The organism is Shewanella psychropiezotolerans, assembly GCF_007197555.1.
GTDB lineage: Bacteria > Pseudomonadota > Gammaproteobacteria > Enterobacterales > Shewanellaceae > Shewanella > Shewanella psychropiezotolerans.
Genome location: NZ_CP041614.1, coordinates 2,244,118 through 2,301,788, shown reverse-complemented (window position 1 = coordinate 2,301,788; position 57,671 = coordinate 2,244,118). Strand labels below are relative to the sequence as shown.

Genomic DNA, 57,671 nt, shown 5'->3' with positions numbered 1-57,671 from the left:
TGTCCGATAAGCCCAAATCAATCAGACCTTGTTGATACTCGTTGCAGGCGTATTCAGATAAATTCCCCAATTGTCTCGAATACAAGGCTTGCCAGATCTCATGTTCTGCTTGAGGGTAATCTATGTGACCATCTGCATCTGGTAATCGAGCCACATACTCTGTATTTTTACTCATGTCTTTTTACATTACTCATTATGGTTCCCTTATTCATACTCGATCAATCGAGCTTTTTTGTTAACTCCCTCACAGTTTATTCTTTGCCTAAATCCACGCCTCCTTTGTAACCTTTTTGTTACAGCCTAAGTAGTGAGTATCACAAACGACTAAAACTAATGACATTTACCTGTACCTTTAACTTTACGGAATATTATAGAAACACACTTTTACTCCTAAGTAGGCTATTAACATGGCTTTTCCTTGTCAGTTTATTAAAATAGAGCAATGAGGCTGTAATTATCACTGACTAAATTCGTGATAAGCGACTAAACTCAGCACGTTAAGCTGATTTTGCAACCGAATTAGGCAACTGAGCAAAGGATAAAAATGAAACAAGCGCAAATACGTAAAGCTGTGATCCCGGTTGCGGGACTAGGAACAAGGATGCTTCCAGCGACGAAGGCCATTCCAAAAGAGATGCTGCCCGTCGTCGATAAGCCGCTAATTCAATATGTTGTCAATGAAGCCATAGCCGCAGGTATCAATGAAATCGTTCTGGTTACCCATGCCAGTAAGAATCCGATTGAAAACCATTTCGATACCAGTTTCGAACTCGAGGCCCAGCTAGAAAGACGAGTGAAGCGCCAACTATTAACCGAAGTGCAGTCAATCTGTCCGCCCGGTGTAACTGTGATCAGTGTCAGGCAAGCCCAGGCAAAAGGATTAGGCCATGCTATTTTATGCGCTAAGCCAGTGGTCGGAGATGAGCCCTTTGCCGTACTATTACCCGATGTTATCGTCGATGAAGCCAGCTGCGACCTCAGTCAAGATAACCTGGCTGAAATGGTGCAGTTATTTAACTCAACCAATGTCGGCCAGATCATGGTTGAAGGCGTGCCTTTAGAGCAAGTCAATCAATATGGTATCGCCGACGTCAATGGCCATCAGTTAACACCCGGTGATTCGGCACCTTTAGCTCAGCTGGTCGAGAAACCCTGCATAGATGAGGCTCCATCAAACCTCGCCGTCGTCGGGCGTTACATCCTACCCGCAGATATTTGGCCATTACTGGCTAAGACTCCTGCAGGTGCGGGGATGAGATTCAACTCACCGATGCCATCGCTATGATGATGGAAAAGCAGACGGTAAATGCCTATTACATGAAGGGAAAGAGCCACGATTGCGGCAACAAGTTGGGATATATGCAGGCAGGCATAGAACATGCCCTACGCCATAAAGAGATAGGCCAAGATTTCAAACAATACCTAATCAATCTAGTATCAGAGCTAAACGAGGAAAAGCAGTCATGACCATATTAGTCACAGGTGGCGCGGGTTATATCGGTAGCCATACAGTGGTAGAGCTGTTAAATGCGGGACAAGACGTGGTAATCGTCGACAACTTAGTTAACTCAAGCATCGAAGCCTTACATAGAGTAGAAGAGATCACCGGAAGAACAGTCACATTTTATCAAGGTGATGTGCTCAATAAAGCCTTCCTGCAGAAGGTATTCAGCGACCATAAAATCCAATCTGTGATCCATTTCGCTGGGTTCAAAGCCGTTGGTGAATCTGTGGCCCAGCCATTACGCTATTATGAGAACAATGTCACCGGCACCTTAGTGCTATGCGAAGTCATGGCGGCTAACGATGTCAAAAATCTCGTTTTTAGCTCGTCGGCCACGGTTTACGGCGATCCTGCCAGCCTACCTATCACCGAAGACTTTCCCACAGGTGCAACTAACCCCTATGGTCAATCCAAGTTGATGGTCGAACATATATTACAAGATCTGCATCATTCAGACCCAAGCTGGAACATAGCCAGACTGAGATATTTTAACCCTGTGGGCGCCCACTCAAGTGGCCGTATAGGTGAAGATCCTAATGATATACCCAACAATCTGATGCCGTTTATCGCTCAGGTAGCCGTGGGAAAACGTGATAAACTCAGTGTATTCGGTGATGATTATGACACCCATGATGGCACCGGGGTTCGTGATTATATTCATGTGGTCGACTTGGCCGTAGGTCATCTAAGGGCGTTAGATAAACTCAACACTCAATCTGGATTAGTAACCTATAACTTAGGTACAGGCCAAGGATACAGCGTCATCGATATGGTGAAAGCCTTTGAGAAGGCCTGCGGTAAGCCCATCAATTATCAAGTTGTCCCACGCCGCCCAGGAGATATTGCCGCTTGTTATGCCAACCCAGATAAAGCCCAGAGCGAACTTAACTGGAAAGCGACTCATAGCCTAGAAGATATGGCCAGTAGCAGCTGGCACTGGCAGTCGAGTAATCCTAACGGCTATGGGCAATAGACTATAAGTTAAGGTCCTAGGTTCTAGGCTTGAATATAAGATGGTTCCAGGACCTTAGTTTTTCACTTAATGAAGCAGTATCAAATGAGTAATATTAATCAGAGTCGTCGACGCCTTTTCAGTCGAAAAAAGTCCAATGCCATACGGCCGCCATGGAGTAAAACAGATATCGAGTTTACCGATATCTGCACCCGCTGTGATAAGTGCATCAAGGCCTGCGAGACACAGATAATTATCCGGGGTGATGGTGGTTTTCCTGAGATTAACTTTGCCGATGACGAGTGTACCTTCTGTAAGAAGTGTGCCGAAGTTTGCCCCGAGCCCTTGTTTCTCGATACCGAACAAGCCCCCTGGAAGTTAAAGGCTGTGGTACAGGAGACCTGTCTGGCGTATAAAGGCGTCTGGTGCCAAAGCTGTAAAGATGCCTGCGATGAGCGCGCCATCAGCTTTGAATCCGCCATAGGCCAGGCGCCTAAACCTATGATAGACACAGGTCTATGCACCGGCTGCGGCGCCTGTGCAGCCCCCTGCCCCACAAATGCCATCAAATTACTGTCCCTCAACCAATAAACAGAGCTATTGCTCTAGCTAAGTAAAACAAGCCACAGCCAAAAAAATGACTTAAATGTGCCAAATATTAGTGGTTTGTTTACTGTAAATTTAAGGTTAATATCAGTTTATTCATGACCTATTTGTAGAGCATTATGTTCGGAAATAAGAAAAGCAGCACAGGACTTACCTTCGTGGCCCAGGGCACTAAACTCTCAGGCGAGAGTCACTTTGCCGGAGAAGCACTCATAGGTGGTGAAGTGTACGGAAAAGTGAGCTCAACGGGAAAAATCACCATAGAAGTGGATGGCTATGTTGATGGAGAAGTAAACTGTGAGGAGTTAAAAGTCTCAGGTAACTTCAAGGGCAAGCTAAAATGTAAAAAGCTCAATATCACCAGCACAGGCACAGTTGAAGGTGAAATAGCCTGTGAATCTATGGAGATATTTGAGGGAGGTCAGTTTATCGGTATGCGTGTAAGAGAAGATATCGCTTTATTGAACACGATCTCACTAGACGAAGACAGTCACACTGAGCCTAAAGCAGATATTCAAGGTGAGCTGCAAGCAAACTGAATTAACCCAGCGCAACTCACAATCATCATCTGTGGAAACATAGTTCCAGGCGCCTTCCTATGGCGCCTACTCCAGCGACACACTTATTCTTGGAGTTGCCTTACCTTTAACAGGTATTCTCTGAGCAGTTTCACAAACTCATCTGCGGGTCTGTCCAGGCAGTCTATGGGGATATAAATATGAAACCCCATGTTTTTACTTAACATTTCACATCTGTGACCGAACATAGCCAACACACCTCTGTAGCGCTCATCATTGACCACTAATGGGGTAAACTCTGAGTTCATATAGGTTTCCAACTCAATTAAGTCTTCATCCAGGGTGACCGCAGACATCAGCAATGGTCGCTGCTCGGTTAACAGGCCTGTGGCCAGTCGACCGGGGATGATATCCAGGACTGGGTTGATTCGCTTGAGCTTGAGGCCTATGTATGGCAATGGGATAGACTCGAAACCGTCGAGCCCACGGGGAATGTCTATTCTCTGTACATTATCCCACTGGATAAAAATACTGCCGCGTCTGTGGTGATATTTAAGCCCTTGCTGGTTAAGCTCCAGGCTGATTTCAGGCTCAAGAATTTTGGACACCCCGAGCACTAAAGATATCACTCCTAATGAGAAGCAGAGCATACCTGGGGCAAACATGGCTGTAGAAGACAAAAACAAGCCTATGCCGATTGTCAGTAGTATCGCGCCGACTAAAGTCAAGGTTCTGCTATTACGCTTAAATTTCGAGTTGATCTGTACCGCTTCAATATCCAAGAATTGTCCTAAAAGATCTATTATTGCTATTGGGTTTCAATTTCGAGTTGATCTGTACTAATTCAATATCCAAGAGTTATCCTAAAAAGATCTATTATTGCTATTGGGTTTCAATTTTTTACACAAGCCTAATTACTTTCATATTTAAGCTTAAACCAGAGCCTGCCGACATATTCATGAATGGCGCGCTGAGAAGAGAGTAAATTATTAGCATCCAGCTGCCACCAATAACCTTGTCTGGTGATAAAGTCTGTGGGGGCGGCTTCCGGGCGTAAACCTTGGCTTTGAAAAATGGCCATAGATCTTGGCATATGAGTCGCCGAGGTGACAAGCCTAAATGGATAGGTACCCACATCCCATTTAAGATATTGGGCTTCTTCTATGGTGTCTTTAGCTAATGGGAAAGTAATAATTCGATCTTTAGGGATCCCAAGCTGCATGGCAGATTCAGCCATGATTTTAGCATGAGGGGTATTAGATGCACTTCCTCCCCATCCGCTGACAATCAAAATACAATCTTTGCCCAATTGATACTGGCGCACCCCCTCGGTTAATCTAGCCAAAGCCGTGGCAGATAACTGATGAACGGCGGCCCCGGGGATCTCATCATCATGGCCACTGCCGAGTACCATAACTAAACAGCCGGCGCCGATTGCTTGGTTATTGACTTTATATTGGTTTTCTAGAGAAGCCGTTAATAAATTACTCCCCACCGAGCTACTCAGGAAAACTAGAATGACAATGGCGACAGCCAATACAAAACGAACCAGTTTACGGTTCCTCAGCATAACGATGCAAAATAGCAATAAGAGAACAACCAAAGGAATTGGCATAAAGAGTTGCGAGATTGCTTTTTTAAGCCAAAACATCATGTTGCTAGCCCAGTGAATCGAATTTTGGGCTAGTCTAACATAAGTTGTTATCTCTGCAGCTTTAGGTACTTTATTACCACAGCCAGGCGGCACCCCGCACTCCAGATGAACAACCATAAAGGTTCTGCACCACTGGGGTACGACACTCGCCGCCAAGTACATATTTCGCCAATATTTCGGGTAATTTAGGATAGATGGCATCGATATTGGACATGCCTCCCCCCAACACGACCACATCAGGGTCTAGCGTATTGATCACATGGGCAAGGGATCTGGCCAACCTGTCTAAGTAGCGCTCAAACGCTGCCACAGCCCGAACATCACCGGCATCGACCAACTCCATGATCTCAGAGCCTTTGGTCACATTGCCTCCGGCCTGGTTATAATCACGCACAAAGCCAGTGCCGGAAATAAAGGTCTCGATGCAGTCATGATTACCACAGAAACACGAGGTGGAATTAAACTCCTCTTTCGACATCCATGGCAGCGGGTTATGGCCCCACTCACCACATATCCCATTGCCGCCACTGTGTACCCGGCCATTGATGGCGATACCTCCGCCACAGCCTGTGCCTATGATGACGCCAAACACCACACCTTTGCCAGCGCCCGCACCATCGGTGGCTTCAGAGACGGCGAAACAGTTAGCATCATTAGCGACCCTGACTTCACGACTCAAACGCAGACCTAAATCGATATCCAGAGGTTTGCCATTAATCCAGGTCGAATTTGCATTCTTGACTAAGCCTGAAAAGGGCGAGATAACACCTGGGATGCCAACACCGACACTTCCCGTCATGCCCAATCTAGTCTCGGCTTCCTCCACTAGACTTACTATGGTATCGAGTGTAGCCTCATACTCCCTAGGTGTAGGTAAACGTTTCCTAAACAGCTCTTTCCCCTGTGCATTCAAGGCTACCAGCTCTATTTTAGTCCCACCAAGATCAACGCCCATTCGCAACATCTGTTTACTCCACTATCGACTCTTTATTAATGCTAACTATTTTAGCCTGACTGGCACGCTCAACTTTTATTGCACGCATAATAACTATGCCTGTAAACCTCTAAGATATTTAATAACATTTTCATCAAAGTACATCGAAAAAGTACTAGTTGACCTCATCTATACTCACCAGATTAAGTTAAGCCACAAGTGAAAGATAGTCACCTTAGTCTACTGCAATCGTATTCACCATCGACTGAGCTAAAATAGAGATTTTAGCTTTCGGGTTCGATATCGAGTCATCACCCTCTTTCTAGAAGAAAAATGAGCACTTTTCACCCGATCCAAGGTATTTTCATACAGAGGATTCCAGGCTGAAGTCGGCACCATAAAAGCATTGGCTGGGTAACTTCTCATGAGTTAGAACCCTGCCATGTTTGCATTTAGCGCTGCTGTATTAGTAATGTTTTACCCGCTTAGCAGCAAACAAAATCAAACTATAGGTGATGCACTCAATGGAGCAATCCCTTAGGTAGGAATCTTGACCTACTTAAAGGCAAGGCCAACAAACTTGGATAAACATGGGTAAATCAGCAAGTTAAAGAATAACATAACAGAAAATAATCATGAAAGAACAATAAGGAAAAATATGGCAACAATTTATGATGTCTCTGTGCTAGCTGGAGTATCGTTAGCCACGGTCTCCAGAGTAATGAATAAAAATACTAAGGTGAGTGAAAAACCGAGAAGAAAGTGCTCAATGCCATGAAACAACTTGATTACAGGCCGAACGCTATCGCTCAATCTCTCGCCTCCAGTCGCTCTAATAGTATCGGAGTGCTACTTCCTGAGCTACACGATCCCTTCTACAGTGCCATGATGAGTGGGTCACAAACAGGCATTAGCAGAGTCTTAGAGTTTACCCTCTCTCTGGTTTATGAGGGAGACAACTTGGAAATAGGTGACAGCCAAGGATTTAAAGCCTTGATGAAAGCAGAGCAATCCTTTACCGCACTTATATGTGCTAACGAAGAGATGGCCGCAGGAGCCATGGATGCTGCCAGGCAATTCAATGTCGATATTCCTTCGCAGATATACATTGTGGGCTTCGACAATATCAGTTTAGCCAATTATATCTATCCCAAACTCTCAACAATCGATTACCCTCTCACAGAGATGGGACATATGGCGGCTCGATGGATCCTAAGAAACACTTATAAAAACAAATCATTATCGATTGAGAATATGTTTCATCTCTTTATTCACTCATCTCTCTCCAAATCCACATCAAAAACAAAACAAAACACACATAAAACAAACATGCGTCAAATCTCAACGATACAAAAAATATATTTTTCACTGTTTATCATCTCAATACTGTCACACATGACTTAAATCCCTTAGAATTCCCGCCAATGACATAAGGGATCACAATGAAACTCAAAATATTATCTGGACTGCTACTTCTTACATGTGCATCGGCACAAGCCGCCTGGTGGGTCGAACCTGACGACCTTGCCCTAAGAGCCGACATTCAATTGCTCGCCGATACCGGCATTATTTTACAGCCAGTGACGACCTACCCCTTGATGTGGGCAGGGCTAAAGCAAGATATGGATAAGGCTGAAGTTGAAAAATTATCATCAATGCAGGCGAGCGCTTATGACCGTGTTATGGCCGCCTATAACAAAGATCATCAGAGCTTTAATGCCGAAGTGAAACTGGCAGCGGCAACAGATAATGCTCGCTTTCTAGGTTTTGGTCATGACTACCGAGATAAAGCGGAAACCACATTGAATGCCGAAGTCACCAAAGACTGGTTCAGTGGCAGAGTTTCTGCCAGCTATCATTACGATCCTATCGATGGAAATAGCGCGCGTTTAGATAACAGCTTCGCCGCCGTCATGCTAGGTAACTGGATTGTCAGCGCCGGTGCCCAGCAAAAGTACTGGGGACCAGGTTGGGATACGGGTCTCATTCAAACCACCAACGCCAGACCTATGCCAGGCATCACCTTTAGCCGCAATAACAGCCAAGCCTTCGAAACACCTTGGCTCAACTGGGTTGGTCCATGGACGTTCACCACCAGTTTTAGTCAAATGGAGAGCGACCGTTACGTGCCTGAAGCCAGGCATTGGGGCGCTCGCGGTACACTCAGACCCATCTCAAAATTGGAGGTCGGCTTCTCCTGGACCATGCAATGGGGCGGTGAAGGCTACGGCAATAGCTTAAGTGACTGGTGGGATGGGTTAGCTAATGGTGGTGGAAATGAGGCAGACCTTGAAAATGGCCAGGAAAACATGCTCGCCGGCTATGATTTTCGCTGGTCAGATACCGCCTTCGGTATCCCCTACGGTATCTACTATGAGCGTACCCATGAAGATTATCATAACGGTAAGAACAAGCTGATTAACGCGTCTAACATGGGCGGGATTGACTTCGTGTTGGCCAATATCAATACCCGAATCTTCATCGAATATGCTGACACGGCAGCCTCTTGTGGCCTTGATGACAAGATTTACAACTGCATGTATGAGCACGGCTTCTACAAAGATGGCTACCGCTACTATGGCAAGAGCTTAGGCAGTACCTATGACAATGATTCACGTACATTAGTTGTTGGGGGATCACCCAACTTGGTGGCGGGCAAAGTATCACCAACAAGCTGAGGTACCTAAAACTCAACTTCGATGGCACAGATACTTCTAATCCAGAGGGGGGCAACCCGGTATCACCTGGCGAGTATGAACGTATGGTTCAGTTCGATACCAGCTATCACAGACCCTTCTATGAAGGTACGCTAAAAGTCGGTGGCACCTTAGGTTATAGTGAATATATGACTAGCGGTGGTGATGACTGGGATACGACGGTGTACGCCGCCTGGGAAAGAAGTTTTTAATATAAGCTCCTATGTCATGTGACGCTCGGTACGTGAGTTAATTGACGTCGGCGTCCTTGCTTATATAAAGCGGCTGGCACTTGTGCCAGCCGCTTTATATTACCTAATAGAACACTGCTAATCGAATAGGCATTGCCTTCTAGCTTTGTAAAACCTAGAGCCTCTTTCCTAGAACCTTTCTTGATAAAGCTCAGCAAAATCATCCAGAGTCTTATGTCCTCTTTTGGAAAGAAATGTGAGCAGCGCCTCTGGACTTCTATTTAATATTCTCTCAGCAGGAAATTCCGCTTCGTCTATGATTTCCAGCGCTTGTGAGAACTCACCTAAGCTAAAGGCGACATGAGAATCTGAGCCCATCACTAGCAAGCCACCAGCATCTCGAACGGCTTTTGCGATTGCGACGCAGTTAGCCTCACTGCCTTTTCGGGACATCTTAAACGAGGAGTTATTGATTTCAAGTGCCACATGAGATCTGGCCGCAGCGATGGCCACAGCCTTGATATCGATAGGATAAGCCGGATTCCCCGGATGAGTAATAATATCCACATTGCCACTTTCGATGGTATTAATCATTGCCTGGGTGTGGGCCTGCTTATCTGCAGGGGGAAACACGGGTTCGTGAAAGCCGGCCAGCACAATATCTAACTCTTGCAGGTAATCCCCAAAGTAGTCAATTTCTCCTGCATCATTTTTAATATTCGCCTCGATGCCCCTTAAAATACCAACGCCATCTAGAATTCTGGGCAGTACTCTCAAATTGACAAAATGCCAGAAATGAGGGGCATCGGCCATATCCGGGCCATGATCGGTTATCGCAAATAACCGCAAACCTTTCTCTTTCGCCACAGCAATGTAATCATGAACCGTACTATAAGCATGAGTAGAGGCAATGGTGTGGGCGTGAGTGTCAACAAGGTACTTCATAATGGCTCTTCTTATACTTTATCAGTGCCCAAGATTCTACGCTTTTATAATCACTTAGCCTAATTTTCAGAAACAGCGTCTTGTAATTCATCCCATCCCTGACGCTTTCGATAAATAGTCGAGGCACTGATGTCTAACATGGCCGCAGCCTTAGGTACATTTCCATCACACTGCTCAATCGCCGCCTCAATCGTCTGTTTCTCTGACAGCCAGAGTGGAATGATTGTTTCAGCTTTAACTATTTCTGAGTCTGCTGCTTGCAACTTGTTGCTTCTAGCCAGCTCATCTATAGCAAGTGACTCACAGTTCTTGATTGCCGAAGCCTGATTAGCACTCGCGATGGAGATAACCGGCTTAATTTGAGTCTGACCGCTTCCCGAGTCTGATTTAAATAACGTAGGTAGCATAGACTCATCAATAATATCGGAGGAGTTAAGTACAACAATCTGTCTGATAATATTTTGCAGTTGGCGGACATTTCCCGGCCAATGATAAGTCTGTAGAATTTTTTTCACATCACCACTGAAACTTTTAAATTGCTTACCTTCCTCGGCGTTATATTCTTTTAAGAATTTGTGAGCGAGTAACAGCACATCTTTTCCGCGCACTCTCAATGCGGGCAACTCAATGGGGATTACGTGCAAGCGATAGAATAGATCTTCCCTAAATCTGCCGGCTATCACTTCATCCCAAGGGATCCGGTTAGTCGCACTGACAAAACGCACATCGACTTTCTCCTCCTTGGTTCCACCGACTCTTTGAAAGATCCCCGTTTGAATGAATCGTAAAAACTTGCTTTGAAGCTCAAGTTCCATCTCGCATACTTCATCTAAAAACAGGGTACCTCCATGTGCACGAGTCGCTGCGCCATCTCGGTTAGCGACGGCTCCGGTAAACGCGCCCTTGGTATGACCAAAGATCTCACTCTCTATCAAATCTTTAGGAATTGAGGCACAGTTGAGTGCGATAAAAGGTTTATCACGGCGATTGCCAGCATGATGAATGGCCTGAGCACAGACCTCTTTACCGGTACCACTTTCTCCTATGATAAAAGCCGAAGCCTTACTATTGGCGACGCAATCTATGGTCTTATATACGGTTTGCATCGCAAGGGATTCACCGATAAACCCCATATAATTGGCCTTAGGTAAGCTTTTCTCATAATTGGCGACTAAATTGACAAGCTGTCTCTGTTTCAGCGCATTTCGAACTGTGATGGATAGGCGTTTAGCATCGAAAGGCTTAATAATGAAATCGAAAGCACCAGATTTCATAGATTCGACGGCGAGATCAATTGTGCCATGGGCGGTGATCATAATAACGGTAATATCTGGGTACTGAGATTGAACTTTCTGCAGTATCTCCATGCCAGACATGTCGGGTAGCTTGATATCCAGCACTAGCAGATCCGGCTGCCAAGTCGTCAGTTCACTTAACGCATCTTCCCCATGATTAACATGGGTAACTTTCGCTCCTTCGGAGCGTAGATACTCAGTATACAATGCCCCCAACGACATGCTATCTTCAACAAGTAAAACGGTAAATGAGTGCTTAACTTCCATATTTTCTTTACCTATTTCCTTTATCAATTTCTTTACTTATGGTTTTACCCATATTCTTATCGATCAATCTAGTTCGCCAAATCTAAGCGGCAAAGCGCTGCCTGAAGGCCTTTATGGTCTGCTCTCCAATCTCCTGTACTTCTAGCATATAAGACTCTACTTCACTTTTGTCTTTATCCCGGGCACTTTTTTCCAGACATTTAGCCACTTCATAGAGGGCTTGAGCACCAAAACTCCCAGAGCTGCTTTTCAAGGTATGAGCCTGATCATCTATCTCGTTAAAATTCATCGACAGTTTCAGTGATTTTAACTTTTCTAAACGATCGTGGGTCTCTTGAAGATAGACATTGAACATGCCTTTCATGGACTCTTGTCCAAGGGCATCGACCAGCTCAGACAGCACCATCTCATCGAATAATTTGTCCACAATGCCTGTTTCATTATCTATCATTTGTGGGCTATCAGTTTTAGCATTCATAATGTCGTCTATCGTAGCTTCTTTAACCAAGCTTAATTCCTGAACACTAGCTTCACAAGCTTTGTCGGTATTTATCCCTTTTGCCTGAGTATGTTTGCTTGGCAACTCAACGACATCTGAGGAGGGAAGCCAATTATTAATAGCCTTTACCAGCTCGACCTGATTAACTGGTTTCGCGACAAAGGCTTTCATCCCAGCATCGAGGCAAGACTCTACGTCCTCTTTCGACACATTGGCCGTCATGGCTAATATCACAGTATCGGGCCGAGCGAGTAATATCTCTCTGGTCGCCTCAACACCGTCCATCTCAGGCATACGCATATCCATCAATATCAAGCCATAGCTATGTTCGGCTGACATTTTAACGGCCTCTTTTCCATTATGGGCAAATTCAACCTCGAAACCCGATTTAGCTAACATGGCCCCGGCTATGACTCGATTTGAGGGCTGTCTTCTGCTAGCAATAGACGTTTGTTCCTCAATGTCAGTTCAGGTAATAGGGTCTCGACCTCTCTGATATCTGATTCATCCTGACTCTCACCACTGAGCAAACCTAGCAACATCTCTCGGCTCAAGGGTTTGTTGATCACTTGTTCTAAACCAATATCGGCCAAGACCACAGGCATTTCAGGGCTTAACCCCGACATGAGCGCAGCAATTAAGCCATCTTCGAACAGAAAATCGCGCTTAAATTGATTCGATAAGTTTAAACTCAACTGAGATAAACTAGTGTCATCGATCAGTATAAGATTAAACTTGCCTTTCACTGCTTCGATTTTAAAGATGTCCGTTAATTGGCTCACATTGACGGTCTGCACCCCATACTGGCTATACTGTTTTCTGACCAGATGAGAAAAGGTCTTATCCGGATGAATCAGTAATACTCTGGCATGTGCAGGAATATGGGTAAGATAACTGTCTCTTTGTTCCTCTAGCTGTAAACGTACGTTGAACCTGAAACAACTACCGTGTCCAAGGCGACTACTCAGCTCGATCTCCCCCCCATCATGGTGATTAACTCGGAACAAATGGCTAAGCCTAATCCGGTGCCCTTGTAGTTGGTATTATGTTGATCATGGACCTGACTAAACTCTTGAAACAGTTTCTTCTGAGCTGGCAGACTAATGCCAATGCCTTCATCAGTGACAGCACAGTGCAGTTGCACTTCCTGGTGATGGCTATCAGGAATCCACATTTCTACAGAAATGCAGCCACCACTGGAGAATTTAATTGCATTATCGACGAGATTATGCAGTACCTGACGCAATCTCTGGGCATCTCCCTTGACAAGATCCGGGACATTTCGATTAATAAATGTCGCTAAGTTGACCCCTTTATCATTAGCCTTAGGCGCTAAGATTTGCATCACTTGAGCCACCATCTTAGCAGGCGAGAAACTCATATTTTCCAACACCATCTGTCCCGCTTCAATCTTGGAAAAATCTAAAATATCGTTGATGGTGCTCAATAGGGCTGTACCGGCCTCTTTAGCCGTGTGTGCATAGATGCGTTGATCTTTATTCAGCTTAGAGTCAAGCATCAGTTCCACTCCACCTAACACGGCATTCAATGGGGAGCGAATTTCATGACTCATGGTGGCAAGGAATCTGGATTTAGCCTTACTGCCTAATTCAGCCTGCTCCTTAGCCTGTTTTAACTCAGTCTCATACTGCATACGCTCTGAAACATCGTGTAAGAAGGCGGTGAGTAAGATCTCATCACCGAGTTGTACCGGGATCATCTTCATCTCAACCGGAAAGTTAGTACCATCGGCCCGAATAGACATGAGTTCTACGCTCTTCTTTATGGCTGGACCACTACCAGTTTTCCTGAAAATTTCCAGTCCTTCCTTAAAAGCCTTTCTCTCGATATCGACAAATATCAGATCCTCTAAAATCTCACCCAGAGCCTGTTCACGACTATGGCCAAACAGATGACTGGCCGCTTCATTGAACTCTTGAATACGCCCTGTGATATCTATGGTTATTAATGCATCTTGGCTCGCCTCGAGTGTCGCGAGCAAAATAGACTCGGTCCGTTTAGCCTCCTCCTCTTTTCGTTTTATATCACTTAAGTCTTTCACTAAGCCCAGTAACATGACGTCGCCATCAATCAACATCTTAGAGACAGACAGGTCGATGGGAAAAAGCTTACCACTCTTATGTTGTGCCACCAGCTCCCTCCCCTTGCCTTGTAGCACCCCTCTTTTAGAGTTAATGAAACGCATCAGGAAATCATTTTGCATGTGTCGTTCGTGGCTAGGCATGAAAATGGATACGTTCTGGCCAATCAAGTCATCCTGGTCATAACCAAAAAGGTGGCCGACGGCTGGATTAACCTGAACGATGATCCCTTTGGTATCTATGATGATAAACCCATCCACAGCGGCCTCTAAAATCGTACTGAGTCGGATGTTGGCACTCTCAAGCTCCTGAGCATTCTTCTCAATTTTTTCAATCATTCGATTGAATGCCCGGGTAGTTTGACCTATCTCATCATGGCTATTCACAGGAATTTGTACCCCAGTTTCCCCCTGGAGTATTCTCTTAGATGCCCGTTTCAACTCACTCAAGTTTTTGGTCAAATAACTGCCCAATAACCAAGAAAAAAGCGCAACCAACAACATCTCTAACCCGGCAATCGAGCTAAAACGCGTTGTGGCTTTTGCTAAAAACAGATCGAACTCATGGATGCTAATCCCCAGCTCAACATGACCGAACATAAACCCTGACTCAATAATGTCGGCCTTCACATCGAGTACACCGTCTTCTATGTCGACAAATCCGCCACCCAGATTAGCTAGTGCCTCTTCACTGGCTTCTTGAGCGTTAGCCGAGATTAACGCCGGTTCTCCCGCTCTTACGAGCAAGTTATTACGATCATAAATTTCCACATATAAGACCTGAGTATTTTCGAGTAACTCGTTCGACAACTCCTGCAAGGTAGAGACATCAGTACTGATAACCGCATCTTTGGCCGCTGCTGCAAATAGCGTCACAACTGAACGGGCACGTTTTTCAATCTCAGCCTGATTAGAGCTCTTGAGATAATCGACACTGGTATAAACCAGCAGCATCAAAAGCACGCCCTCTATTAGCGCGATGCCTAATACCGTTTTTAGTCTAAACGTCATTAGTAACCTCCCTCTTATCTCTTATCTCTTATCTCTTATCTACAAACAATAAGCGGCTCATGCTTATTTATCATTCGTCTCTAAGGGCTTAGAGAAATCCCCTAAGCCTAAGGCTCTCACATCATTCCAATCACTGCTCTTGGCGGCTTCGAAAGGTTTAAAGCCAAGCCCTTCCAGTAGTACGGTTCCTTCTTGAGTCGAAGAAAATTGAGTGAACTTTATCATTAATTCTTCTCTGACACCGACGGGCACTCTTGGGTGAATAGCCACTGCATGGGGAGTGTATCCTGGCGTTTCCCAGAGCACTCGCAGCTGCTTAGTCACCTCTTTATCCATGGTTTTAAAGGTTCTCTTGACCCCTCCTCCCCCAGCCACTAACCCTTGGGCTACGGCGAGATAAACTGAGTCATGTGATCCCACATACTTTATTTGATTGTTAATTCCCTTTATCTTCAAATTGGCCCTGGGCAGCACACTCGCGGCGAAGGCGGCAGGAGCCGGGAAGGCCAGTAACTGTCCATCGAGGTCTAACAGGGAATGAGCCGTTGATATTTTCTGAACGACGATAATGCCTTTTATTTTTTTACCTTGCTCTTTTACCAGAGGCAGATATCCGGGTGATTCATTAAACACGGTAAAGTGGTAGGGATTCATATAGGCAATATCGTACTCCCCCTTGGCCAAGCGCTTCTCAAACGTGGGAATATCGGGAGCTGTCGCAAAATGCAATTGAAAATTTGCATTTTGCGACAAGGCTGCCAGTAAGGGAGACCATTTTCTTGCCAGCATGCTAGCGGCTTGTTGCGGCACCACGCCAAATGTGAGAATCGAAGATTCGTTAACTGTGTGTTTTGTATCAGATGCTTGCGTCGTGACAACACCACAAAAAAACAAGGCAATAGGGAGGAACAGATGTGTGTTGAGCCATTGTGATATTTTCATTATGCGTATCCTTACCAGTGACTATCCTCAATACTGGAGCAAGGCCTATGCCAAATCTCAGCGGGCGTATCACCATCCATTAGACACATACCAATAAATTCGGCAGAAACATCTTTTTCTCATAATAAAACAATCGGTTAATCCAATATGTATCACATTTTTGCATTTTGCAATTAATACCTTTGCAAATACAGCAACATCATCACAGGCAGAATACTTTATAAATACTAACAACTAGATAGGGTCATAAACTCAGGCCATGGCACAAAGATTGCCTTTATCTTGATACCACATAGTTAGGTAATGAGCCTGCTTATGACTTCAAATGCAACACATGGAATGTCCACAGCTGCAGTCCAGTTTCGGTTAGACACACTTTCAGTCCTACTGGTTGAAGATACTCAGAGCGAGCGATACTTTATTGTCAATCTACTGCGGAGCATGGGAATGGATGTCTCGAGCTGCGCTAGCGGTGAGGAAGCAATCGAGTTATATCAAAGCGAGATGCCCGATATTGTGATCAGTGACTGGCGAATGCCTGGTTTGACCGGCCCCCAGTTATGCCAACGGCTCAAGCAGGCACCATTTCCGCCTTACATCATCTTGCTAACCGCCAACAACCAGGCAAAACACATGGTAGAAGGCATCGAATCTGGGGCGGATGACTTTCTCACCAAACCTTTTATACCTAGCATATTGAAAGTGAGGCTGTTAGCTGCGGCGCGCATCGTCAAGATGCAGCAGCACCTGACCGATCAGAACCTGGCACTCAACAACGCCCTGTCTAAGGAGCAAGCCTACTTAGCACAAGTTCAAGCAGATCTCGATAGCGCCGCCAGGCTGCAGGGCTCGTTACTGCCGACATCGAGCAAGCTTATCAATCAATGGAGTCTGGCTACCAGATTTCAGCCTGCCCAAGACCTGGCTGGCGACATATTCCAATGCTTTAACATCGACGATTCTCATCTAGGTTTCTATCTGCTCGATGTCACCGGCCACGGCATCGCAGCTTCGATGCAAAGTTTTACATTAGCCCAGAGGCTTAGCTGTAAGAGTTGTCACTGGGACAGCTTAGATCCGGCGTTAATTGTGACTGAACTTAATGCTGACTTTGAAGACCCTGAAAATGCCGGGCGGTTCGCCACATTGATTCTGGGAATTGCCAATACAGACAGTGGTCAGGTGAGAATAACGATTGCCGGGCACCCACAGCCAATCTTACTCGATAATGATAGCGCCACCATGATGAGCCTGGACTCAGGTATTCCCCTAGGAATCGACAATCAATTTCAATACCAGTACAACTCATTCTTCTTAAGCAGTGAACAGCACCTAATGCTCTACTCAGACGGATTATATGAGTGCCAACACCCCACCTATGGCGAGTTTGGCCAACAGAGGTTGCTCAAGGCCTGCTCCGATGCACACCAACTATCACCGGAATCTCTCTTGCATCATCTCAGTCACGCCATCGAGCTCTGGCAACAAAACTCCCCCAGGATGATATCTCAATCATGATAATTTCCACCTCGAAACTGAATACAGTAGAAATAGATATCGCTCAGTATCATTCTGATAGTGGAATGACTTTTCAGATAAGTTCCCAGGACTCAACATGAAAAAGGAAAAAGTGGATCAAGATGAATCAATCATCAATCAGTTATATCTACAAAACCATGAAACATGATCTCAACCCGAACATTTCAATATAAACAAGTTAGCCCAGGCCAGTTGGAGGCGATATGAACAGCATACAATTAAATCTATCTCAAAAAATCTGGAGCAGTAAGCTCTTATGTGCTGAGCTCGAGCAGTTTTTACAACAAAACAGCGTTCGTACCCAACAGAGGTTTAAAGTCATAACCTGCATTCTTGAAGCATTATCCAATGTCTTAGAGCATACCGACAGCCGTCTGGAACAGATAGTGGTAATTTTACATTGCGATCAAGAGATCATCACCATAGATCTGCTCGATAACTCACCCTACACCCCCATAGACGATCAGGTCGATTGCCCCTCTCCTTTCTCACTCTCGGGGAGAGGCTTATGGATCATACAGAGCTGGATGGATCAGATGAGGTTCCAGGCCTCAGTCGCAGGCACTCACCTCAGATTAAGCCTATTGCGCTGATCTCCTGTTAGGAGGTTCTTCAGATGTAGGAGGGCCTTCAGACCCGAGGCTCTCTCGCGGCTAAAGCCGCTCCGGTCTTCATTCTTTGACTGTCAGCGCAGCCTTCTGTGAACCAAGTGTTCGGTTATCTGTAGCCGCTTGTTTAGTGTTCTCTCGCGGCTGAAGCCGCTCCTACGAGGGTCTTCAGGCCCGAGCTTATCCCCTAAAACCTCCCTTGTAGGAGGTATCTAGACCAGAACCTTTCAGAAAACCCTCCCGGCTAAAGCCGGTCCTACAATATCGAATACCTACGTTCCTATAAAATTTAACGGTTTCTAGCTTTGCAAATTGCAAGGCAAATTATACAAGAGCGAAGTGCCTTGCTTGCATGAAGACACACCGACAAGAGTTTAAAATCAATATAATCAGTCAATTAAGACTTGGCCTAACTTGTGCTTTATACATTATTAAGTATCGATCAAAACAAGATAATTTTTTAAGGAGCTAGTTATGAAGTTCTCTCCCTTGGCACTCGAAAATGCATGCTTAGTTACCTTACCTAAGGAGATGATAATGGCTCAGACGCCTACACTCAGAGCCGCTATTTCTCGTCAAATTGAAACTGGCAGTACCAAGCTGGTGATGGATCTACATCAAGTGGAATATATCGACTCCAGTGGTCTGTCTATTTTGATCTCGGCACATAAACTCACCCAGAAACATTCAGGAGAGGTGGTCTTGCTCGCTCCTTCGGCTGGAGTACGCGCCCTGATCGAACTCACGCGGCTACATCATGTGTTCACCATTTTCGAAGACCGAGATGCGGCAATCGAACATATATGTACTCAATGATTGCTAGCAATAACTGAACATCAAGACAGGAAAAAGACCCACTGATAACATTTGATAGCTTATTGAGCAATGAGAGCATATTACGCTAAGGGCTAAAAATAATAGAATATCTAGGAGCTAATTATGGAAGAATTAGATGGCGATACGCTCAAGAGACTCAGTATATTTCTCTTACTAAACCTGGCAGCCGTAGTCTGCTTAGTCACGATCGATAATGAAGATAGGAACCTGTGTAAAAACAAAAATAACACAGTCACAAGTCAGCTAAGCTCCAACGATTCGATGAACACTAGAACCTGTCTCTATTATGGAGGGCGCGTCCTTCATGAGAGAAGTAATTAGGTCAATGCTGGAACACATCTTGTCGAACAAAAACTCAGTTCATTCGCATTTTGCAAAGATAACCAGTTCAAGTCAGCTTGAAAATAGATAATATTTGCAAACAGCGAAATATTATCAGCTAGAAAATAGTATAAAAACCAACAAGCACTCACTAAAGTATTAGAATAAAAAATAAATTTAAATCACTTAGCCAAAAACGCAGCAGCTGGCACTAATTATGTATAACTCTTTATAGAAAACCCGATTTATATTTCGTTTATGTCTATATTGAGGATTAAGGAAAGCTGATGCCAGTACTTGATAATTCCCAACGGGAAACCAGGAAAGGGCTCACCAAGGGCCTGTTCTCTCTTGGCTCGGCACAAGTACTGGGTCGGAGCATTAGATTTGCATCTAGCATCATCTTGGCCCGTCTGCTGACACCTGAAGTTTTCGGTGAAGTCGCCATCATACTTGCCAGCTTCGAACTCATCAGTGCCCCAACCAGACGCATCACCTCAGTACCCTTGCTAAAAATGGATGATAAGACCTTCCATTCAGCCCTGCCTATTGCGAATAAGATAAATTGGTTCGTCGCAATTATCGCATTTGTTGCCATGAGCTTACTCAGCTGGCCTCTCGCATTTCTCCATCAGGATTCAACATTAATCCCGCCTATGATACTCATGGCAACAAGCTATTTATTGCTTCCATTGGGCATGCTTCATGCGACATCTAACCTAAAGACAAACGAGATACCTGTCGTCGGTCAAGCCATTATGTGGCAGACCATAGCAGATGGGGTACTCACTGCCAGTTTAGCTTTGCTCGGTTTGGGGATCTGGGCCATTATCATACCTAAGGTATTAGTGATCCTTATATGGGTCGGGATCCACAGGAATCATACCTCCTTAGTTTATGGCTCAGACTCCCAGTGTCCTCCTGCCGAGCACTTTTATTATCAAAATCACGCTATCAATTCACGCTCAGAAATAGAGACCACAAGCGTGTCACATCAGGTGGCTAGCCTCGCCAAGATGAAGGACGATACAGGGCTAGCCGATCTTCAAAACTTGGCAATAAGTATCAAACTCATCGCCAACCTGAGGGATGCTGAAGAGATAAAGAAAATTACGCATAAACTCACCGAACGTGCGCCATCCACAAATGACATGCTACATATGGGGGCGCATATTGGCTTATATGATCTGAGTATCGCCTTAAGGAACAACATAGATTACTTGCTTGTGGGGTATTTTCTCGGACTGGAAGCACTTGGGGTTTACTTTTTTGCCGTCACCGCCAGTTTAGGGATCTGTACTGCTATGGGACAGGGCTCGTCGAGTAAGGTTAAACCTGATCCCCACACGAATCCACCTAGCGATAAATACAGTAGCAGCCAAAGTGAAATTAGAAACCGTTATTGGCACTCCCTTTCACAGCGCCTCAAAATCGCCGTTCCAATAATAGTGCTGCAGCTTGTATTTGCCCCTCTATACCTGCCGTTTGTCTATGGCGAACATTGGCTTGATGCCGGAGCATTTCCCGTATTTATTCTATTTAGCTTATGCGGTCTTATCAGGCCTTATGGTGAAGCCGCCAGCCAGCTATTGACCAATATCAATATGCAAGGAATCAACCTTAAATTCAATATGGGTTTCACCTTGCTGTTAGTCCTCACTATTGGGTTTTTCAGCCAGTGGGGATTAAAGGAAGTGGCCTTAGGTGTCTTCCTCACTCAACTGTTCACTACGGTGTTAGTCAGTTACTACGCTCAGTCTTTCATCTTAAAATCAAGTGTATGCAAGGAAAACAACAGCAGTTCAAATAATAAAGAAAATAAAAAAATGGCAAAAGAATTTGAACAGGAGCTTCCTAATGACGCCTAGAGTCTCAGTAATTATGCCTATCTATAATGTGCAGCACTTCGTCAAGAGTGCCATTAACTCCGTATTAATGCAGTCATTTACTAACTTTGAGCTTATTCTGGTTAATGACGGTTCGACAGATAAGAGTGTAGATATTTGCCATTCAATACATGACCATAGAATTCGCATCGTAAATCATACTGAGAATAAAGGCCTATCCGCGGCAAGAAACACGGGGATTCGTCACGCCATAGGCAAATATATCGCCTTTCTCAATGCCGATGATATGTGGCATTCGGATAAACTCAAGATGCATGTCAAGCACCTGAGTCAATCACCTAAGGTTGGGATCAGTTTTTCTCGCTCAAGCTTTATGAGTCATAAAGGCAGGTTAATTCATTTCTATCAGATGCCACAGCTGACAGGGATCACAGCGGCTCATCTATTGTGTCGTAACCCGGTAGGAAATGGCTCAGCAGCCGTTATTCGTCGTGAAGCACTCAACGACATCCGTTTTCAAGCGCTAAACCATAGCGAAAATTATACTTGTTACTTCGATGAGCGTTTTCGTCAATCTGAAGACATTGAATGTTGGCTCAGAATAATGGCAACCACAGAGTGGAAGATGGAGGGGATCCCCGCCCCCCTTACTTTTTATCGACTCAGCCAGCGAGGCGTATCATCAAACATCATGAAGCAGCTCGCCTCGTGGGAGATGATGATAGATAAAGCGAAGCAATTCGCGCCAAAACTGTTAAAACGACATGAACAGGATGCAAGGGCTTACCAACACAGGTATCTCGCGAGACAAGCGATACGCAATGGTCAGGGTAAAAATGCAATAAAGCTGATAAATAGTGCCTTGAGGATCTCTCCATCAATATTACTGAATGAAACCAGTAGAACCTGTGTCACATTAACAGCGGCCTACCTGCTTTGGCTGCTGCCTTCGGCTCTCTATAAAATATTTGAAAATATTGGCCAATATTTTATGGGCCATGTTCAAAAAGTACGAATAAGTAAAGATGGGGTTAAATCATCTTTAATATCATAAACCTGCTTAGCGAATCAACAAAGCGCGTTGCGCTTTGCAAGCTCTCCCATGCAAACTGCAACGTTTCATCTCTCCCCCAGAAGTGATGCCGGATAAAAACCTGTAATCAACTGTAAACAAATGATTTTAAAATATGGCCTGACCTATGCATTATCTAAATAAATCACCATAGCTTTATCAATAAACAATAAGGCAGAAACAATGCTATCAGAGACACAAATAGACGCTGAAAGTACCAATGGATACGCCATTAGGGCGGTCGATATCTCGATGGCTGTATTACTCATTCTGGCGGCAGCCCCTGCGCTAGTTCTTAAATATCTCTATCGCAGGTGCCGATATGGCGCAGCCATTGAGCGAATTAACATTTATGGTACCAGAGGAAAGCAAATAGATTTATATCAATTTACAGGGGAAGGGATCTGCTGCCGCTGGCCTTACTTAATCAACTTGTTAGGAGGAGATCTCTCACTCGTCGGTAGCGAGATAGAGTTTAACTTCAAATCACATTCGGCTATGACGTCCGATAAAGACGATCAGCACATTCAAACAAGGGAATCATATATAAAACCTGGGATACTGACGTTTAAGCAGATGCACCAAAGGGTCGGCCTCAATTTTGAAAGCCAAGATGCAGAAGTATGCAAGGCACATAAAAACCCTATGATCTACTTGTTAGCTGCATTAAGGATCTCACTGACTCAAGTTTTTACCCCAAATAAAACTAGCAGCGCCGTAGCTCACATCCCCCTGTTCGGGCTTAAGCTAGATAATCTCACCATGGACGAGTTGCTGGAAAATATTACTCAACATGCATTAAATCACCAACTAGCCAAACTCAATCCTCTCTCGATGGATACGCCCATTGGCATGGTTCAATATGCGTTCGTCAATGCCGATTGTCTCAACATAAGCGCTAGAGACCCTAATTATCTTAGATGTTTACGCACGAGTTGCCATAGGGTGTTTGCCGATGGCTCAGGAATACGTTTGGCGAGCCAATGGAAGGGCTACTCACCAAAAGATAACCTCAATGGCACAGATATGTTTCCCAGATTATGTGAGCAGCTATCAAGCAAGGGGCTATCGGTTTTTCTTCTCGGTGGTGAACCCGGCGTAGCCGCTAAAACCGCTGTCAATATGCAGAGAACACTTCCCAATTTACAGATAGCAGGAACACACCATGGTTTTTTAAACACGCCTAAGCTTAATCAGGCTGTGATAGATAAAATCAACGACTCTGGTGCCAATGTATTACTGGTAGCCATGGGAGTGCCTAAACAGGAAGTCTGGCTTGAGGCCCATCAAGCTAAACTCAACATTGCCGTAGGAATAGGCGTCGGCGGATTATTCGACTTTTACTCAGGAAACATCAAACGAGCCCCCTTGTGGGTTAGGCAACTTGGTATGGAGTGGATATGCCGACTCGCCGAGGAACCCGTAAGAATGTGGAGACGCTACCTCTTAGGCAATCCACTCTTCTTGTATCGTGTTCTACTCGAAATATTCAGCCCCAAGCAGAGTAAATCAGTTTCAATCAAGAGGCAAGCGAGTAAGCCAGACTCAACCTGTGAAGTTTTGAGAGCTTCACATAAAAAGTCTGATGCCAGGTTTAAACCCGTAGAAACACCTTTAAGCAGTAAACTCCTCAACCTTACGAATAACCAAGTCCAAAACCGTCAGGCAATAAACCGTTGTCAGCGACAACTTGTGTTAGCAAGACTTAACTCAGGCTTAAAGCGAGGGGTCGACTTAGTCGGCGCAATAACACTTCTTATCTTGTTACTGCCTCTGTTGCTTACCGTCTCGGCACTTATACGCCTTGAATCTAAAGGCCCGGTATTTTTTAGTCAGCGAAGAGCAGGAAAACATAATGCCCTCTTTACTATGTGGAAATTTCGCTCCATGTATCAAGATGCCGAGTACCGTCTCAACAGACTGCAATCGGCCAACGAAGTACCTGGAGGCGTCCTGTTTAAAATGAAAAAAGATCCCAGAATCACCTTAATTGGCAAGTTGATCAGAAAGATGTCTATCGATGAGCTCCCCCAGCTGTGGAATGTCATCCACGGAGACATGTCCCTGGTGGGCCCAAGGCCGGCCCTCGAGTCTGAAGTTAAACAATATAGCCTCCACGACAGAAGACGATTAAGTGTAAAGCCCGGTATCACCTGTATCTGGCAAGTCAGTGGCCGCTCCGATATCCCCTTCGAGCAACAGGTTGAGCTCGATATTGACTATATCTATCAACAGTCTTTTGTCACCGATATCTGGCTACTCATTAAGACCATACCCGCAGTCATTTGGGCTCGCGGCGCCTACTAGTGTGTCAAAGGGTGACTAAAACAATGAAGTTGAGAGCACTCTGGTAAGAATGAATGAGCAAGCGAGTAAAGAAAGGTCATCAATTAAAGCATAAATAAAACACGACTATGGCAGTCAACCGATAACACAAACTTTTATCTGGGAGCGCAGCACATGCAAGCCATTATTTTCGCAAATAGATCTGGCGATGAATTAGCCCCTCTAAATAGCCATTACAGCCCGGCCCTGCTCCCCATTGGGAATAAGGCTGTGATCGAATATACCTTAGAGGATATAGTCAAATCTGGTATTACCAAAATAAAGTTAATTGTCTCCTCTCAAGCCAAAGAGATTGAACAGTATCTGGGTCAAGGTGAGAGGTGGGGCCTGGAAATAGATTACTTCTTGAGTAAACCAGAGGAAGAGACAGGTCTGATTTTAAAACGTTTAGCACTTTCATCCGAGGAAAGCCTGCTACTCGTACGGGGTGACATATTTCGTTCGCCCTCTATAGCCCAATTTATCGATTTTTCTATGGATTTCTCCGATGACTTTGTCCAAGCGAAGATGGAAAACCAAAATGCAGGCATGATGCTACTTCCCGCCGCGCTCCCCTATATCGCCGATATAGACTGGCCATTTTCGCCACACTTTGACAGCACTAGCGTAGTGACACTTGTCCTACATGGACGCTGCTTTATGTTGGATAGCTTTCGCTCTTATATGGACGCCAACTTGAGTCTAGCGACTAACGAACTTCCATCACTCTCTCCATCGGAACGAAGTTACATATCGGCCAACCCACAGCAAGATTTTTATGTTGGTGCGAAGGCCCGTACAGGTCCATTAAATGAGCAAGATGGCTGGGGATCATAGGTGAAAATAGTAGAATAGAAGACAAGGTTCAGCTGAAGGAATGTATAGTGATCGGCAGCAACTGCCTGATCGATAAAGAGTCTACTTTAGAAAACTGCATCATACTGCCTAATACCTATGTGGGTGAAAAATTAGAAGTAAAAAATAGCATCCTATGCAAAAACTTACTGATCAACCTTCAAAACTCGGGGGTAATCCAGATAAATGATCAAGCATTGATCGGTGCAAACGAGAGCCAAGCTAAACCAGGTAAGAATAAAACCGGCTCCATAACCAAAGGCCTGCTACTCATTTTGCTGGTAACGAGTCTGCCCCTGTGGCCATTACTGACCTTATATTCATCCATCAGAAATGCCTTAATGAAACAAGCTGAAGATTCAACGATCTCTGACACTTTTATCGATAATCTCGGTCAGACGTTTCCGGCCTGGAGGTGGAACATTCCCTCAGCGATCACCGCCAGACTACCCCAATTGTATCACGTGTTAACCGGAAGACTAGATCTTTTTGGTGACTCGCCGGAAGCAAGATACGCCACAGGAAAAGAGCAGCGACGCCTAGGCGTATTGGGGCCTGTACAGTTACTGCTAGACCATACCGCTCCCGAAGAGGAGCGACAATTATTAGAGCTCGAATTCGATGCAGATCTTAGAGCTACAAAATACCTACACTTGCTCTGGCGTGCTTTCGAGTAGATCGGCAATGATAGGAGAAGTCTGATGAAATCCATTATTTTTTTATTATTAAGAAAAGCCATCTATTACACTTCGGGCCTATGTCCAAGAGCCACTAAGGCCGTAATAGGAAGTAACCAAGACAGATTTTCCGATAATGCCAAATACCTGTACCTTCACTGGCAAAATACTGATTTTATCCGGTCAATTTGGATAAGTGGTGACAAGGAGCTAGTTAGTCAACTCAGAGGTGATGGCTTTGAAGCCTATCACCGCAGAAGCATAAGAGGAATATTCCACTGTTTGACCGCTAAGTACTATTTTTACACCAGCTACATAGGGGACATAAGCCAATACTTGGCCAAAGGTGCAACTAAGGTCAATCTCTGGCATGGATCGCCACTCAAGAAAATTGAATTCGACATCATCTCGGGTCCACTAGCAACAACTTACCAGGCAACTGACTTGAAAAATAAATTATTCAACTCCTTAAAGTACCATCAGGCCTATATCAAACCCGATATCATGTTCAGCCCTAGCCCAGTGATGGATGTGCTCTTCTCATCGGCGTTTAGGCTACCCACATCACAAATCCATCGCAGCGGAAACCCAAGGACCGACTACTACCGACGTTACCCGGAGAAAAAGCAGTCTATTACTCAATTATTTAACCAACAATATGATCAAGTGATCCTCTACCGCCCTACTTGGATAGACTCCCCCCGGGATGCAAAGATAAGTACTAAGAGAGACATTGGAAGACAGGCTGAGAGAGGGAATGATCAAAAAACAGAAAAAAGTGCAGAACAAAGCTCAGAGAAGAACATAAAGCCAAACAAGCGATACATAGGGGGAATCAACTGGCAATCGCTCTCGACTCAGTTACAGGAAAATAATCAGCTGTTTCTGATCCGATTTAATCCTAGCCAAGCCCATCTGGCTAAACAGCTTAAGAACTATGCCAACATCATAGATATTTCTCATTGGCAGGATATCTATAATATTTTTCATGAAATAGACCTCTTGATCACAGATGAATCATCTCTGTGTATCGATTTTCTGCTCTATCAAACACCCACAATTTTTTATACCAGCTCTGATGTAAGAAAAGACGAAACGTCAAAAACAGCAGCTTCAACTTTAACTTTAACGAAGCCTTCAACAAGCGCTTTACTTACACAGACTGAGACAAAAACAGAGACTGAAAACAGTCATACTAAAAGTGACAACTATGACTATGTAGACAACTTGCCCCTGTTTGGAATAGGACACTCAAAAACCTTAGATAACTTTGAAGATTTGCTAACGAAGCTTAGATCCGATAACAGCTTCTATATTTCAGCCGAAGAGAGCCAAGAATACAAACAGCTGACACAATTGTTCTGGCCAGAACAATTGTGTGATGCCTTCGATACGATCGAGAAGCAGATAGGAAAGATATCGAATAAAACCAAGGTGCCACAACAGGAATGCAGAGCCAATACCACACACCCGCAGGAGCCTGCTTTAGCCGCGAAGCCTTGCCTTGCTAATTCTTCTCGGGGCTAAAGCCCCTCCGACACAAGATAAGACCAATGTAACTCAATACACCTACATGGGTCGATTAAACCCAATCCCCCGTAGGAGCGTGCTTCAGCCGCGAAGGTTATCTTATTAATGAGAGATTTGAAGCAAACCTAAGAGGTACTCACCATAACCGCTATTGAGCAAGGGCTTAGCCAGCTCTCTCAACTGTGCATCATCAATCAAGCCTAGACGGTAAGCGACCTCTTCAGGACAGTTTATCTTGAGGCCTTGTCGCTTTTCTATGGCAGAAATAAATTGAGTCGCCTCAGCTAAAGCATCAGGAGTGCCTGTATCAAGCCAGGCTGTGCCTCTGCCCAGTATATTCACGTTTAAAGCGTTGGAACTTAAGTACATGTTAACCAGATCAACAATCTCGAGCTCACCTCGCCCGGAAGGAGTAATTTGTTTAGCAAAATCAGAGGCTCTATTATCGAAGAAATACAGCCCAGGCATGGCATACTTAGATTGTGGCTTAACTGGTTTCTCCTCAATCGAGAGTGCACGCCCACTTTTATCGAAGCTAATCACGCCATAATCTTGAGGATTAGACACGTGATATGCAAACACAGTAGCACCAGATAATGCAGCGCCGGGTTCAATAGCACAGGTCTGAGCCAATAACGGAGTTAGCGAATCACCATGAAAGAGATTATCGCCTAAGATTAAGGCGCTAGGTCCTCCATCGAGAAAGTCTTCCGCTATGATAAGGGCCTCGGCAAGCCCATTGGGCTGAGCTTGCTCGGCGTATTGCAGCGATATCCCCCATTGAGTACCGTCTTGTAACAGGGCACGAAATAGAGGCAGATCGGCCGGCCTACAAATAAGCAGAATATCTCTTATTCCGGCTTGCATCAGAGTCGAAATTGGATAATAGATCATAGGTTTATCATAAACTGGCAGTAACTGCTTACTCACAACCTGAGTCATAGGAAACAATCTAGACCCAGTACCACCAGCTAAAATAATGCCTTTTCTCATACTTGGCTTACATCTCAAAAATTAGATAAAAAAGAGGTGATATCTTATCACACTGTAGGAGCGGCTTTAGCCGCGATTGATGCAAACAAAAGATTCGGGCCTAAAGACCCTCCTACAAAAAAGATAAAACCTGTACGCTCCGATTCAATCCAATTAAACCGTAGGAGCGCGCTTTAGCCGCGATTTTCTTCTAAAATTAATAAATTGATTTCAATCAGAACAAGGCTAATTATGGAACATGGTAGTGACTTGCGGCTTGGAAGATATAGCCAAGAGAACAATATCTATTTCGTTACAACAAATACTCACGATAGAGAGCCATTGTTTAGTGATTTTAGCAGCGCTCGAATAGTCATTAATAATTTGAGATTGTCTGATGACCAAAAGATAACATCGACTATAGGCTATACCTTGATGCCAAATCACCTGCATTGGCTATTCACACTCAATGATGTCACTGATTTAAGTTATGCCGTAGGGAAAATCAAAGGTCGAAGTGCAAAACAGATAAATACTCATCTAAAACGGAATATTAAAGTGTGGCAAGCAGGATTTTACGATCATTGCTTGAGGCAAGATGAAGAGATAAAGGAAGTGATGAGATACATAGTGGCCAACCCATTGAGAGCGAATTTAGTAGACAACATTGGCAATTACTCACATTGGGATTGCATATATTTACCCGTATGGAGCAGCTTTAGCCGTATGGAGCAGCTTTAGCCGTATGGAGCAGCTTTAGCCGCGATTGATTGATGCAAACAAAAGATTCACCGTAGGAGCGTGCTTCAGCCGCGAAGGATTAATGTAAACAAAAGATTCGGGCCTAAAGACCCTCCTACATAATCAAACAATGCCCTACATAGGTCGATTAAACCCCACACACAAAATGCAGCTTATGTATAAAACTCTTTTACTGTTTTAATAAATCTATCCAGATCTGTTTTAGCTAATGCATTGATCCCTGCGGCTGCGGCCCTGCCGCCGCCAGTATCAAATTGACTACAGATATCGCCTGCTCCCTGCTTATTATTTAATGGTGCCCGTAAAGATACGGTATAAGTGCCATCATTATTATCAGTTAACACCCCATGAGCAGAATCAGGTTCCTGATTGGCCAGGTAGTTACCATATACGCCGCTGATGCGTCTCGACCAGGCACTATCGGGTAATTCAAAAACAGATAAATTTGCACTACGATGACAAGATTCTATTGCCAATACCTTATCCATGTCTTGTCTATATGCGCTTTGAAGCTGGTAGAAAGGTGAATCAGCATCGGCTATCACATCGAAAGGGTTAGGATACTTAAGCAAGGCTAGATACAGATCTGCGGGATGAAAATGAAGGTCTTGAGTTTTACTGCCGTAACCATTGTAATTAATCAGGGTACCAAGCTCATTGAGCTGCTCAGTTTGCTTCTGAGATAAACCCGCCTTTTCTGCTAATTTATTGGCTTTAGCAATAAGGTTATCCCCGAAAGCTGCCGTGATCGCCCAAAGATGGAATTGCCCCTCTAAAAACTTATCTATGATAAGTGCCGTACAGGTATTGGCATCTAAATCAATGTAGGCCTGCAAATGCTGATGCACAGGAATTTCACCGCATCTATGGTGATCGGCATAATATACAATCGCACCAACTTCGAGAGCACCGAGCAGAGCACCTCGATTCTTCTCCATCGAGATATCGAGTACCGTAAGGCTATCTCCAGACCTCACTGCAACTTTTTCTAGTAACTGGATGTCACGTTTAACACCTGTCACCAACTCACTCACAATCGGGTTCGCCAATCTAAGCTGCAACAAGGCGATGATCCCATCAGCATCACCGTTAAAGATATCGTAATTCATAAGCACCCTTTAAATGAGACCCTACACACCGTAGGAGCATGCTTTAGCCGCGATATATTTTATTATCGGCATGGAAAATTCGGGCCTAAAGACCCTCCTACACAAGATAAGACCAATACAACCCATTACACCAACACTGGTCGATTAAACCCTATCCCCTTAGGATCGCGCTTTAGCCGCAATGCCTTTCTTGTTAATTCTTCTCGGGGCTAAAGCCCCTCCTACACAAGATAAGAACATACACCAACACCTACCGATGATATCAAACACACATTGTAGGAGCGCGCTTTAGCCGCGATGGTTTTCTGTTAATTCTTTTCGGGCCTAAAGACCCTCCTACACAAAATAAGAACATACACCAACACCTACCGATGATATCAAACACACATTGTAGGAACGCGCTTTAGCCGCGATGATTTTCTTGTTAATTCTTTTCGGGCCTAAAGACCCTCCTACACAAGATAAGACCATACACCAACACCTACCGATGATATCAAACACACATTGTAGGAGCGCGCTTTAGCCGCGATGGTTTTTGCGGTCCTACATATCGATATAAGCATGTGATTTCAGGTAATCTATCACCTGCTTCGCACAAGCTTCCACCGACTGTTCAGCTGTTTTAACGTGTACTTCTGGGCTCACTGGTAATTCATAGGCTGAATCTATGCCGGTGAAGTTCTTAATCTCGCCTGCACGGGCTTTCTTGTATAAACCTTTTGGATCTCTAAGCTCACATATCTCAATCGGCGTGTCGATAAAGACCTCGATAAATTCCCCGCTCTTTAACTGACTTCGAACCTGCTCTCTATCAGCAAGAAAAGGTGAGATAAATGCTGTTGAGACCAGCTGACCTGCATCGACAAACAACTTTGACACTTCACCAATACGGCGAATGTTCTCGACTCTGTCTTCATCCGAGAAACCCAAGTCACCATTTAAACCATGACGAACGTTGTCGCCATCTAACAGGTAGGTTTTACAACCTATGTCATGCAGCATCTTATCAACTGCATTAGCCACCGTAGACTTTCCTGAGCCACTTAGGCCGGTAAACCAAAGCACGGCTGGGCGATGGCCATTACTAGCTACTCGCTCTTCATGAGACACACTCGCCTGATGCCAAACGACGTCGGAGGATGACTCGCCTTGCGTCTCAACATTCTTATAGGGAGACGCTTCTTCTATTTTATCTATCTTTACTGTCATCACATATCCAATTTTGATTATTTCCGGTGATACACCTTTAAGCTGATGCCTCTCCCGGTGGATTAAATATTCTCCCTGTAGGAGCGGCTTTAGCCGCGAAGGATTGAAACAAGCAAAAGCCTCGGGCCTAAAGACCCTCTTACATCTAAAGGCCCTCCTACAAAAGATAGAAACAATATATACCGATTCAATCCCACACACCGTAGGAGCGTGCTTTAGCCATGATTGATACAAGCAAAATATCGGGCCTAAAGACCCTCCTACATAAACGGGAAAAACACAGGTACGGCCATGAGCACTATGACGCCATAGGTCAGGCTCACTGGCAGTCCGACTCTTACAAAATCGATGATTCGGTAATGTCCGGCGTTATACACCATCAAGTTAGTCTGGTAACCATAAGGGCTAATGAAACTGCCACTCGCCGCAAAAGCGACGGTCATAACAAAAGGTAATATATCCACACCAAAACCTAAGGCGATACTGTAAGCGATAGGGAACATTAATGCAGCAGCTGCATTATTGGTAATGAGCTCAGTCATCAACCAGGTTGCGACATAAACCAGTATCAGAGCCAGATAGAGGTGGTCTTTATCCGTGACGCTATTTACCCACTGGGCCACTAAATCGGCGACGCCATTATTAACCAATGCATGTGAAAGCAAGATAGCCGTCGACACAATTAACCAGATATCGACGGGGAAACGCCTCACCACTTCGTTCACGTTGAGGCACTTACTAAAAATAAGCACGCCAAGCAGCAGCAACATCCCTTGCAGCATCTCTATGACGCCCGTGGCAGCAAGTGCGATAGTCAATACAAATCCACCGATTGAGAGCCAGGCCTTGGCACCATTGATGCGAACTTCAGGCTCAACACCACTGATAACGATGAAGTTTTTACTGATATTTCTGCGAGTCTTAAAGTCTTCACCTACGGCGAGGATTAAAAAGTCTCCCGCCTTGATGACGACCTCGCCCAGCTTACCCGAGATCTCCTCCCCGTCACGGCGAATCGCCACAACTGCGGCATCGAACAAGGCCCTAAAGCCAGAGCCTTTCAGTGTCTTACCTATCAGTACACTTTCTTGCTTCACCACCACTTCGGTTAAATTTGAGTCCAGTAAGCCATTTTTCTCGGCAAACATCTCTAAGCCGGAAAACTGACTCAGCTGCATCATCTTAGTGATATCACCACTGAAGATAAGCCTGTCATTAAGCAGCAGCACTTCTGTCGGTGTTACCGGGCTTATCAAGCGTCCGTCCCGAACGACTTCGACCAAAAATAGCGATTCAAGATGTCGAAGGCCATTATCTTCGACCGAACGGCCAATAAGCTCGGAGCCAGCGACAACTTTAGCATCGATAAAGTAGCCTTTGGAGCAGGTTTCTTTATGCTCGATATCAGGCAACCAGCGAGAGGCCAGTCTTAATACCAGGCCGCAGCCTAATACCAACATGATGCCTACTGCAGTAAACGAAAAGAAACTGAGTGACTTGCCAGTAGCATCGATATAGAGGCTGTTAACGATCAAGTTGGTGGATGTACCAATTAAGGTGAGCGTTCCCCCTAAGATAGCGGCGTAGGAAAGAGGCAATAACAATTTGCTGGCAAAATGATGCGGATTATTTCGAATTGGCGATAACAAGGTAGCGACCACGGCCGTATTATTGAGCATGGCCGAGCTTAACGCTGTAATTCCGAAGAGTCTCATCCAAGTAGAATTGTAACTGCTCACTATCACCTTGGAGGCAATTACTCTGAGCAAGCGAGTCTTCTCCAATGCGAAGGAGCATAAGATCAATAGGACCAGAGTCACCAAACCAGGGTTAGACATGCTCGACAGCAGTTGCTCTTTCGAGACTAAATTAAGTCCGACCAAGGCTAACAGAGCCACACCAAACACCACAGCTGGGCGGCTCTGAAAACGAATAAGTCCCGCGATTGTCGCGACAAATATTCCAATGGTTAAATATGCATCTAGAGACATAGATTCCTATGATTATTTCTGTTGTAGGAGCGCGCTTTAGCCGCGATTGATTGAAACAACCACAAATTCGGGCCTAAAGACCCTCCTACAAAGAGATATCCTTGCTTTCCCAATGTGGGAAATGCTTACGCACCAAAGCATTCATCTCTAATTCAAATTCTGAATAGCTATGCTGTGTCGACTGGTTGGAAGCGATCTTGGAAGATATTGGATTACGGATCATCCCTGCGCCAACGGTTACATTAGTCAGACGATCGATAATAATAAATGCCCCCGTAGCACGGTTAACATCATAGGGATCAAATTGCACTGGCTCAGTGACGGCAAAATGGCAGTTACCAATCTCATTGAGTTCAAGTTGCTGAGCCTTTTGCTTCTCGAGCGTATTAACATCTATCTTGTGATTGATGGCGTCGGCATAACCATAGACGGACTTGCTGCCGACTTTAATCGCATACTCACGATCCACACACAGAGGCTCTTCAGTCATCCAAACCACGTCAGCTTCGAAATTGCTGAGTGAATGTGGCTTATCATGGGGGCGCACTAACATGTCACCACGGCCGACATCAATCTCATCTTCGAGGGTTAAGGTTATCGCCTGCCCCGCAGAGGCTTTCTCAAGATCGCCATCGAATGTGACGATTGACTTAATACGCGTCTCTTTATTCGATGGCAAAGCCACAACAGTATCGCCAACGCGGATCTCACCCGAACCTATGGTTCCACAGAATCCACGAAAATCTAAATTGGGTCGATTAACATATTGCACCTGGAAGCGGAACGACTCACTTCTATCTTGTTCAACCGAAACAGTATTAAGCAACTTGAGTAAGGTAGACCCCGGATACCAAGTCATATTGGTACTTTCGTTTACAACGTTATCGCCTTTCAAGGCCGATATTGGCACGAAGCGGACATCAGAGAATGACAATGCTTTGGCAAACTCGCGATATGCCTTCTTAATGTTCTGATAAACGGCCTGATCGTAATCTACCGCATCCATCTTATTGATGGCAATGATCACGTGCTTAATACCTAACTGAGAACAAATAAAGCTGTGACGCTTGGTCTGAACTTGCACACCATGGCGGGCATCGATCAAGATAATCGCTAAATCACAGGTTGAGGCACCTGTCGCCATATTACGCGTATACTGCTCATGACCCGGCGTATCGGCAATGATAAACTTGCGTTGCTCGGTAGTGAAGTAACGATAAGCCACATCTATGGTAATGCCCTGCTCTCGCTCAGATTGCAGGCCATCGACAAGCAGTGCTAAGTCGAATGACTCATCGGTAGTGTTGAACCGTTTCGAGTCTTTAACTATCGCTGCCATCTGATCTTCGAAGATCATCTTGCTATCGAACAACAAGCGCCCGATTAAAGTAGACTTACCATCATCGACACTGCCACAAGTTAGCACTCGCAACATATCTTTGTTTTCGTGGACTTGAAGATACTCTTCAATGTCAGAAGCAATCAAATTCGAACTTGTGGTCATCTCTGTTCCTTATCTATGAGCTTCGAAAAGCTTGCTCATAGTTAATCTAAATTCTATACACTTACCGTAGGAGCGTGCTTTAGCCGCGATTGAATAAACCAACACGGGTATTGCCATCAACACCAATATTCATTATTGCCATCGATATAGGTCCTACAAACAAGAAATCTATTCCCGGCGCAAGCCGGTCCTATTACTAAAGTCGCTTATCAATTTTAGAAATAGCCTTCCATCTTCTTCTTTTCCATAGACCCGGAAGAGTCATTATCTATCACTCGACCCTGGCGCTCAGAGGTTGTACACAGCAGCATCTCTTGAATTATCTCAGGCAAGGTAGTCGCTTCAGACTCGACTGCACCGGTAAGCGGGTAACAACCTAGAGTCCTGAATCTAACCATCTTCTGTTGAACCACTTCACCTTCTTCTATCGGCATACGCTCATCATCGACCATGATTAGCGTGCCATCACGTTCAACAACAGGGCGAGTTTTCGCCAGGTACAGCGAGGGGATTTCGATACCTTCTAGATAGATGTACTGCCAGATATCGAGCTCGGTCCAGTTCGATAATGGGAAAACACGAATGCTTTCGCCCTTATCGACTTTACCGTTATAGATATTCCACAGCTCAGGGCGTTGATTCTTAGGGTCCCATCTGTGCTTACTATCACGGAAAGAATAGACACGCTCTTTAGCACGAGATTTTTCCTCATCGCGGCGAGCACCACCGAAGGCGGCATCGAATCCATGCATGTCCAATGCCTGCTTAAGGCCTTCGGTTTTCATTATGTCAGTATGCTTAGCACTACCATGGGTGAACGGACCCACCCCCATTTCGATACCTCGAGGATTCTTATGGACTATCAGTTCGAAGCCATGTTTCTTTGCCATCTTATCCCTGAACTCGATCATCTCTTTGAACTTCCAGTTCGTATCGACATGCATCAATGGAAACGGGATCTTGCCAGGGTAAAACGCCTTACGCGCCAGATGCAGTAATACAGATGAGTCCTTCCCCACAGAATAGAGCATTACAGGATTATCAAACTCTGCGGCCACTTCACGCATAATTTGAATCGATTCAGCTTCAAGCTGTTTAAGATGAGTTAGATGTGTAGACATATCGACTTCCGCGTAAACCCTAATCAAACCTAATTAACAACAACTATCAATTTAGTGTGTCGATAACCAGAAACTTTTAACTTAAAGAGATAATAGCAGCACAGGTAAGGATTAAAAGTTATAAAAATCGTTTATCTATATCAAAATGAAATATGAAGTGCAGAAACGATTTCGAATGAATGCGGGAGGGGTAAGAAAGTAGAGGAGCAAAGATGACGGCTGTACCTAGAAAGCTAAAACGACGCTACGCTGTTGAGGCAAAGATGGTATGAAAGCAAAGACGACGGCTGCGCTGTTGAAACGAAGCAGAGATGACTTAACAACAAAAAACCAAATTCGGGCCTAAAGACCCTCCTACACCACCGAGAACCAAGCCCTAAAACTAAAAATCCCACCCTAAATAATAGAGGCAGGCATCTGTATTCATGTAGTCTATGGCGATATCCACCACACCTCGTAGGAGCGTGCTTTAGCCGCGATTGGTTCAAATAAGCAAAACCTCGGGCCTAAAGACCCATCTACATCTAAAGACCCTCCTACAAAAAACAAAACTAAGCTTAACCTTTAGCTAAAATTTGTTCCAACTGCGCTCTAAACTCTGTACCTAACTTATCATTTCTGAGGCCATATTCTACAAACGCAGTCATGTAGCCAAGCTTATCACCACAATCATGGGACTTGCCTGTCATATGAAATGCTTCTACGGTATCGGATTCGATCAACATATCGATGGCATCTGTAAGTTGGATCTCATCCCCGGCACCAGCAGGTGTTCTTGCCAGGAGATCCCAGATTTTGTCAGATAAAACATAACGGCCTACAACCGCAAGGTTAGATGGAGCCTCATCAAGAGCTGGTTTCTCGACCATCTTAGAGATAGCTGTTGACTCACCAGCACACAAACCCACGCCATCACAATCGGCAATACCATACTTACTGACATCTTCATCGGGCACAGGTGAAACCATGATCTGACTAGCCAAAGTAGACTTATAACGACTAATCATGGCTGCCAAATTTTCACTGGTTTGGTTGGCTGTGTATTCGTCTAAAATCACATCGGGTAAAACCACAGCAAAAGGATTATTACCAATACAAGGCTTAGCACACAAGACCGCATGCCCTAGACCTTTAGCCTCACCTTGACGCACATGCATTATGGTCACATCTTTAGGGCAAATAGCCTGTACTTCTTCCAGTAACTGGCGCTTGACCCGCTTCTCAAGTGTTGACTCTAGTTCATAAGAAGTATCAAAGTGATTCTCGATGGCATTTTTACTGGCATGAGTGACTAATACTATCTCTTTAACTCCAGCTTTTACGCATTCATCGACGATATATTGAATTAAAGGCTTATCGACTAAAGGCAACATCTCTTTAGGAATGGCTTTGGTAGCAGGCAACATACGCGTACCAAGCCCTGCAACAGGAATAACAACTTTCATAAAATCTCTTTTAGACAAAAATTAGAGACCAACACGCCCTAATCTCAATTATCAATTATCAATTATCAATTTTGAGATTCTATCATCCTATGAAGAGGTATAAAACAAGCTCATTCATAATCTTCAAACTTATTTAATTCCTTAACAAAACCAAATTTTCGGGCAGTAAACACAAGCTCTCAGAACAAGCTTGCAATCGAATGCCGAGTATATGTCTATTGTACTCACCTTTTGATGTTCTTGACTCTGGAAACTCTACCTGTATCTCAAATCGTCCTTCGTAAAGATGTAATAACGTTTTGTAAAAAAAAAGCTGCTTCTCCGTAGCTTGGGGATAGTGAACTTTAATGCTTTTATCTGATTGAAATCCCCCATCAATCCCAACAAGTGAAACTTGGGTTGGGATGAAGCGCTTGTTTGCTACCGGGTTGGCATTAATATGCCAACCCGGCTCTATATCAAACTCAATACGAATAATCCCCCCATCATTAAATGCCTTTATTCGCCCATGTCCCTTTGCAAAAATAGAATGATTTAACCTTACTGGCACTAAGCCATCAGCCACACTGCCAACGAAACTATAATTCTTAAACAATTCACTTAAGAGGGGACTATGACTCTTGCTGAGCTGACTGGATATTTGCTTATAAGCCGGATGTTGAGAATATAAACTTCCTAGAGACAAAGCTCTATATACTGAGGTATAGACTGAAGATTGCTCTCCATCTGTATTTAAATTAGAGATCTTTGAATACAAATTTTCCCCATCAGAATCATCAAAATGGGCAATCATTTTCTCTAATAACCAGTTCCCACTTGTAACTGCTGAGCCATCCCCAAATGCCCTAGTTTCAATACCAGATGATATGCTTTCACCATGTTCTTCACCCTGCCAAGGCTGATAGAAAGCGAGTCTGAACTGAGCTAGTGCAAACAAAGCAAAATCTTCCAGCTGTGCAGGTATCGATGCACGCCCCAAAAATACTATCCGATATAGTTTTCCATCAAATATCGCACCTTGCCAAAGCAACTCAAGTAACCGGGTGGAGTTATCTAAATATTCCGCTTTGTCAGTTACTTCAAAAGCATCGATAAGTGCAATCGCATAACGGCTATTCCAACTGACTATGACTTTCTCATCAATTTCTGGCTTTACCTTTTGCTTACGATATTTTTTTAATTCCTGATAACTAGGTAACTTACGCCAATCAGAATCTAACGAATCAAGTGATACTAAGACATTCTGATTATTTCCGCTTTGAGTATCATTGATGACTCCTGTTAAAGCTTTGAATCCAACCAAATTGACAGTGCCTGAGTCAGATTGAGTGTCCCTGAAATGATAATACTTACCTTCTATCCCTTCTGAGAGAGCCGATACGGCCGAAGAGTAACCAGAATCATTCTTCAGCCACTGTTCGACCCAATTGATGGTTTGCTCCATTGCAATACGGTAGTGCTGTTTACCTGTAATTCCGTAAACTCTTGCTAACAGACTGATCATATTCGCTTGGGTATATAGCATCTTCTCAAAGTGAGGGGTCTGCCATTTACTATCTACAGTATAACGGTGAAAACCACCATCTATTGCATCAAATACCGGACTTAGCAATATTTCAGAAAGCTGATTTTCTACAGCCTCCAAATAAGCTTTATTACCTGTTCGTAAATACTCATCCAATAAACCAAGTTGCCAGACTTCTCGAAAAAAACGCGGTTCACCGAGGCGTTCTTCATTGAGTAAGGCTTGATAAACTGACTGATGTTGCTCAGGTAATAGCTTTCGCCAATCACTTTTTGAAAGCAGATTTGTCTCTGGATTCGAAGTCGGGAGTGGATCAGGATTTACTATAGCGTCTACTCTACTCGCCAAACTAGATATAGCTTTTGGTTGCTTCCCCCATCTCTTAGCAAGTCCTTGGATCACTTTAGTAAACTTATCTTTATTAAGATAAGAGTCAATCCAAACTATCTTGCCATCTGGCGTCAATATGACATTGAGAGGCCAGCCGGCCTCACCTTTCAATAATTCCAATGCAGATTTAAAACGCCCATCCACCAGCGGCCACTGCTCTCTGTCGACTTTAATGCTGATGTAAGACTGATTTAGAATATCTGCGATGTCAGTATTAGCAAAACTCTCTTCAGCCATCACATGACACCAATGACAGGTAGAATAGCCAATTGAAATAAAGACTAGCTTGCCACCGCTTTGAAAATCAGTTTCAAAATTTGGTTGCCACTCAATCCAATCAACAGGCTGTAGAGAGTGACTGAGCAGGTAGGGAGATTCTGAATTAATTAAGTTATTAAGATACTTAGGCGTTGATGTTTGTGAACTAACAATCTTACGATTGACGAGCCAAGATTTACGACTTTCAAAAGCGATCATCAAGTCAGTATCGTTAAGCACTGTCTTATTAATACTCACGGAATCCGCACTGATTTGACCAATGCTAATGAAGAACAAAAAACATGATATAAGAAAAAACCTTGAAAACATCGGAGGGATCTCTCACCAAAAATAATTAACCGTTACGGACATGTCAGAGTGTAGGACCGGCTTTAGCCGGGAGGAACCTATCAAATAACCTAAATACATATTTCATAGCCTCGGGGCTGAAGCGCCCTCCTACAAGATACAAACCTATCTAGGACTGGCTTTAACCGGGAGGAAGCTATCAAAATAGCCTAACTAAAACCTCGGGGCTAAAGCACCCTCCTACAACCGTTCCTTTCCAATAAACGGGCACCATCTACATATGAACAGGAACCTATCAAATAACCTAAATACATATCCTAAGCCTCGGGGCTAAAGCCCCCCTCCTACAACAGATGTCCTCTCAACAATGACACGAATCAAACTCGTCACCAGCAATCGAACACTAAACAACGAGCTACAAACCAATGTAGGACTGGCTTTAGCCGGGAGGAACTTATCAACATGGCCTAAATACATATCCCAAGCCTCGGGGCTAAAGCACCCTCCTACAACCGTTCCTTTCCAATAAACGGGCACCATCTACATATGAACCAATGTAGGACCGGCTTTAGCCGGGAGAAACCTATCAAAATGGCCCAAGCCTCGGGGCTAAAGCCACCTCCTACACAAGCATGACCAATCAAAGCCAACCGTCAGCCCGACTATTTTCGCAACATCCTTTGCAGTGACCTTAGCTTGTATCTCGCGACTCGAGACTTTCTTAGCTCTATCTTTAACCCGAAACCGCTCCTAAGTTACCTCTCCGGATAACGAACCGTATAACTCTGATTAGCTTTCACATTACTAATATGTTGCCTGGTTCCATTAGGCCAGATCACCATAAGATTAGCCGAAGTCGCTTTACCTAACCCTATATGTTGCTGTTTAGGGTGTACTGACATATAGCCTTGACTGCCACTCACTTGACGCCACGAATAACCATCCCCTTCATAACCCACGACAATTTGTGCCCCTATGCCATCGAGATTCACACCATGTTCGGGTGACCCCTGCAAGGTGATTTTAATCCAGTTATTATTGAGCTTCTGTGCCTGATTCTCGAATAAATGCGCCGCATCATGGTAGTTATTCACTACCACATCTAAGTCACCATCATTATCAAAATCCAGATAAGAAGCCGATCGCGAGTTAGCTATCATGTCCAGTCCGCTTAATGCTGAAACATTCGATAATTTTCCGCCGCTGTTGAGAAAAAACACATTACTGGCTTTAGCAGCATCGGGGAAATTAACGGCTAAGCTTTCGCCTGTCATAGGATCATTGTAATAGGGGTTGTCAGTGGAGTAGACATAATAGTCATTCATGCCGTTGAGCACATAGAGATCATCATCCCCATCATTATCTACATCGAAAAAGTCAGCATCCCATGCCCAACCTGTTGATGAAAAACCTCGGCCAACCAAGTCACTGTGCTGATATTTAATTGCACCGCTATCGGTAAAAGTGGACAAAAACAGATCATTACCTTCGACGACTCGCATATTCGCTAATTTATCAGGATTAAACTCGGCACTAGTATCCTCACTTGGCGTGACATATTTCTGATCTTTATTCATGGTCACAATATTCGACACATAAATATCCGGGATACCGTCACGGTTAAGGTCACTTAAACTCAAATTCATCGTATATGATGGCTTATCAGTACCTAGCTTGGCAGCATAATCGACAAAACCCTTCCCTTGTTGATTGATATAATAAGCATTCACGCCAAAATCATTACCTACGATGAGGTCTTGCCAGCCATCCATATTCAAATCTGTATGTGTTACCGCCTGCCCCCAGCCGGAGTTATTGGCGCCTAACGCATCCTTAGCCTGTTCAAACTTGAAACCACCTTTATTGATGAATAGCACATTGACGCCACCATTATCATTTCTACGTTTAAGGGTTGGAAGCTCGCCCTTGAGGTAATTGCCGAAGTATTCGATGTAGATATCAAGTAAGCCATCGTTGTTCACATCAAACGTCGTCGCAGGGCCGCCTACAAGGCCAGCGCCACCGAGTGAAGCAGTAGCGGTGACTTCGGTAAACTTTCCGTCTCCATCATTACGGTATACCCGGTGAGCTTCATCGACATAAGTGATCACTATGTCTTGATCGCCATCATTATCAAAATCGGCTATCAAAGGTTGTCTAGGCTCACCAGCGGTGTCTTCTGAACCTTTTCTCTTACTGTGATTATCAAGACCAGCTGAAACCGTAATATCTTCGAAGTAACCGCCTTTATTCAGATAGAGCTTGTTACCAAGGCCACTCAAAATGAGGATATCGATTAGCCCGTCATTATTAATATCTTCAGCCGCAACACCACCGCCACCAAATGCAGGAGGGATAGTAATAATGCCAGTTTCAGAACTCTTGCTTAGGTAGCTACGTAATTGACGACTTAGCCAGTCTGATGAGCGGTGCTCGGCTTTAAAACCTTGCTTATCTGTCACATTAATAAAATAACGAGTCTGAGGTGTGTCGCCGCCGTTGCCACCGGCAGAAATAATTCCTGTTTTTACAAGCTTCTGTGGCTGATAACTGTGATAGGTCTGTAGATCTGACATGATTTTTTCATAACTCAGCGCTACAAGATCAGAGCTAAGCACCTCTTGCTTTAACCGCTTTCCTTCAATACCCGCATTTCGGAGTAATAGCACACCATAGTGAGCGATCGCTTCACTGAGAAGTTCAGCAGCAAAAGGGTCTGCTTCAATTTTGACTAACGATTTAGCATCGAGCAATGCCTCTTTAAAGTAAAGCCAATGCAAACCAGAATCTCTGAACGAGTCCATATCGTAAGATTCTATGACGACTTGCTTATCCTTGGGATAATTAGGATAAAAAATTACATCTTCATATTCATTGATGCGGTGAGGAAGCAAACTTTGCACTGACGCTGCGACATCAGATTCTTTAATTGTTGACCCTTTACTGACTCGAGCCTGAGCATCGAGATAAAGCGTGCCTGAGAATGCTATCATTGCTTCTGTGAAATATTGCTTAAACGCGGCCTTTTTAGCAGGGTCTTTTGGTAAAGCTAGTTTCGCAAAATACACTTGAAGATTACGAGCAAAAAGCGTTTGATTAACTTCATTGTATTGTTCGAAAGCTGCAATTTTCTGCTCAATCAAGGGCAGTAACAAACCTGACTTCACGATTTTAGTTGATGAACTGTTTGCAAGCCTTACATTTTCAGATGACTCCAAAGACGGGAAAAGAACACCCCAACTTTGGGTAACCATCTGCGCCGAAACTTCATAACTATCCGTATCTCTGGCAAGGATATCAGCTCGTTTTAACAGTGACAAAGTGACTAAATCCACTTTTTCAGTGATGGCTTGGGTCGCATCATCACTAAGCCCTGGAAGTTCAATATCAAAATCGAGCAACACATCTTGCTGCACAGCTAGCATGGCTCTCAAGGTATAAGCAATCGAACCATAATGCTGTTGATCACGACTGTTAATTTCTGTGATGACGCCATTAGTACTTACTAACCAGTAAGACTGATTAATATCAGGGAAACCTTGCTTTAGCTTGGTTTGAAGTAGAAGTTCACTTGCTGCATTGACTTGAGAAAGTGTCAGTTGACTGGCATCAGGATAAAGACTCGCAGCTTTTTGCCAAATAGCACGAACGAGTCGTTTTTGCAGTTCAGTTTTAGCATATCTGGCGTTTGCAGATAAGGGAGTGCCATAGATAAGACCTTCGAGACGAGTTGCTGTAGCGTGGCATTTAGGGTCTTTCACCGACTCTAACTTACCCATCAGTTTTAATATGCCATCATCTAGCTGACTGATGTCAATTTGATCCTCGGCGTAAACATTTGCAGCTATACCCGATGATATTAGCACCATAGCCAACATTGCAGCTTTGATACTGACGGCTAGTTTTCGAACTGGATTATGACTAAAGCCCAAACTAGAATGAATTCCATTGCTTATACTGCGCATATACAACTCCCTATTGCCGTTACCTTCTCCTTAAAGCCACAATAAACAGCAGGAGAGGCCGACATATTTTTATTAAATATTTATCAATTTCAAGATATCAAAAAACAACATAGATGCCAACAAATCTGCAACCTCGGGGCTAAAGCGCCCTCCTACAAGATACAAACCTATGTAGGACAGGCGTTAGCCGGGAGGAAGCTATCAAAACGGCCAAGAGACATATCCCAAACCTCGGGGCTGAAGCGCCCTCCTACAACATGCAAACCTATGTAGGATCGGCTTTAGCCGGGAGGAAACTATCAAAATGGCCAAGAGACATATCCCAAGCCTCGGGGCTGAAGCACCCTCCTACAACCGTTCCTTTCCAATAAACGGGCACCATCTACATATGAACCTATGTAGGACCGGCTTTAGCCGGGAGGAACTTATCAAAATGGTCTAAATACATATCCCAAGCCTCGGGGCTGAAGCGCCCTCCTACAAACATGTAAACCTATGTAGGACCGGCTTTAGCCGGGAGGAAGCTACAAAATGGCCAAGAGACTTATCCAAGACTCGGGGCTAAAGCACCCTCCTACAAGATACAAACCTATGTAGGACCGGCTTTAGCCGGGAGGAAGCTATCAGATGGCCAAGAGACCTATCCCAAGCCTCGGGGCTGAAGCACCCTCCTACAAACATGCAAACCTACAGAGAGAAGCTCTTTCGTACATAAACTCTTCTATATGCAACCAGCATTAACAAGCAGAAAATAGCCCAGGCCTGCATACTACCGCTACTGCTTTCACTATTGTTCTTCCCCTGAACATCTAACACGAGCTCAACCGTGTCATTGTTTTCATTGGTATCAAACTCAAGTCGTTTAACGGTCGCGATAATTGAAAACTCACCAACAGATTTAGGTGTGATCCAGAACTCAATTTCTTTACGAGTTCCGCCTGCAAGCTCTCCTAAGCTACAAACATACTTGCCATCTTGACCAATACAATTACCAGGTATATTAGAAGATTCAAAACGACTTCCAACACTGATTGATACGCTGACTTCTGTAGCCATTGCTTCAGAGAGGTTACTGATACTGAATGTTACAGGCGATGCTACATCAATCTGAGGGAAGTTAGGTCCATCAGCAAAAATCGAAACATCTGTTTCTTGCAAACCAAAACCACCATCTAGACTCAAATACCAAAGAAACACACCAGTTTGTCCATCAAAGGTAATAATGTCCAAGTCGCCATCATTATCGATATCCAATAATACTAACTGAGCGAGTTCATCAGTTACAATCACAGCATCATCAACACGGATGTCATTCAGACTATAATAATGCCAAATACTCACGCCCTGAGGCATGATAAACAAGATCTCATTAACACCATCATCATTCAGATCTGATACTAACACCTCATCCGCATCAGGAAACTCGACATCACTAATCATAAAGTCAGTTTCAAACACATTAATTATGAGCTTCCATCCAGTGTCTCCATAGATAAAGGCGTCAGAAATACCATCACTATCGACATCAGTAACTGCCATCATCTCAATAGGTTGGGTAATACTAGGAACTGTGACAGATGTCCATTGCGTCTCATCCATATTGACTAACACTGGCGTACTCATATCACCGGCAACAAGTAAGCGGAGACCTTCGCTACTTTCAACGATACTTAAAGATGTCACCCCCGTATCCACGATTAGAGCTGGAGCTTTGTCACTATCTGCAACTTTAGCTGTTGAGTTATCTGAGCTATTTTTTTCACCTAAAACACTCAAATGACTTGAGCTGTTTTGCTGCGCAAGCTCAAATACATTAATGACACTAACCGTCATCTCATCTGTACCAACATGCGAGTACACAGCAATATCAACTTGAGCTAAGCCAGCAAGAATAACCTCAACCGATGAATCATTGTCCAAATCCGCCACTAATATGAAGTCGGCGCTTACAGCATCGAGTACCACACTTGATTGCACTTGTAGTTGCTCGCCTAGCAGATAAACAACACTGTTTGCATCACTTCCACCTGCGGTAATGAGGTCAAGATTACCGTCACTGTCTACATCAGCCACCAGTATAGATTTAACCTCTTGGCTCATCGCTAAACTCGTAGAGGGATTAAGTTGACCATTGCCATCATTAATTAACACTGATGTCATCATAGTGTTAGCATCATAACTAAGCAGATCGACGAAAGTATCTCCATCAATATCCACTGCGAAGCCGACACTAGACGGGCTACTTATCAGCGACTCGCCAGGAAGTATTGACAGCACATTGGCGAGTAGCAATTGAGCATTGTCATCAACTACGGCTCCGTCTAAATTACCACCAGAAATCACCACCTCTGCAGAAGTAAACCCAGAATCAACATCATCGACAGTTAACGCTATAAGCGTGCTAGCAACATCCCCAGCTTTAATAGCAGAGCCTAACTGACAGCTTAGGGTATTAGACTCAGTTTCAATACAAACAGCTGGCAGTGTTTCTATGGTTAAACTGCCATTAATGGCAATATCAAAAATGATATCCTCAGCAGAAGCTAACCCAAGATTAGTTAACTCTAAGACTAAACTGACCGTTTGTTCAGCCGTTGCTGGTGCGGGAGTGAAATAGAAGTTCGAAGAGATTTCAGTTTTCTCAGGCGGTATAACACTAAGGACAAACTCTTGTAAAACAGGTGACTCTGTATCACCATCACTAAGTGCAATAACCACATTAAGCAGATCACCTAATGCATCCTCTGGAGCTGTCCCCTGGAGAACCCAGCCACTGTCGATACTCAACCATTCAGGACCACTCAGCAACTCGAAGCTAATTGAATAAGTAGAGTCTATATCAGTAGCAGACAAAGGATATGAGTATAAAGCCCCAACAACAACTTCGACAATGGGTGATGAGCTAAACACTGGCGCATCATTTATATTGATGACTTCGAGGTTAAAAGTCGCTAGCGATGCTGATAAATTGCCATCAAAAACTGATATAACAATACCAGTAGTCACTCCAACATCAGCATTAGCAGGTGTGCCTGAAAGGCTACCATCTACAGAGCTAAAAGTTGCCCAGTCAGGTTTATTTACAATACTAAATGAAAGAGTATCTGCAACATCAGCATCACTAAAGGTAGGAGAGAAGCTATACAATGAGTCTTCATCTACCGATGTCAATGCCACACCAGAAATGACCGGTGTATCATTAAAGTCATAAACAACGGCATAACGTGTTGCCACTATATTGCCATTACCGGAAAGGTCGACCGCAGCACCTTGAGCAATATCCAAACTGACACTCGCTTGCGCCACAGGGGTAACCAGAACAGAATAATTTGCAGCATCTATCACAGTGAAACTACTCAACCCCGCATTAGTTGCAATGATATCCCCGATGTCAAAATCTGTGACATTTTCACTAAAACCGATAGTGGCAGTAAATGCTGTAGTAGTCGTACCCGATGGACCACTAATGGTTACTGTCGGCTGAACATCATCATAATTGATACTCAACGTATTTGATTGCGTATTTCCATTACCTGCACTGTCCGTTGCTACACCAGCAGCAACTTCCACAGAAACACTTGTCTCCCCCATTACATCAACTTGAACAGTATAACTAGCCGCATTCACAGTTTGAAAATCAGATAATGTCCCATTAATAACCGTAATATCATCAACAGTAAAACCCGACATACTTTCATCAAAGTTGATATTCACAACAAATGAATTGACTTGAGGGCTAGAAGGGCCTGTCACTGTAACCGTTGGCTGAATTACATCGACTGCAAAAATATTACTGGGTCCTGCTGCAGGTGATAAATTAGTACTAAAACGAGCCGTTCCTGCAGCAATAGTGATACCCAAGGAGCCTTCACCACTAAGGTTAGTTAAACTGACCGTCGCAGTACTCATATCACCATTGACAATAGTGATGTCCGCATTAGCACTACCTGTTTTATTAAGCGTGATATCAGCAGCAGTTAAATTGACCTGCTCTACATCAAAGTAACTCACCGTATAAGTCACTGGCCCAGAATTGGCTAATGATGATGAAGGTGCACTAATAGCTAAACTAGGAGTTGGGACTAATGGAGTCGTTTGGTATTCAAACTCGACGTCAACAGCCGCCGTATTCGTCACACTTGCATCCAGAGCATCAATTGCAACGCCTGCCGCAACCGATAAAGTCACCACCCCATCGGCAATTGGAGTAACAACGACACTATAGCTACTCGCTGAACCGCTAAATCCAGATAACGTCCCGTTGATAACGGTAATGTCCGATTGAATAAAATCAGTCACGTTATCGGAAAAGTTGATAGTCATGTTGACAGAGGTATTTGATGTAGGACTAGTAACATCAACGCTTGAAGCAACAGTGATCTCGTTAACACTGATGTTATCTATGGCGGGGCTAATAAACACAACCCCACCTATGGTTGCCATTAAAGTACTGGAGGCTGTGGTGTAAGAATTAGCTAAAGTCCCTGCAGGGAAATGTACCGTTACCGTTAAAGCACATTGGGAGCCAGCACTCACTTCAACGTCTGACACCGATAACATAGTCGTACCAGCGGCAGAACTTGAAGCACCACAAAAATTAGACTGAGCAATAGAAGTGACACTTGCACCGATATTAAGCTTTGAAAAATCTTCAGAAAAACTTATAACTGTAGCGTCGCCAGCTCCCACTGCGTTGGTTATCAGGTAAGTAAGGTCGACATCTGCACCACTTGCACCCACTCTGATTGATTCAACAGACACAGAGTTAATATTAAAGCTTTTACTAAAACTCACACCGCTGACACTCAAGTCGGCACTGTTTATACTGTTGCTGACGCTATTGCCATTAACTTGAGCACTGATAACTGAGCTTGTAAGAGTGACATCCCCAACAGTATCTGCTGGTAACCGTATCGAAACCGAAAACTCACAAGTTTCAGCCGCAGCCAGTATTCCTCCTGTAAACGTAACCAGCCCAGTCCCACTGATACTTGAACCCGAGCCACAGATATCCCCACTAGGTAGCCCTGTTGCAACCATGCCAGTCATTGCGGCATCAAGATCTAAAGTAAAACCAATATCAGTGGCAGAAGCGGAAGATGCAAAGTCATGATGGAGTGAGAAGTTTATAACGCCAGTGCTGCCAGGTAGAACCGTACCTTCGGCAAATGAAAAGCTCATTGAAGGGGCTGTATCTATGCTAATTGCAACATTTGCAGACGGTGATCCACTCGATATTAACTGTGAATTGATGGTCGATAATATAGTGCCTACAGACATATTATAACTGCCTGCAGCTAAACTGGTTGGCAAAGTTAGCACCATATCAAAAGTACAACTATCACCAGCGGCGAGGTCCGCACTGGTCACTACAACACCTTCAACAACAGGAGCATTGTCTTGAGCGAATATCAAATTGAAAGCCGAGCTCCCGCCACAGCTACCAGCCGCAGGTATCGTCGGAGACACTATCCCATCTATACCACTAATATCGGTTGTAAAACTAATATCACTAGCGGCATTAACAGTATCTAGGTTCGTTAGAACATGGCGTAAAGTAACCGTGTCGCCTGCAGTTAAAAATGGTTCAACAACACTAACGGTAAGACTCGGCGCATTCGACACCACCAGAGCATTGCTCACATCAGTGTAATTAGTTGTTGAGCCATTGAGTATTGCAGATATACCTGTAGCGGTATTCGTGTACGCCCCCTGAGCAGCATTCGCAGGAATAGTTACAGGAACAGAGAAACTACAACTTCCTTCGGTGGCAAGGCTTCCCCCTGTTAAAGTAATACTAGAAGAGCCTGAAATACTAGAACCCGAACCACAAACATCCGCAAGCGGCAAACCTGTAGCAACAAGACCAGTTAATGCGCTATCTAAATCGTCAGTAAAAGTAATATCAGTAGCAGCGAAGCTTCGATCAAAGTTGGTCACTGTAATATCAAGCGTACCAACTGCAGAACCTGGTACAACAGTTATTGGCGAAAAGCTTAAATTCAGAAATTCTCGTTGAACGTAAAAAGAGGCCCCCATCAAACCAGATGTAATTAAAGAAGGAGAAGTAACAAAGGCATCATTCCAAATAAGATCAAACGTACCTGGGGTATCGGCTAATATATCAATAGATGCGGTACATGAGGTTTCAGAGTTTAGCATTACCCCTGTAACTGTGATTGAATCATCACCAACTGGCTCATTAACGACTACCCCACTACAATCAGTGGTAAAGTTGGCTACAGGAGCAATGGTAATCCCTGCTGGTAGATTAATAGATGCCGTACCTCCAGCAATTAAGCTACCTGTATTTGAAAATGTATAATTGATAGTGTTAATCGCACCAACGGAAATCGTTGGTGCGGCAAGAGTTACACCAACAGTAAATAGAGTCGCATCTATATTTAGCGTGGTGGAAGAGTCTGAACCACTGCCTAGACTGGAAGTGAGCCCGGTAACAAGAGTTGCACCAGTAACTGTTCCTGTAATATTAAATGAAAAAATACAACTTGCACCAGCACCTAACCGATAGTTACTTGCTGTAAAAGTTGATTCCCCAGCATTGGCTGTAAAACTACCATCAGTACAACTAGTCCCCCCATCACTTGTCCTGCAATCTGTTGACTAGCTGGTAGACTCGCTAAAAAACCAATATCTGATGCTGAGCTTGCTGAGGTATTCGTCAAGGTATAAGTCAGCGTACTGACATGACCCGATGCGATTGGCGTCGTGTTAAACGTGCCCACTAAAGTTAAATCGGTACCTGCAGCACTTGCAAATTTTGCGACCAACAATAATGAGATATAAAAAACTGCATTAACAGCCCTTAAAAGACACTTCTTCTGCCAGGAGGTGTTTTTCATTGTAATTCCTTTTATAAATCTCTTATTAGCGCAATAAAAGAACGCAACTCAAATATAAGAACAAATATCAACAAACATAATGATAACACTTGGTTCAATTATTGTTATCCCCCTTTTTAATTAATATTGCCAGCATTCAATACAAAACACCCTCTATCAGGCAGAAAGAGAACACGAAAAATACACACTCACATCAATAAGTTACAGCGCAGCCGACAGCCATTAATTAGTATGACAAGCAACAACAACCTGATCATTTGTTAGCCAAACAACTATAAGTGGTCAAACCTTTGACGCGAAAGCATAGTTTTTTATTGCCTATTGTTACCATTAGGTTAAAATTAACTCATTATTTTAATATGCAGGTAAAAATATGATAAACGCATATAAAAAACCTATTTTAATTGCCCTTTGTCTTTCAACTTCCCTTAGCCTTTCAAGCTTTGCTATTGCAGCAAAACCTATAGTTGCGAGCGGTTCTCAATTAGAAATTAGTGCTTTGAGCAGTGAGAATAAATTTGATGAAGCCACGGTAACCATTACAGGCCCTGATGGGTTTGAAAAGCAGATGAAAGTGAGTGCTAACAATACCGAGCTCGACATAGAACAGCTCGGCATAATCAAAGATGGCAACTACAGCTATCAAATTGAATATAGTCAGCTAGGCGATGTAGAGATAGTGAATGATCGTAAAACAGGTAGGCAGGGAGCAACCAGACACTTAGGTAAAGTAGAGACTAAATCTGGATACTTCAATGTCAAAGACAGTGAATTTGTCCAAGAAACCTATGATGAAGGAGAGCAGGGGCAGGAATCTAAAGTTGAGCAGATGCTTGAGCAAATAATTGATAAGAATAATTTTGAAATTGTGAACGAGCACTTAGCCAAGTAAGTAGGCTATTCCTTACTGACTTAGAATCGCAAGGGTAATAATAATGAATAAGAATATGAGTATTAGCATTAGCACTAAAAAAGCATTAACAGTGCTTCCTCTTAGCTTGGCGTTCTCACTGGCAATGACTGCAACGGCACATGCCGATCAAGTCATTCTTGATGACCTGATTGTCGATGGTAGCGCTTGTATAGGATTTGACTGTGTAAATGGTGAATCATTCGGCTTCGATACTCTACGCCTTAAAGAAAACAACTTACGTATCAAGTTCCAGGATACCAGTAGCTCCTCTAGCTTCCCGTCCAACGATTGGCAAATAACGGTCAATGATAGCTCTAATGGTGGGGCAAACAAGTTTTCAATTGACGATATAGATAGTGGAAAAACCCCTTTTACCATTGAAGCTGGCGCACCGAACCATTCACTGTTCGTCGATGACGGCGGACGACTAGGCTTAGGAACAAGCACGCCCGTTGTTGATATACACATCAAGTCTGGCAACACCCCTACCCTACGCCTAGAACAAGACGGCAGTTCAGGCTTTACCCCGCAAACCTGGGATGTAGCAGGTAACGAAGCTAACTTCTTCGTCCGTGATGCTACCAATGGCAGTAAGTTGGTTTTCAGAATACAACCAAGCGCGCCCTCAAATAGTATATTTGTAGCAAGTGATGGAGATATTGGTTTAGGTGATGCGACGCCAGATGCAGCTCTAGATATTGAATCAGGAGATCTGATGCTCACAGATGGTCAAGTCACAATTAGAAAAACAAATGACCCTAAGATATTATTCAATGAAAATGATGTAGTTGATCAACAATGGGAAATTGGAATTAAAGATATTTACGGAAATGGCTTAGCACTATTAAACAATTCTCCAAGTAAAACGTTTTTAGGGATGGTTATCCAGCCTGATGGGGACATATATATCAATAACGGTACAGATATGAGCAATCAACTATGGAGTTGGCACTTAGATGCTACAACTGAAGCAATACATCAATCTGGAGATTTGTTTGTTGGAGGTGATATAACAGCACAAGGTACGATAAGCCCAGGTTCAAGTCGCACGACAAAAAACAATATTACTATGGTTGATGGCGATAAAATATTAAAATTGATTACTGACATTGACATCTACTCTTGGTCTTATATAAAAGATGCAGGTAAAGTCACTCATATTGGCCCAATGGCAGAAGAGTTCTACGAGTTATTTAATTATGGTGTGGACAATAAACACATATCTCCAACCGATACATCAGGTATTTCATTAGCAGCAATTAAAGCAATGATGAACAAGGTTGAATCTCAAAATGCAAAAATAGCAAAACTTGAAAATGTATTAATTGAGCTACAACTACAAAATAAACAACACTAATCAATTTGTTAAGCCAAAAGCGTTCTACAAGGAACGCTTTTGGGTGCTTAACTCCTGCCTTACCGTAAACGCCTGCATTGCGTGAGTGAGCCTGCGAACGTTCCGTTATCGGTGAGCGCAGCGTTCCGTGAGTGAGCCTGCGAAGCGTTCACCTTACCCTTTCATTCATTGCTTTCTTTAACGCTTTACTGAACTTTATAGCACCGGGCAAGGCTAAATGGTCATCGTCATAAAAGTAATCGTTACTACCATCTTCCATTTCACCATAAAATAAATCATGAAAATCATACACATCAATATTTGAATGCTCAGCCAACAAATCCAACAACTCTTGATGCTCAGGGATCCACAGCTGAATTCTATCATCTTGATAGTATTCGCGAGTAAGTGGAGGTACTACCAATACCAACCGACCTTCGACTTTTCCTAGCCTAAGCCTATCGGCCAACACTAATAACCGCTCAACATTACGTATAGGCAATTTAGCATCAGACATTACGGAGGATTCGACGCTCAATTTATGACTTACAACAGTAGAATCTGCATACTCGGCTAAACAGCTGGGGACCATTTTTTTTAATCGATAAACTCCAAGTAATAATTCATCCTCCTTAACATCGGCACTAACAGGCACAAGGCAGGACTTGTCATTTTCCATCACCTGTTTTGATACAAAATTAGATAAGTCTAACCATGAAATAAGCCTTTGTTTAACTTCAATAACAGGGATTATCCTCGAAGCCCAAAGACGAATGCTTGCCATTGGATCATATGAAAAAAATTCGTGGGACAAGGGTAGATTTTTGATAATAAGAAAGCGGCGACTTAGCATATCATTTGCTATATAACGCTGAGATATATGCAAACTACCCGGAGATACAGGCACGAATATGGTATTTATGTTGACAGCATGCTCCAATATCACGCCAGCTTTAAACACCACCTCTTCGATGTCACCGCTGCCATCATGAAAATTGACCCCTTTAACCCCTAACGATGGGAAGTGAAACCCAACGCTATGAGAAGATCCTAATGCTAACGCAGTGAACCCATCTTTTTCCTCATTAAATAATGACAGTTTGTCCATCACTCTGTCATCACTTGGAAGCAAGCAAAGCATTCCATTAACAGCTGAAAAAATTAAAACAAATACTAATGTTGCCCTCAGAAAAAACAAGGCAAAATATCTAAAATTCAAAGTAGATGAAGGGTTCATGTTCGAAGCTCCCTAAAAAAAAGATACTCGACACTATCAATAACGATAATCCCCAACGTTTATAAGATGTCAAAACGGTTACTTCCTCGATAAAATCGAGCTGTTTAAACTCATTATAGAAACTATATAAAAATAACGAAACAAGCCCTAAAGAAGCTTTAACCAACATTAACTTGCCCTTAATGACTAGCAGTTGAAAAAAGCCAAATGAATTAAACGGTATCAACATACTATTAAGCACGCTAAAGAGTAATGAAGTATCTTGAATATAAAACATTGGCGCACTAAACATTAATACGATGGCTAAACACTTGAATCAGTCACTCGACCGCCACATAATGCATTGATAAATTTACTTATTGGGTTCCATAGCACCATAACCAAACCATGAAACAAACCAAAAATAATAAAATTACCATGAAACAAACCAAAAATAATAAAATTCCAACTGGCTCCGTGCCAGAGCCCAATAATCATCAGTGTGATAATGGTCACAACAGAGCGGAGCGGTTCAGTGGAATAACGCCTGAGAAGGGGGATTTGGATATAGTCCCCAACCCAACGAGTTAAGCTAATATGCCAACGTTGCCAAAACCCTCTAAGATTAGTTGCAAACAAAGGTCTTCTAAAATTCAGCGTCAGCTTAACACCAAATAGCAGGCCTACACCCCGTGCGATCTCAGAATAGGCCATAAAATCACAGTAAATCTTTAGTATAACCAAAGCACCTATAAGCCAATAAATCCAAGATGAGAAGTGCGCTTCACCAAAGTAAACCGAATTAATGCTAGCAGTTAAATTGTCAGCAATAACAAGCTTGATAAAAAAACCCCAGACAATGAGCAACAAACCATAGCGAAATTGATACAGGGTCGGCAGTGACAAGGATTTTAGCTGAGGTAATAGCGCTCGACTGCGCTCAATCGGACCAGCTACCAATTGAGGGAAGAAGCTAACATATAAACAAAAAATACCTAAGTGTCTCTCCGGTTTTATCTTCCCTAAATAGACATCGAAGGTATAACTTAGCGTTTGTAACGTATAAAAAGATAAACCCAAGGGCAATAGTAGGTTATACAGTTCAAAATCAACACTAAGTAGTGAACTCACATTACTGCCGATAAAATCCCAATATTTAAAGCCAAACAAGATACCTAGGTTAACTAGCAAACTTATATACAAATAAGGCCTTCGAGCAAACTTCCTTTCCTTTTCTCCCATTTTTAAGGCGAAGAAATAATCAATAAATGAAGAAGCAAACAGAAGAGGAATATATCGCCAATCCCAGTACGCATAAAATGTATAACTAGCTAGTAACATTAATACCCAACGATAACGCTGAGGCATCAAGCAGTAGCAGATAAAAATCAAGGGTAAAAAAAGTAAAAAAACAAGCGATACGAAAGACAACTGCAGTCACCACACTTAATAAGCTTACAAAATAGGCATTATTACCAAACACCTTCAAGACAAGTTACCAGATCAGCAACAAGTATGCATACAAATTTCCAACAAAACAGATCGAATCCGATGAGTGTTGCGCCCATCCCCAAGCAATTAGCATAGAATAGCTTTCGCTTTACCTCATCAAAGCCTCGGGCCTAAAGACCCTCTTACATCTAAAGACCCTCCTCCAAACCCCAAATAGCAAAAAGCCCGCCCTAAATAAATAGAGGCGGGCATCAGTGTTCATGTGGCCGAAGGCCATACCGTAAGCGCAGCGTTCTGTAGTCGCTTGCGACGTTCGTCTTACCTGTAGGAGCGGCTTTAGCCGCGAGAGAACATATCATCAAAGCATCCGCCCTAAATGAATAGAGCGCAGCGTTCATGTGGCCGAAGGCCATACCGTAAGCGCAGCGTTCTGTAGTCGCTTGCGACGTTCGTCTTACCTGTAGGAGCGGCTTTAGCCGCGAAAGAACACCTTGTAGGAGCAGCTTTAGCCACGAGAGAGCACATCACTAAAGCCTCGGGCCTAAAGCCCCCCTCTTCCACCACCAGAACCCCAAATAACAAAAAGCCCGCCCTAAATAAATAGAGGCGGGCATCAGTGTTTATCTTTTACTTACAACTTATAGCTTATAGCTTAAAACTCAAAACTCAACTCAGTCTTTCGCAAAATTTGCTCCAACTGCGCTCTAAAATCTGTACCTAACTTTTCGTTTCTAAGCCCATACTCAACAAACGCAGTCATATAGCCAAGTTTGTCACCACAATCATGGGACTTACCTGTCATGTGAAACGCTTCTACGGTATCTGATTCAATCAACATATCGATAGCATCTGTTAGTTGAATCTCATCCCCGGCCCCAGCAGGTGTTCTTGCCAGGAGATCCCAGATTTTATCAGATAAAACATAACGGCCAACAACAGCAAAATTAGATGGTGCCTCATCCAGCGTAGGTTTTTCAACCATCTTAGAGATAGCCGTTGACTCACCAGCACATAAACCAACACCATCACAATCGGCAATACCATACATGCTGACATCTTCATGGGCACAGGTGAAACCATGATCTGACTAGCCAAAGTAGATTTGTAACGACCAATCATGGCCGCTAAATTTTCACTGGTTTGATTAGCCGTATATTCATCTAAAATCACATCGGGCAAAACTACAGCAAAGGATTATTACCAATACAAGGCTTAGCACACAAGACCGCATGTCCCAATCCTTTAGCTTCGCCTTGACGCACATGCATTATGGTCACGTCTTTAGGGCAAATAGCCTGTACTTCTTCCAGTAACTGACGCTTGACCCGCTTCTCTAGTGTTGACTCTAGCTCATAAGAAGTATCAAAATGATTCTCGATAGCATTTTTACTGGCATGAGTTACCAATACAATTTCTTTAACCCCAGCTTTAACACATTCATCAAACTATATTGAATTAAGGGCTTATCGACTAAAGGCAACATCTCTTTCGGAATAGCTTTGGTAGCAGGTAGCATACGCGTACCAAGCCCAGCTACAGGAATAATGGCTTTCATTTAAAACCTTAATAAAAACTTAACCTATCAAAATAGCCATTGTAATAAAC

At 43.7% G+C, this 57,671-nt stretch carries 38 protein-coding genes and 4 pseudogenes (1 of these 42 running past the window's edge); 18 read left to right on the top strand and 24 right to left on the bottom strand.

Translation table 11 applies throughout. From position 1 onward, the window contains the following. On the bottom strand, positions 1 to 175 hold the 5' end (the start) of the coding sequence (gene phhA, locus FM037_RS10205) for a phenylalanine 4-monooxygenase (protein ID WP_144045919.1). The gene continues 623 nt to the left of window position 1, outside the view; the window shows 175 of its 798 coding nt (coding positions 1-175); its start codon is at positions 173 to 175; its stop codon lies off the left edge, out of view. Positions 176 to 544: 369 nt separating this feature from the next. On the opposite strand from phhA, the pseudogene galU (FM037_RS10200) reads away from it, so the two are divergent. From galU (FM037_RS10200) to FM037_RS10185, 4 genes and pseudogenes are all read left to right on the top strand, one after another. Then, positions 545 to 1,467 (top strand): annotated as a pseudogene (gene galU, locus FM037_RS10200) (UTP--glucose-1-phosphate uridylyltransferase GalU). Continuing rightward, a complete protein-coding gene (gene galE / locus FM037_RS10195) occupies positions 1,464 to 2,477 on the top strand; it encodes a UDP-glucose 4-epimerase GalE (protein ID WP_144045918.1) in 1,014 nt (337 codons plus the stop codon). The pseudogene galU (FM037_RS10200) and the gene galE overlap by 4 nt, the downstream one beginning before the upstream one ends. A gap of 84 nt (positions 2,478 to 2,561) precedes the next feature. Beyond that, on the top strand, positions 2,562 to 3,047 hold the full coding sequence (gene napF / locus FM037_RS10190) for a ferredoxin-type protein NapF (protein ID WP_144045917.1): 486 nt from the start codon (positions 2,562 to 2,564) through the stop codon (positions 3,045 to 3,047). A 134-nt stretch (positions 3,048 to 3,181) separates the two neighbouring features. Continuing rightward, positions 3,182 to 3,601, top strand: a complete 420-nt coding sequence (locus tag FM037_RS10185; RefSeq protein WP_144045916.1) for a bactofilin family protein — start codon at positions 3,182 to 3,184, stop codon at positions 3,599 to 3,601. An 83-nt stretch (positions 3,602 to 3,684) separates the two neighbouring features. Here the strand turns inward: FM037_RS10185 and FM037_RS10180 are convergent, their stop codons facing one another. The 3 genes from FM037_RS10180 to mak all read right to left on the bottom strand — a co-directional run bounded on the left by FM037_RS10180 (position 3,685) and on the right by mak (position 6,198). Next, positions 3,685 to 4,362, bottom strand: coding sequence for a DUF2982 domain-containing protein (locus tag FM037_RS10180; protein ID WP_144045915.1), 678 nt, complete (start codon positions 4,360 to 4,362; stop codon positions 3,685 to 3,687). Between the two features lie 128 nt (positions 4,363 to 4,490). Next, complete coding sequence (locus FM037_RS10175) at positions 4,491 to 5,234, bottom strand: YdcF family protein (protein WP_144045914.1); 744 nt, start codon at positions 5,232 to 5,234, stop codon at positions 4,491 to 4,493. Positions 5,235 to 5,307: 73 nt separating this feature from the next. Beyond that, positions 5,308 to 6,198 carry a fructokinase gene (gene mak, locus FM037_RS10170; protein ID WP_144045913.1) on the bottom strand — a complete coding sequence of 297 codons (891 nt, stop codon included), beginning with the start codon at positions 6,196 to 6,198 and terminating at the stop codon, positions 5,308 to 5,310. 628 nt (positions 6,199 to 6,826) lie between these two features. On the opposite strand from mak, the pseudogene FM037_RS10165 reads away from it, so the two are divergent. Together FM037_RS10165 and FM037_RS10160 are read left to right on the top strand one after the other, a co-directional pair. After that, positions 6,827 to 7,449 (top strand): annotated as a pseudogene (locus tag FM037_RS10165) (LacI family DNA-binding transcriptional regulator); the annotation flags it as partial. A 161-nt stretch (positions 7,450 to 7,610) separates the two neighbouring features. Then, a pseudogene (locus FM037_RS10160) lies at positions 7,611 to 9,076 on the top strand (capsule assembly Wzi family protein). A gap of 168 nt (positions 9,077 to 9,244) precedes the next feature. On the opposite strand, the gene FM037_RS10155 reads toward FM037_RS10160, so the two are convergent. The 4 genes and pseudogenes from FM037_RS10155 to FM037_RS10140 all read right to left on the bottom strand — a co-directional run bounded on the left by FM037_RS10155 (position 9,245) and on the right by FM037_RS10140 (position 16,115). Beyond that, positions 9,245 to 10,000 carry a phosphatase gene (locus tag FM037_RS10155; RefSeq protein WP_144045912.1) on the bottom strand — a complete coding sequence of 252 codons (756 nt, stop codon included), beginning with the start codon at positions 9,998 to 10,000 and terminating at the stop codon, positions 9,245 to 9,247. A 59-nt stretch (positions 10,001 to 10,059) separates the two neighbouring features. Further along, positions 10,060 to 11,562, bottom strand: coding sequence for a sigma-54-dependent transcriptional regulator (locus tag FM037_RS10150; RefSeq protein WP_144045911.1), 1,503 nt, complete (start codon positions 11,560 to 11,562; stop codon positions 10,060 to 10,062). 82 nt (positions 11,563 to 11,644) lie between these two features. Further along, a pseudogene (locus FM037_RS30385) lies at positions 11,645 to 15,173 on the bottom strand (PAS domain S-box protein). 63 nt (positions 15,174 to 15,236) lie between these two features. Then, the gene (locus tag FM037_RS10140) at positions 15,237 to 16,115 is read right to left on the bottom strand and encodes a phosphate/phosphite/phosphonate ABC transporter substrate-binding protein (protein WP_144045910.1); all 879 of its coding nucleotides are present in this window, start codon (positions 16,113 to 16,115) and stop codon (positions 15,237 to 15,239) included. A 315-nt stretch (positions 16,116 to 16,430) separates the two neighbouring features. Here FM037_RS10140 and FM037_RS10135 point away from each other — a divergent pair, with 315 nt between their 5' ends. The 9 genes from FM037_RS10135 (at position 16,431) to FM037_RS10100 (ending at position 27,723) form a co-directional block, all read left to right on the top strand. After that, positions 16,431 to 17,633 carry a PP2C family protein-serine/threonine phosphatase gene (locus FM037_RS10135; RefSeq protein ID WP_324617118.1) on the top strand — a complete coding sequence of 401 codons (1,203 nt, stop codon included), beginning with the start codon at positions 16,431 to 16,433 and terminating at the stop codon, positions 17,631 to 17,633. Positions 17,634 to 17,857: 224 nt separating this feature from the next. After that, positions 17,858 to 18,247 (top strand): ATP-binding protein, encoded by a 390-nt coding sequence (locus FM037_RS10130; protein WP_144045909.1) that lies wholly within the window; start codon positions 17,858 to 17,860, stop codon positions 18,245 to 18,247. Between the two features lie 489 nt (positions 18,248 to 18,736). Beyond that, positions 18,737 to 19,078 (top strand): STAS domain-containing protein, encoded by a 342-nt coding sequence (locus FM037_RS10125; RefSeq protein ID WP_144045908.1) that lies wholly within the window; start codon positions 18,737 to 18,739, stop codon positions 19,076 to 19,078. A gap of 629 nt (positions 19,079 to 19,707) precedes the next feature. Beyond that, positions 19,708 to 21,288, top strand: a complete 1,581-nt coding sequence (locus FM037_RS10120; RefSeq protein ID WP_144045907.1) for an oligosaccharide flippase family protein — start codon at positions 19,708 to 19,710, stop codon at positions 21,286 to 21,288. Further along, the gene (locus tag FM037_RS10115) at positions 21,278 to 22,321 is read left to right on the top strand and encodes a glycosyltransferase family 2 protein (RefSeq protein ID WP_144045906.1); all 1,044 of its coding nucleotides are present in this window, start codon (positions 21,278 to 21,280) and stop codon (positions 22,319 to 22,321) included. The genes FM037_RS10120 and FM037_RS10115 overlap by 11 nt, the downstream gene beginning before the upstream one ends. A gap of 201 nt (positions 22,322 to 22,522) precedes the next feature. Then, a complete protein-coding gene (locus tag FM037_RS10110; RefSeq protein WP_144045905.1) occupies positions 22,523 to 24,646 on the top strand; it encodes a WecB/TagA/CpsF family glycosyltransferase in 2,124 nt (707 codons plus the stop codon). Between the two features lie 153 nt (positions 24,647 to 24,799). After that, complete coding sequence (locus FM037_RS29325) at positions 24,800 to 25,501, top strand: sugar phosphate nucleotidyltransferase (protein ID WP_229381142.1); 702 nt, start codon at positions 24,800 to 24,802, stop codon at positions 25,499 to 25,501. Positions 25,502 to 25,548: 47 nt separating this feature from the next. After that, complete coding sequence (locus FM037_RS29320; protein ID WP_229381141.1) at positions 25,549 to 26,196, top strand: LbetaH domain-containing protein; 648 nt, start codon at positions 25,549 to 25,551, stop codon at positions 26,194 to 26,196. Positions 26,197 to 26,220: 24 nt separating this feature from the next. Beyond that, entirely contained in the window at positions 26,221 to 27,723 is a 1,503-nt protein-coding gene (locus tag FM037_RS10100; RefSeq protein ID WP_144045904.1) for a CDP-glycerol glycerophosphotransferase family protein, read from the top strand. A 105-nt stretch (positions 27,724 to 27,828) separates the two neighbouring features. Here the strand turns inward: FM037_RS10100 and rfbA are convergent, their stop codons facing one another. Continuing rightward, positions 27,829 to 28,719 (bottom strand): glucose-1-phosphate thymidylyltransferase RfbA, encoded by an 891-nt coding sequence (gene rfbA, locus FM037_RS10095; protein WP_144045903.1) that lies wholly within the window; start codon positions 28,717 to 28,719, stop codon positions 27,829 to 27,831. Between the two features lie 231 nt (positions 28,720 to 28,950). Here rfbA and FM037_RS10090 point away from each other — a divergent pair, with 231 nt between their 5' ends. Continuing rightward, entirely contained in the window at positions 28,951 to 29,439 is a 489-nt protein-coding gene (locus FM037_RS10090; protein ID WP_144045902.1) for an REP-associated tyrosine transposase, read from the top strand. 173 nt (positions 29,440 to 29,612) lie between these two features. Here the strand turns inward: FM037_RS10090 and FM037_RS10085 are convergent, their stop codons facing one another. The 10 genes from FM037_RS10085 to FM037_RS10040 all read right to left on the bottom strand — a co-directional run bounded on the left by FM037_RS10085 (position 29,613) and on the right by FM037_RS10040 (position 51,149). Then, positions 29,613 to 30,569 carry a DHHA1 domain-containing protein gene (locus tag FM037_RS10085; protein WP_144045901.1) on the bottom strand — a complete coding sequence of 319 codons (957 nt, stop codon included), beginning with the start codon at positions 30,567 to 30,569 and terminating at the stop codon, positions 29,613 to 29,615. A 543-nt stretch (positions 30,570 to 31,112) separates the two neighbouring features. Next, positions 31,113 to 31,778 (bottom strand): adenylyl-sulfate kinase, encoded by a 666-nt coding sequence (gene cysC / locus FM037_RS10080; RefSeq protein ID WP_144045900.1) that lies wholly within the window; start codon positions 31,776 to 31,778, stop codon positions 31,113 to 31,115. Between the two features lie 260 nt (positions 31,779 to 32,038). Then, positions 32,039 to 33,769, bottom strand: a complete 1,731-nt coding sequence (locus FM037_RS10075) for an SLC13 family permease (RefSeq protein ID WP_144045899.1) — start codon at positions 33,767 to 33,769, stop codon at positions 32,039 to 32,041. A gap of 85 nt (positions 33,770 to 33,854) precedes the next feature. After that, complete coding sequence (gene cysN / locus FM037_RS10070) at positions 33,855 to 35,273, bottom strand: sulfate adenylyltransferase subunit CysN (RefSeq protein WP_144045898.1); 1,419 nt, start codon at positions 35,271 to 35,273, stop codon at positions 33,855 to 33,857. A 215-nt stretch (positions 35,274 to 35,488) separates the two neighbouring features. Further along, positions 35,489 to 36,394 carry a sulfate adenylyltransferase subunit CysD gene (gene cysD / locus FM037_RS10065; RefSeq protein ID WP_144045897.1) on the bottom strand — a complete coding sequence of 302 codons (906 nt, stop codon included), beginning with the start codon at positions 36,392 to 36,394 and terminating at the stop codon, positions 35,489 to 35,491. Positions 36,395 to 36,951: 557 nt separating this feature from the next. Continuing rightward, positions 36,952 to 37,839, bottom strand: coding sequence for a UTP--glucose-1-phosphate uridylyltransferase GalU (gene galU, locus FM037_RS10060; protein WP_144045896.1), 888 nt, complete (start codon positions 37,837 to 37,839; stop codon positions 36,952 to 36,954). A 133-nt stretch (positions 37,840 to 37,972) separates the two neighbouring features. After that, positions 37,973 to 40,270, bottom strand: a complete 2,298-nt coding sequence (locus tag FM037_RS10055; protein ID WP_185977000.1) for a DUF255 domain-containing protein — start codon at positions 40,268 to 40,270, stop codon at positions 37,973 to 37,975. A gap of 806 nt (positions 40,271 to 41,076) precedes the next feature. Beyond that, entirely contained in the window at positions 41,077 to 44,286 is a 3,210-nt protein-coding gene (locus FM037_RS10050; protein ID WP_144045894.1) for a CRTAC1 family protein, read from the bottom strand. 687 nt (positions 44,287 to 44,973) lie between these two features. Continuing rightward, entirely contained in the window at positions 44,974 to 50,640 is a 5,667-nt protein-coding gene (locus FM037_RS10045) for an Ig-like domain-containing protein (RefSeq protein WP_456114960.1), read from the bottom strand. A 167-nt stretch (positions 50,641 to 50,807) separates the two neighbouring features. Further along, positions 50,808 to 51,149: a hypothetical protein gene (locus tag FM037_RS10040; RefSeq protein WP_144045892.1), complete on the bottom strand. Its 342-nt coding sequence runs from the start codon at positions 51,147 to 51,149 to the stop codon at positions 50,808 to 50,810. Positions 51,150 to 51,522: 373 nt separating this feature from the next. Here FM037_RS10040 and FM037_RS10035 point away from each other — a divergent pair, with 373 nt between their 5' ends. Both FM037_RS10035 and FM037_RS10030 read left to right on the top strand, forming a co-directional pair. Then, a complete protein-coding gene (locus tag FM037_RS10035) occupies positions 51,523 to 52,041 on the top strand; it encodes a hypothetical protein (RefSeq protein WP_221937497.1) in 519 nt (172 codons plus the stop codon). 43 nt (positions 52,042 to 52,084) lie between these two features. Next, positions 52,085 to 53,419 (top strand): tail fiber domain-containing protein, encoded by a 1,335-nt coding sequence (locus FM037_RS10030; RefSeq protein WP_144045890.1) that lies wholly within the window; start codon positions 52,085 to 52,087, stop codon positions 53,417 to 53,419. Between the two features lie 148 nt (positions 53,420 to 53,567). Here FM037_RS10030 and FM037_RS10025 read toward each other — a convergent pair whose 3' ends face one another. The 5 genes from FM037_RS10025 to FM037_RS29965 form a co-directional block, all read right to left on the bottom strand. Then, positions 53,568 to 54,635, bottom strand: coding sequence for an SGNH/GDSL hydrolase family protein (locus FM037_RS10025; protein ID WP_144045889.1), 1,068 nt, complete (start codon positions 54,633 to 54,635; stop codon positions 53,568 to 53,570). A 303-nt stretch (positions 54,636 to 54,938) separates the two neighbouring features. Further along, a complete protein-coding gene (locus FM037_RS10020; RefSeq protein ID WP_144045888.1) occupies positions 54,939 to 56,045 on the bottom strand; it encodes an MBOAT family O-acyltransferase in 1,107 nt (368 codons plus the stop codon). A 673-nt stretch (positions 56,046 to 56,718) separates the two neighbouring features. Continuing rightward, positions 56,719 to 57,114, bottom strand: coding sequence for a sugar phosphate nucleotidyltransferase (locus tag FM037_RS29975; RefSeq protein WP_267874876.1), 396 nt, complete (start codon positions 57,112 to 57,114; stop codon positions 56,719 to 56,721). A 133-nt stretch (positions 57,115 to 57,247) separates the two neighbouring features. Beyond that, complete coding sequence (locus tag FM037_RS29970) at positions 57,248 to 57,472, bottom strand: glycosyltransferase family protein (RefSeq protein ID WP_267874875.1); 225 nt, start codon at positions 57,470 to 57,472, stop codon at positions 57,248 to 57,250. Beyond that, positions 57,466 to 57,621, bottom strand: a complete 156-nt coding sequence (locus FM037_RS29965; RefSeq protein ID WP_267874874.1) for a sugar phosphate nucleotidyltransferase — start codon at positions 57,619 to 57,621, stop codon at positions 57,466 to 57,468. Before FM037_RS29965 ends, FM037_RS29970 begins: the two co-directional genes overlap by 7 nt. Between the last annotated feature and the right edge of the window lie 50 nt (positions 57,622 to 57,671).

Coding starts and splice junctions, on each gene's coding strand:
- galE (WP_144045918.1), top strand. CDS start 1,464: ATGACCATATTAGTCACAGGTGGCGCGGGTTATATCGGTAGCCATACA.
- FM037_RS10135 (WP_324617118.1), top strand. CDS start 16,431: ATGACTTCAAATGCAACACATGGAATGTCCACAGCTGCAGTCCAGTTT.
- FM037_RS10050 (WP_144045894.1), bottom strand. CDS start 44,286: ATGCGCAGTATAAGCAATGGAATTCATTCTAGTTTGGGCTTTAGTCAT.
- FM037_RS10175 (WP_144045914.1), bottom strand. CDS start 5,234: ATGATGTTTTGGCTTAAAAAAGCAATCTCGCAACTCTTTATGCCAATT.
- FM037_RS10120 (WP_144045907.1), top strand. CDS start 19,708: ATGCCAGTACTTGATAATTCCCAACGGGAAACCAGGAAAGGGCTCACC.
- rfbA (WP_144045903.1), bottom strand. CDS start 28,719: ATGAGAAAAGGCATTATTTTAGCTGGTGGTACTGGGTCTAGATTGTTT.
- FM037_RS10185 (WP_144045916.1), top strand. CDS start 3,182: ATGTTCGGAAATAAGAAAAGCAGCACAGGACTTACCTTCGTGGCCCAG.
- napF (WP_144045917.1), top strand. CDS start 2,562: ATGAGTAATATTAATCAGAGTCGTCGACGCCTTTTCAGTCGAAAAAAG.
- FM037_RS10130 (WP_144045909.1), top strand. CDS start 17,858: ATGAACAGCATACAATTAAATCTATCTCAAAAAATCTGGAGCAGTAAG.
- FM037_RS10140 (WP_144045910.1), bottom strand. CDS start 16,115: ATGAAAATATCACAATGGCTCAACACACATCTGTTCCTCCCTATTGCC.
- FM037_RS29975 (WP_267874876.1), bottom strand. CDS start 57,114: ATGTATGGTATTGCCGATTGTGATGGTGTTGGTTTATGTGCTGGTGAG.
- FM037_RS10150 (WP_144045911.1), bottom strand. CDS start 11,562: ATGGAAGTTAAGCACTCATTTACCGTTTTACTTGTTGAAGATAGCATG.
- cysD (WP_144045897.1), bottom strand. CDS start 36,394: ATGTCTACACATCTAACTCATCTTAAACAGCTTGAAGCTGAATCGATT.
- FM037_RS10100 (WP_144045904.1), top strand. CDS start 26,221: ATGAAATCCATTATTTTTTTATTATTAAGAAAAGCCATCTATTACACT.
- FM037_RS10025 (WP_144045889.1), bottom strand. CDS start 54,635: ATGAACCCTTCATCTACTTTGAATTTTAGATATTTTGCCTTGTTTTTT.
- FM037_RS10110 (WP_144045905.1), top strand. CDS start 22,523: ATGCTATCAGAGACACAAATAGACGCTGAAAGTACCAATGGATACGCC.
- galU (WP_144045896.1), bottom strand. CDS start 37,839: ATGAAAGTTGTTATTCCTGTTGCAGGGCTTGGTACGCGTATGTTGCCT.
- FM037_RS10115 (WP_144045906.1), top strand. CDS start 21,278: ATGACGCCTAGAGTCTCAGTAATTATGCCTATCTATAATGTGCAGCAC.
- FM037_RS10040 (WP_144045892.1), bottom strand. CDS start 51,149: ATGAAAAACACCTCCTGGCAGAAGAAGTGTCTTTTAAGGGCTGTTAAT.
- FM037_RS10155 (WP_144045912.1), bottom strand. CDS start 10,000: ATGAAGTACCTTGTTGACACTCACGCCCACACCATTGCCTCTACTCAT.
- FM037_RS10030 (WP_144045890.1), top strand. CDS start 52,085: ATGAATAAGAATATGAGTATTAGCATTAGCACTAAAAAAGCATTAACA.
- FM037_RS10075 (WP_144045899.1), bottom strand. CDS start 33,769: ATGTCTCTAGATGCATATTTAACCATTGGAATATTTGTCGCGACAATC.
- FM037_RS29965 (WP_267874874.1), bottom strand. CDS start 57,621: ATGAAAGCCATTATTCCTGTAGCTGGGCTTGGTACGCGTATGCTACCT.
- FM037_RS10090 (WP_144045902.1), top strand. CDS start 28,951: ATGGAACATGGTAGTGACTTGCGGCTTGGAAGATATAGCCAAGAGAAC.
- cysC (WP_144045900.1), bottom strand. CDS start 31,778: ATGACAGTAAAGATAGATAAAATAGAAGAAGCGTCTCCCTATAAGAAT.
- FM037_RS10085 (WP_144045901.1), bottom strand. CDS start 30,569: ATGAATTACGATATCTTTAACGGTGATGCTGATGGGATCATCGCCTTG.
- mak (WP_144045913.1), bottom strand. CDS start 6,198: ATGTTGCGAATGGGCGTTGATCTTGGTGGGACTAAAATAGAGCTGGTA.
- FM037_RS10035 (WP_221937497.1), top strand. CDS start 51,523: ATGATAAACGCATATAAAAAACCTATTTTAATTGCCCTTTGTCTTTCA.
- FM037_RS29325 (WP_229381142.1), top strand. CDS start 24,800: ATGCAAGCCATTATTTTCGCAAATAGATCTGGCGATGAATTAGCCCCT.
- FM037_RS10125 (WP_144045908.1), top strand. CDS start 18,737: ATGAAGTTCTCTCCCTTGGCACTCGAAAATGCATGCTTAGTTACCTTA.
- cysN (WP_144045898.1), bottom strand. CDS start 35,273: ATGACCACAAGTTCGAATTTGATTGCTTCTGACATTGAAGAGTATCTT.